This window comes from Marinospirillum alkalitolerans (assembly GCF_045055655.1).
Classification (GTDB): domain Bacteria; phylum Pseudomonadota; class Gammaproteobacteria; order Pseudomonadales; family Halomonadaceae; genus Marinospirillum; species Marinospirillum alkalitolerans.
Genome location: NZ_JBANFI010000004.1, coordinates 283,830 through 341,500, shown reverse-complemented (window position 1 = coordinate 341,500; position 57,671 = coordinate 283,830). Strand labels below are relative to the sequence as shown.

Here is a 57,671-nt window from a genome sequence, read left to right as displayed (position 1 = left end):
GCGCTAACAAAAAAACCGAACCTGGCAGCAGGTTCGGTTTGTAGACACGCAAGGAAGCGGATTACTTCTCTGGTGTCAGTTCTTCTTGCAGCACTTCTGCAATGGTTTTACGAACATAGCTGCCGGGCGCAGCTTCAATCACACTCAGCTTGCCTTTTTCTGGCAGGCGTGCAGGCACCTGTTCCTCAGCCTTCACATGGCCTTGTTCCAGCATCCAGTTCTGCCAGTGAGGCCACCAGGAGCCTTCGTTCTTCTCCGCACCGGCAAACCAGCCGTCTGCCGTATCCGCCAGTTTTTTGTTGGTCCAGTAGCCGTACTTCACTTTATTGGGCGGATTCACTATTCCGGCAATATGCCCCGATCCAGATAACACAAACTCGACTGGGCCAGAGTGCACCTGGGCGCCCTTGTAGGTGGACTTCCATTGAGCGATATGATCCTGAATCGTCGAAACAAAGTAGGCGGGTGTTTTGATCTGACGCAGATCGATCTTCACGCCTTTGAGCTCGATACCCTCGGGTTGGATCAGACGATTATTCTGATACATATTGCGCAGGTAGAACTTGTGCATGGCTGCTGGCATATTGGTGCCATCAGTATTCCAGTACAACAAATCAAAGGCAGCAGGGCGCTCTCCCTTTAGATAGTTGTTGATAAAGAAAGACCAGAAAAGATCATTTTCGCGCAGCAGGTTAAAACTGAAGGCCATCACGCGGCCATCCAGGTAGCCAGTACGATCCAGTTGTTTTTCTATACCTTGCAGGCTGGACTCATTAATAAAGACCTTGATCTCGCCAGGCTCGGAGAAGTCCTGCAGTGTGGCCATATAGGTGACAGACTGAATCTGATCGGCCTGTTTTTGTGCTGCTAAATAAGCCAGGGTGGTGGCTGTTAAAGTGCCGCCAATACAGTAGGAGAGTAGATTAACCTTCTGCTCACCGGTTTGTTTTTTCACGGCTTCAATGGCTGCCAGGGTACCTTCTTCCATGTACTCTGCCCAGCCATAATCACGCATGCTGGGACCTGGGTTGGCCCAAGAGATAATAAAGACGCTGTGGCCTTGATCGGTGAGCCACTTGACCAAAGAGTTGCTTTCGCGCAGGTCAAGAATGTAATACTTGTTGATCCAAGGTGGCACAACCAGAAGGGGAGTTTTGTACTGCTTTTCTGTCGTTGGCTGGTATTGAATCAGCTGAATCAAGCGGTTCTGAAAGACCACCTGCCCAGGTGTCGTCGCCACGTTCTCACCGAGCTTAAAGGCGCTACGGTCGGTCATAGTGACATTCAGGCCTTCTGCGCTTTCTTTTAAATCCCGGGCAAGCTGTTCCATGCCTTTGAGCAGATTCTGGCCGCGTGTCGCCAGAGTGCGGCGCATCACTTCAGGATTGGTGAAAATCGAGTTGGAGGGGGAGAGGGCATTGACATACTGACGCGCATAAAAATCGAGCTGTTGACGAGTATGGTCACTGAGCCCTTCAACGCCATGCACGATATTCAGCAGACAACGTGCATAGAGCAGATAAGACTGTTTGATGAAGTTGAAGATCAGGTTGTCCGTCCATTCCGGATCAGTGAAACGCCGATCATCCTTGGCAGGCTCAATCACTGCTTCGACATTTTTTTCACCCAGTAGCTCGCGGGCTGTGGCCTGCCACAGTTCCATCTGACCTTGCATCAGGCTCATCTGCTCATCAAACAAGACCATCGGGTTACTGGTGAGCTGTTCTCCAAGCGATTGAAAATGTCCTGCCATATCGCTCATGACAGACATCGACGAGTCACTCATGCCACCTTCATTACGGCTGACAAGCTGCTCGATCACTGCTTGGTAGCGTTCGTTCGCCTTGGTCATCCATTCAAACATTTCCGCAGGATTATAAGTATCCTGCCCTTGATCTGAAACTTGATCGCTCATGCGTCTCACCCTCTGACTGTCCAGATAAAAAAGGGGCGCAGAGGCCCCTTATTGCTGTTCACGTCAGTGTTGCTGGCGTGAACTGAACATATGTCGCGCTCAGCTTATTTTGCCGCTGCAGCAGCTGGCTTAGCGGCTGGCTTAGCTTCAGCTTTGGTTTCTTCAGCTGCTTTATTGAAAGCCTGGCTGCGAGACTGTTCAAGAATCTTTTCAACTTCAGCTTTGAATTCCATGCTCATATCAGCCATGGTCTTCGCATCTTCAAGAATTTTCTTGCTCAGGTTGCTCATCATTTCAGCCTGAGAAGCGCTGTAATCGCGTACGGTATCTGCATCCTTGACTTCTGTCGCCTGCTTCATCTGTGACAGACCCATATGGCTATAAGCCTTCAGGGCTTCCAGTTGAAAGTCAGTCATTTTTTCCATGTTCTCAACCAGCAAAGCGTTGATTTTACGCATTGGGGTATAGAGGTTTTTGGTTTGCTCAGTGAAGGCGTTCATCATTTTGTCTTGCATGGCTTTATCTTGAATCATAGTCTACTCCATTACGTCAAGTGGTGGGCAAAAGCCCAGTATATATTGAACAGCCCTTGTACATTGATGTGCAAGTTTTGTTCATTTAAAAGCTTTCACAAACAGTCTGAAGACGGATTGTGGTGATCAAATGACATTCCTATTAAAGCTTAATGAAGAACTTTTTTAAAACTCCCTCTTATTAAACCCGATTTAAATAGATAGCTTATCTAGCTAGCTGGATTTCCCATAGCTCGACATCAGGTCCATCATCATTTTTTGATAGGTGTTGACTGAGTCAAAGCTCTGAGAAACAAAGGGTTTAAGAAGGGAGAGGGCATCGTAGCCTTCAACGCCAGCTTCCATCTGTTCTTGGATTCTGCGCATCAGTTCCTCTTGCAGGGGTTGTACATCAGGTAACCCCATCGCCTTACGGAACTCTTCAGGCGTCATATCAATTTCTACGTTCACTTTCACGGGACAACCTCTGTGTTAGTGCGTCCGACTTTGGTTCTATTTAACCAAGAAGTGTTGCTTAACGCAACTGCGATATAGTCGCTAAAAAGAACAGAAGTTTAAAAGGTAGCATAAAACTGGCCTATTGCGAGCATAAAAGAAGAAAAAACTCTTGTCTGCGTCAATAGGCCATTTATAAACTGCTATAGAAGGTAAAAAAATTAAATCACGCTAGGCGGGATCAAGGGGGTTGTAGAGTGGACGCGCGCATTCTGACCGCGATGGCGCAGTAGATGATCCATCAGTACCAAAGCCAGCATGGCTTCTGCGATCGGGGTCGCGCGAATGCCGACACAGGGATCATGGCGCCCCTTGGTGATAATCTCGCAGGCTTGCCCATGGCGATCGACCCCACGACCCGGTAGGCGCAGGCTGGATGTTGGCTTGAGTGCGATACTGACCAAAATATCTTGCCCAGTCGAAATGCCGCCCAGGATGCCGCCGGCTTGATTGCTCAGAAAGCCTTCAGGTGTCATTTCATCACGATGTTCGCTGCCTTTTTGCTCCACGCAGGCAAAGCCAGCGCCGATCTCGACGCCCTTGACGGCATTGATGGACATCATCGCATGGGCGATATCGGCATCAAGTCGATCAAAAATGGGTTCACCCAGTCCCACAGGGAGGCCTTCTGCAACGACATTAATGCGCGCGCCTATCGACTCGCCCTCTTTACGCAGTGCGTCCATATAGTCTTCGAGTGCTGCAACCTGGCTGGCGTCTGGGCAGAAGAAGGGATTACGTTCGACTTCATCCCAATCGAATTGGCTGATTTTGATCGGGCCAAGTTGGCTGAGGTAGCCACGAATTCGCACGCCATATTCTTCCAGTAGGTATTTTTTGGCGATGGCCCCTGCGGCAACACGCATGGCTGTTTCGCGTGCAGAGCTACGTCCGCCGCCACGATGATCGCGAATGCCGTATTTTTGCTGATAGGTGTAGTCAGCATGGGCTGGACGAAACTGGTGCTGGATCTCGCCATAGTCTTTCGAGCGCTGATCGGTATTTTCAATCAGCAGCCCGATCGGCGTGCCTGTGGTTTTGCCCTCAAAAACACCGGAGAGAATCTTGACTTGATCCGCCTCACGGCGTTGCGTGGTATGCCGGCTGGTGCCGGGTTTACGACGATCCAGATCAATTTGCAGATCGGCCTCGCACAGTGCTAAACCGGGTGGGCAGCCATCAATAATAGCGCCCAGAGCGGGGCCGTGGCTTTCACCAAAAGTCGTGACGGTAAAAAGACGACCGAGAGTATTGCCTGACATAGATGATACCTATCGTGTTCGTAAGTAATATGTTATGCAAGTCATTGAATGCACAGTGCTTGAGCCAGAAAACCCCTGATTCACTCTTGCGCTTGGTGGTGCTGCGCTGATGATGTTGATCAAAGCTTCCCTAGGTGAGCGCATCAAAAGCGGCTTGATGGATTTCAAGCTGCTCGGCGGTGAGCACAAAAACGCCCGCTGCATTGGCAGCAAACTCAACCCATAAAAAGGGAACCTCAGGCAGCAGAGCTTCAAGGTGAACCTGGCTGTTGCCGACCTCAACAATCAGCAGACCACCTGGATTCAGATGCTGTCGAGCGCGCTGAAGAATCACGCGCACCAGATCAAGGCCATCTTCACCTGCGGCGAGTGCCAACTCAGGCTCTTGATGATACTCATCTGGCATCAGCGACAGATCATGTTCATCTACATAAGGTGGGTTGCTGACAATCAGGTCAAAGGTTTCGCCTTGCAAACCACTGAAAAGATCGGAGGCACGTGCACTCACTCTGTCCTGGAGGTGGTGGCGCTCAATGTTCTCTTGCGCGACATCCAAAGCATCGCTGGAAATATCACTGAGGATCACCTCGGCAGTTGGAAAGGCATAGGCACAAGCAATACCAATACAGCCGCTACCTGTGCACAGATCCAGAATGCGTTGCGGTGGGTGCTCTTCACCAAACCAGGGGGAGAAGGCCTCTTCGATCAGCTCGTTGATGGGTGAGCGTGGAATCAGCACACGTGCATCGACTTTAAAAGGCAGTCCTGCAAACCAGCTTTCGCCCAATAAATAGGGGAGGGGGGTTCTTTCTTCGCAGCGACGACGAATCAGCTCGACCAGTTTTTCACGCTCTAGTTGAGTGAGGCGTGCATCGAGCAGGCGCTCATCGGTATCCCAAGGTAAGTGCAGGCTGCCCAAGACCAGATGCAGCGCTTCATCCCAAGCATTATCTGTGCCATGACCATAGTAGAGATTATGACAGTGGAACTGGGTGAGTGCCCAGCGGATAAAATCACGTAGAGTTTGCAGCTCTTGCACAAGTGAGGTGGTGGTTTGGTGGGTCAGAGGCGGTGTCATGGCGGCATCATTTCCTGTGTGATCATGTTAGGATATTCGCAGTCTAACATAAGGAGTCGATCGTGAACGAAGAGAGTGATTTTGCTGACGATCAGCAGCTCTTTCAACAGATGATGCAAGGTGTTAAGCGCCTTCAAGATGACCGGGCTGATGTGCGTCAATCGCCTGCTTTGACTGCGCTGAATGCGCGCTTACGCCAGCAGGCGGCACAGGCCGAGGTAGTTGATCTGGCCGAAATTGGTTTATCTGATGGTCAGGTGCGCCCCATCAATCCCGGCGATGAACTGCACTTTCATGTGCCAGATTTACCCTTAAGGAGCTGGAAGGCTTTAGTGCGCGGTGATCTGCCATGGCAAGAAGGCTTGGATTTGCATGGTATGACCATCGAGGCGGCACGTGCTGCCCTGGTTGACTTTGTGCGTGAGGGGCGACAGCGAGGTTTTAAATGCTTGTTGCTGGTGCATGGCAAGTCTTATAACCGAGAAGGTGAGTTGCCGAGCATTAAATCCCATGTGGCCGTGTGGTTGAAGCAGATGACGGATGTGCTGGCTTTTACCTCAGCTCGTCCTGCCGATGGCGGTACAGGCGCGGTGTATATTCTACTGCGCACTAAAAAATAACACCCTGCGGCTCTAGTCTAGTGATCTGAAAAAGGCCTGATCTGAGATCGGGCCTTTTTAATTGTGATGAAAAGAAGCAGGCAGGGCGATGCGTTGACAGGCTTAATCACGAAAGCAGACTTCGACCACAAAATCGCCGCTATCTACGTGAAAGGGCAGCAGGATTTTTGGCCCATAAACACTGTGTGTAATGGTGTGATTATCGCCCACAAAAGTCACTGGCTGAGAAAGATAAAAATCATAGCCTTTTTCAGCAAGAATCTTTTTAGCACCACCACAGACCATGTTGGTGATCTCACCGACTAGGTCGCGGATGGTGTCATCAACTTCGGTGATTTTTTCACCCAGCATGCGTTCAGCGATATCAAAAGCCACCGCAGCCGGAAAAGAAATCGCCAGGGAGCCAGTTGTGCTCTCACCCATCATGTCAACGAAGCCTGTGACCACGCCTCGCGCAAAGTCATCTTCTTTGAGCAGGGGCTTGCCAACCTGAGGTTGCATTTGGCACATCGTCCGCAAAACATTCAGCATGGCATGTAAAAAGGGATTGATAAAATCTGCACGCATCGATTCAGTCATCCTTCAGCAGTGGTCGGAGGGCTCTTCAGCTCAGCTTGATCAGTATATACTGCCCGCTTAACTTCTTCATGCAAAAAAGCACTCAAATTCAAAGGTCTTTCCTAAGAAGTTGCTGCTTATGATCAGTCTGATGACACCTGTATTAAAGCATAAATGAGCCTGAATGCGAGGCTGAATCTTTGTCTGAGGCTCTTTATTTTGATTTGACGCTATCAAGAAGAGCAAGAGAGTGCCACTGGCCAGCCTTTGGGTGGAGCCTGTCGATCAGTTTTTTGCACCCCTTCACTGTTAAAAGGTCGACGCAGCAAAGCATGCAGGCGTCTGACTTGGCTGAAATCACCCAGCTCTGCTGCCTCAATCGCTGCTTGCAGAAGATGCGTGCGCGGCACAATGCAGGGATTGTATTGGCAGAGCGCGGCCTGTCGTGCTTCTGCATCAGGATACTGAGCTTGCACGGCCTGCTGCCACTCCACCAGCCACATTCGCCATGCAGCTGATTGCGATGTCAGGCTCAGTGCTTGGGCGGTGTCTCCTTCAGCGAGGCGACGTAAAAAATCGGTCCAGTCGATCTCATCGCTGCGACACAGAGCCAAAAAGTCCTCAATCAGTCTTCTGTCTGCTTGGGCATCCACGCCTAGGCGTTGTGCTAAACATTGGTAGTAGGCCTGCTCCAGCTGAGGCATAAACAGCGCGAGCTGCTGATTTAACAGCTCGGTATCGACAAGAGGCGAAAAGGCCTGCGCAAGACGCACAAGATTCCAATGCAAAATGCTGGGTTGGCGATCAAAAGCATAGCGTCCTTGCGGATCACTGTGGTTGAAGGTGATCTGAGGCTGATAGTGATCTAAAAAGGCAAAGGGGCCGTAATCCAGTGTTTCGCCTAGCAAGGACATGTTGTCGGTATTCAGCACACCATGACAAAAACCATAGGCCTGCCACAGTGCCCCTAAGCGTGCAGTGCGCGCAACAACCTCGGCAAACAGCTGTGCATAGGGTGCCTCAGCCTCCAGTTGCTCTGGAAAGTAATGTTGGAGTGCATAGTCAGCCAATTGATGCAGGCCGCTCAGATCTTGCTGTATATAAGCATGCTCAAAATGACCAAAGCGCAGATGACTGGGTGTTAAGCGGAGTAAGGTGGCACCGGGTTCGTAGATTTCACGCCGGACGCTTTCTCCTGTTGTGGCGACAGCCAGTGCACGCGTTGTCGGGATGCCTAAGTGATGCAGTGCTTCGCTGCCTAAAAACTCACGAATCGAAGAGCGCAATACAGCGCGTCCATCGCCAAAACGTGAGTAGGTCGTTTGTCCTGCACCCTTGAGATGGACTTCCCAAGGTTGGCCGAGCTGATTGGTGAGTTCCACCATCAACAGGCCGCGCCCATCGCCTAAAGCGGGGTTAAACTGCCCAAACTGATGTCCAGCATACTTCATCGCGATAGGTTGGCTGCCCTCAAGCCTGAGTCTTCCGCTCATCCAATCCAACAGCGCCTTTTCATCGAGGGTGCAAGGATCAAGGTCAATCAGGCGGGCTGCATCCGTGCTCAAGGCAACCAGTTGGCTAGGGCCTGGAAACACTTCTGGCTGATGAGGCTGATAAAAAAGTGAGCCCAGTTGGGTGTAGCGTGGCGTGACCTTCCAGGCGTTAAAAAAAGACATGGGCTTCTCCGTCGATAATCTTGACTAATATACTCGGGTATAAGGGGTGGCGGGTCAAGTCATCGATGGGGTAGGACACGGGCGAGAGACCTGCTAATCTGCTTTTTTGGTGGATTTCAACAAAAGGAAAAAGTGATGAGTTGGGAAGTCTGGGTAACCTTTTTCATGACCAGCTGGGTGATCAGTTTATCGCCAGGGGCAGGAGCGGTGGCATCGATGTCGGCGGGCCTGAATTATGGATTTCGCGTGGGGTATTGGAATGCGATTGGCTTGCAGTTGGCGCTGATTCTGCAGCTGGTGATTGCAGCGGCTGGCTTGGGTGCTTTATTAATGGCTTCTGAATGGGCTTTTGGTCTGGTGAAGTGGTGTGGTATCGCTTATCTGCTCTATCTGGGTTGGAAGCAGTGGCATGCTCCTGTCCAGCTGCATCGTGATACCGACACTGCTGTGCAAGCTGGAGCACGCTGGGGTTTGGTGTGGCGTGGGTTTGTGGTGAATGCCAGTAATCCCAAGGCCATCGTGTTTATTTTGGCCGTCTTGCCACAATTTTTGGACCCGCATCAGCCTTTGCTTGAGCAATATGTGTTGATGGGACTCACGATGGTGGTGGTCGATTTGATCGTGATGGCAGGGTATACCGGCTTGGCCGCCAAGGTGCTGGGCCTATTGCAGCATCCACGCCATCAGGCGCTATTGAATAAAACCTTTGGTGGGACTTTTATTGCCGCAGGTTTATTGCTGACTAGTGCGAAGAGTAGTTAATCAACCATGAGATCCAGGCATGTCTTCATCCTTTCTCGTCCCCGATAATGAAGCCGAACGTCTGGCGCATTTACATGCTTTAGGCCTGCTCGATACAGCTGCAGAAGCTTCTTTTGATCGTGTGACTGAGCTGGCGCAGCAGCTTTTTCAAGTCAAAACCGTGCTTGTTTCTTTAGTGGATGCACAGCGCCAGTGGTTTAAATCCATCCAAGGCCTAGATTTTTGTGAGACCTCACGCGAGGCTTCTTTTTGTAGTCATGCTATTTATCAAGGCACCCCTCTGATTATTGAGGATACCCATCAAGATAGGCGCTTTCAGCAGCATCCTCTGGTCACTGGTGATCTTCAGGTGCGCTTTTATGCTGGTGTCCCTTTAAGCATCGAGCCTGGTCTGTTGATTGGCAGTTTATGTTTGTTGGGTCCACAGCCGCGCTCTTTTTCTGAACGGGATGTACAGACACTGTGCGCCTTGGCCGGTCAAGTTGAGGAGCTGATTCGTTTACATCAGCAGCGGCGCGAAGCCCAGATGCATCAGGCACGCTATCGTGCCATTTTGGATTCAGCAGCAGCGGGCATGATCCGCATCAATCAGCAGGGTCGCATTTTAGAGGTTAACCCCTTCGCTTCGCAGTTACTGGGCTATCCTGCTGCTGAGCTGATAGGGCAGAAGATCAATCGCTTAATGCCAGCGCGTTGGGCTGATCATCATGACAGCTACTTGACCCATTTTTTGCAAACAGGCGAAGCGCGGATTATTGGTCAAGGGCGTGAGGTGGAAGCCTTGCACCAACAAGGGCATACACTGCCCATTCACCTAGCCGTCAGTGAAATTCCCAGTGTAGAGACAGATCAGGAGCGTCAATTTATTGGCATCTTGTCTGATTTGCGCGCGATTCGTGCGGCTCAGCAGGCCGAACAGCAGGAAAAAAATCTACTCAAAGTGCTTCATCAGGGGATGACGGATTATCAAGCCTTGATTTCTCAAGATCGTTTGTGGGCCTTTCTCAAGGATGCCTTGCGACAGCTCACACACAGTGACTATGCGCTGATAGGCGAAGTCTTGTCTGTTGATGCGCAACCTGCACTCAAAATTCATGCGATCAGTGATCTTTCTTGGAATGCGCAATCACAAGCCCTGATGCAAAAGCTGATGGATGGCGATATGTTGCTGAGTCGCCCAAATACCTTGCTTGGCCAGGTCTTTGTGGGTGGCCAGTTGGTGATTGATAATCAGATGCGAGAGAGTCAGCGTCAGATGTACCTTCCTGCTGGGCATCCAGAATTAACCCGCTATATGGGTGTCCCGATTTATGATCAAGGTGAAGTCATCGGTATGTATGCGGTTGCCAATGGCGACATGGATTACCAGCCTGAGCTGGCTGACTGGTTAAAGCCTTTTACCAGTAGTTGCGCGTTATTGATACGTCTTTATCGCCAGATGCAAGAGCGTGATTCGATGAATGAAGAGTTGCGCGAAGCCAAAGAAGTGGCTGAACAAGCCAATAAAGCCAAGAGTGATTTTTTGTCTTCGATGAGTCATGAGCTGCGTACTCCGATGAATGCTATTTTGGGGTTTGCGCAGCTGTTGCAGGCAGGTAAGCAGCCTTTAACCGAGCGCCAGCGTCGCCAAGTTCAGCAGATTTATAAAAGCGGCCAGCATCTGCTGACGTTAATTAACGATGTACTGGATTTAGCACGCATTGAAGCCGGCAAGATGCGGGTTTCTCTTGAAGTCCTGGATCTGAAAGAAGTCCTGTCTGCGACTCTGGAGGGTTTGCAGCCGATTGCGGATCAGTATCAGGTCAAGTTGTTCAGCCGACAGACAGCTTCTGCGTGGGTGATGGCTGACTTTACGCGTTGCCAGCAGGTGTTGATCAATCTGATTACCAATGGCATTAAATACAACCGACCAGGTGGCCAGGTTGAGGTGCTATTAGAGCCAGAAAAAAACCATTGGCGAATTCTAGTTAAAGATACAGGTCAAGGACTTACGCCTGTCCAGCAAGCAGAGTTGTTTCAGCCTTTCCAGCGCTTAGGGGCGGAGGCTTCTGGGATTGAAGGGACAGGTGTGGGGCTGGCGCTGACACGTCAACTGGTGGAGTTGATGCACGGCAGTATCGGTGTCGTCAGTACGCCCGGGCAAGGGAGCACCTTTTGGTTCGAGCTGCCAGTAGCCACGCCGCCATCATCGCTTAGCCTGCACAGCGAGCCTGAGGTCAATGCGCCATCCATGGTTTGGCAGTTGCTGTATGTTGAAGATAATCCCGTTAATCAGCGCCTGCTACAAGAGTTTATCGAACAGCAGCAACGCTATCAGCTCAGCATTGCCAACTCTGCTGAAACGGCCTTAGAGCTGGCGCTCACTGAACCACCGGATGTGATCTTGATGGATTTAGATCTGCCAAGGCTGAGTGGTGTGCAAGCCAAAAGAATGTTGGCTCGTTACCCTGCAACACAAGAGATTCCAGTGATTGCCGTCTCTGCGTTAGGAAGATCAACCTGTTCCGAATCACTGACGGCGGCTGGTTTTGCTGCCTATCTTGAAAAGCCCTTTGATTTCAATCAACTGCAACAACAGCTTGAGCGGGTGTTGTCTGCTCGTCCCCAAACAAAGCAAGGAGAGGCCGATGCCACTGAATCAGCAGGCTGATATCCTGATTGTCGATGACCATGCCGTGAACTGCGAACTGTTGATGAGCCTGCTGGAAGACGAGGGGTTTACCGAGGTAGAAGCCCTGCTCGATCCACGTTTGGTGATGCCGCGTTTACAGCAGCGCCGTCCTGATTTGATCTTTCTGGATATTAGAATGCCGCATCTTTCTGGATTGGAGTTGTTATCCCAGATGCAAGCTCAGTGGCCGGAGACCTTGCCGCCGGTGATTGTGTTAACCGCCAATACGGATCAGGAAACGCGTCATCAAGCTCTGGCTTTGGGCGCGCGTGACTTCCTCACTAAGCCCTTTGATCACCAAGAAGTGGTGCAGCGTTTGAGCAATATCTTGCAGGAGCACCTGCGCTTGCAGCAGCAGCGAGTTCGAGCCGATCAGCTCGAAGCTCTTGTGGCTGAGCGAACACAAGAGCTGGCGCGTCAGGCGGTCACGGATTCCTTAACTGGCTTGCCCAATCGTGATGGCTTGTTGCAACGCCTGGGTGAGCGTTTGCAGCGCGGGGAGGATCAACTGGTGCTGTTTTTTGTTTTTCACGGCATCAAAGAGATGACCCGACTACATGGTCTTGAAGTGGCCGATCATCTGACTCAAGCCTTGCGTGATCAAGCTTTGGCACATCAACAAGAGGGTGATCAATGGGGTGTGTGGAGCCAAGGTGAATGGGTACTGTTGCGCCCTTGCCCTGCGGTTGAGCAACTAGAGTCAGAGGCTTTAGAACAGCAGATCCAGCCGCTGATTCACCAGTTGCGTCAACCGCTGTATTTTCGTCAGTTCCGTTTGGCGGTGCAGGTGCGTGTTGGTGCCAGTGCTACCTGTGGGCCGCGCAATGCAGAAACGCTGATTCGCCTTGCCGCCTTGGCCGTGCCCAAGGAATTTAATCGCTGGCAGGAGTACAGCCCGGCGCTAGAAGCCAGCTTGCAGCGTCAGCTCAGTCTGCAAGAGGCGCTGGATCAGGCCATCAGCCAGCAGCAGCTGTCGTTGGTCTTCCAACCCAAAATCTGGGTGCCTGAGTTAGCTTGTCGAGGAGCAGAAGCCCTGCTGCGTTGGGAGCATCCAGAGCTAGGGCGAATCTCGCCTGCTGATTTTATCCCTTTGGCAGAGCAAACAGGGCAGATCATGGCACTTGGCCGTTGGGTGCAAGAGGCTGCCTGTCGCCAGCTTCAGGCATGGCGTGATCAACTCCCCGCTGATTTTGTACTGGCGGTGAATGTCGCCAGCCAGCAACTGGCTGATCCTGACTTTGCTCAGCAATGGCTGGCGACGCTTGCGGATTACCAGTTACCGCCAACAGCGCTCGAGATCGAGGTGACAGAATCAGGTTTAATGCAGGATATGGATGAGGCACTCAAGCAGCTGAGTCAGTTAGCCGAAGCCGGGGTTTCTATTGCCATTGATGATTTTGGCACTGGTTATTCTTCACTGGCCTATTTGAAAAACCTGCCTGTCTCCGTATTGAAGATAGATCGTGCTTTTATTCAGGATATGCATGTTGATCCACAAGCCGCGCAGCTGGTCGATACCATCATCCAGCTGGCGGCCAGTATGGGATTTATCACGGTGGCAGAAGGGGTGGAAGAAGAGGCGCAGTTGCACCAGTTAATGGCCCAAGGTTGCCCGATTATTCAGGGGTATTATTTTTCACCCCCTGTGCCGGCCAGAGTTTTTCTTGCGCAACTGAACAACACAGATTGGCCTCCTTGCCCTTGACCTGCTGCCCTCTGGCTGTTTAAGTGCTGACTCACTCACTGTACTTGAACTCAACTATGTCTGAATTTTGTGTCGAATTTCGTCAAGTCAGCCAGTTTTTTGGCCGCCAATGTGTTTTTAAACAACTCGATCTTCAGCTGCCGCAGCAGCAGGTCACCGCGTTGGTTGGCCCAAGCGGTTGCGGTAAATCCACCCTGCTGCAAATGATCAATGGCTTGATCTGGCCGCAAGCAGGAGAGGTGCGTGTGCTGGGGGTTCCCTTAGATTGGCAGCGTCTCTCTGAGCAAAGAAGAACCATGGGCTATGCGGTGCAGCATATCGGCCTGTTTCCGCACTGGACGGTGCGTCACAACATTTGTGTGATGGCAATCTTAGAGGGCTGGTCCTCAGAGCGCCAAGCGGCTCGTCTCGACAAGCTGCTTGATTTTATGCAGCTGGATGCGGCGTTGTTAGAGCGTTATCCGCATCAGATCTCGGGAGGTCAGGCACAGCGTGTTGGCTTATGTCGCGCGATGTTTCTCGATCCGCCCTTGCTCTTGTTGGATGAGGCTTTTTCTGCTGTCGATCCGATTACCAAGGTGGATGTTCATGCGCGCTTTCAAGCCATTCAGGCTGAAGAGCCACGTAGCGTGGTACTGGTCACCCATGATATGCAAGAAGCACTGAAGCTGGCCGATTGGTTGGTGGCTTTGGCTCCAGGAGCGGTGTTACAGCAAGGTACGCCTGCGCAGATTCAAGCTCAGCCTGCTCATCCGCAGGTGGCACGTTTACTGGAGGCACGCTGATGTTACTTCAAGCAGGGCGTCTGTGGTGCAGGCTTGGATTAAAGGGGATGATGCCAAGGCTGATTCTGGGTTTGCTGTTGAGCGGGCTGGTGTCAGCTGCTCAGGCACAGCTTGTCACCATTGGCTCTAAAATGGACAGCGAAGGGCGCTTGCTGGGCGAGATTTTTGCTCAGAAACTGGAGCTGGATGGTTTTGAAGTGCGACGACAACTTGGGTTGGGGAGCACTTCCGTGGCTTGGCAGGCGCTGCTGAATGGGGATGTTGATCTTTATCCCGAGTACACAGGCACTCTGGCTTTAAGCCTGCTGGGTCAGGAGACCACCCCTGAGTTGGCCGAACTCAATAGCTTGTTGGCGCCGCGTGGCTTAATGGCGTTACCTGCTCTGGGTTTTAACAATACCTATGCGCTGGCGATGCAGGCTGAACTGGCGCAAGTGCGCCAGATTATGACCATCAGCGATCTACAAGATCATCCTGATTTGCGTTTAGGCTTGTCGCATGAGTTTATCCAGCGTCAGGATGGCTGGCTAGGTTTGCGCTTGGCTTACCAACTCCCGATGATGCCCCGTGGTATAGAGCATGGGCTGGCCTATGAGGCCGTGCAGGCGGGACGCATCCATCTGACCGATGCTTATTCGACAGATGGCGATCTGCAGCGCCTGAATCTGCGCTTGCTGGAGGATGATCGCGGCTATTTCCCTCAGTACCTTGCCTTACCCTTGGTGCGAGCTGATTTGCCACTGGCCGCGCAAGTCAGTTTGAGTGCCTTGGCAGGACGCTTGAGTGAAGAGCGGATGCAGGCGCTGAATGCCCGTGTTGCCCAGCAAGAAGGCAGCTTTGCTCAGGTGGCGCATGATTTTCTGGTCGAAGAGGGCTGGATTGAGGCCGATCAGCGCCAAATCAGTGGGCGCAAATGGGATAAGCTGGGGCAAAATCTGCTCGAGCATATTCAGCTGACTTTTTTAGCCCTCTTGCTGGCCTGTCTGGTAGGCTTGCCGCTGGCGGTGCTGGTCTACCGCTCACCCCGTTTAGCCCAGGGCGTCCTTTATACGGCTGGCTTGCTACAAACCATTCCCTCTATCGCTTTGCTGGCGCTGATGATCCCTTTGTTGGGTATCGGTTTTTTACCCGCGATTGTGGCCTTGTTTCTCTATTCCTTGCTGCCGATTGTGCGTGCTGCGATCACAGCCTTACTGACAGTCAATCCTTTGCTGGTCCAAGTCAGTCTGGGTATGGGGATGACCCGCTCAGAGCAGTTGCGTCATGTCTTGTTGCCCTTGGCCGCGCCTAATCTTCTGGTGGGGATCAAAACAGCAGCGATCATCAATATCGGCACAGCCACTTTGGCTGCCTTTATCGGTGCGGGTGGATTGGGTGAGCCGATCGTGACTGGGTTAGCGCTCAATGATCATACGCTGATTCTGTATGGTGCGATTCCAGCCGCTTTACTGGCCATCATGACTGAGCTGGCATTCCACCTTGCTGAACGACGCTGGATTCCTGCGCACCTGCGCGGTGTGCCTTCAACGCGCCTTTAAAACCTGGTCTCAGGCTGTGGTCGGTCTCGGTAGTTGACTGGCGAAGCAGAAGAGAATGCTGTAGGGTAAAAAAGACACATCAATAGAAAATGATGTTTTTAAAGCTAAAATGGAGCCTATTTGACGATGATAGACGATCAAAAGCCCTCACAAGAGGCTGAGAAGGATCCGATGATTCCTGATGGGAAGGTGAACCCCATCGATACGGATTATCAAATCGGACAGGATAATATCGCGGTTCAGGTAGGGCCCTTTGGCCTCGATATCCATAACCGTGTGTTTGCTATTTCAGGCTTGGCGGTCATTGCCTTTGTGCTGATCACCTTGATTTTTCAACAGCAGGTCGCCCCTTTATTTGGTGATCTGCGTGGTTGGCTAACGTCCAATTTGGACTGGTTTTTTATTAGCGCCGCCAACGTTTTTGTTTTGCTATGTCTTTATCTGATCTTCTCCCCCTTAGGGCGCGTGCGCTTAGGCGGTACTGAGGCCACGCCTGACTTTAGCTATCTGGGCTGGTTCTCGATGCTTTTTGCGGCAGGCATGGGCATCGGCTTGATGTTCTATGGGGTCTCTGAACCCTTATCGCATTTCTCAACGGCCTTAGGTGGCACTAGCCTTGAAAATGGTGTGCGCACCGATTGGGCTCCTTTGGGTGCGGCAGGTGGTGATGCTGAGTTAGCAACACGCCTTGGGATGGCGGCCACGATTTATCACTGGGCTTTGCATCCTTGGGCTATCTATGCCGTGCTGGCGCTGGGTTTGGCGCTCTTCTCTTTTAACAAGGGGTTGCCGCTGACCATTCGCTCGGTTTTTTATCCTTTGCTGGGTGAGCGTGTTTGGGGTTGGCCTGGGCATGTGATTGATATTCTCGCGGTATTGGCGACGCTCTTTGGTTTGGCGACTTCCTTGGGTCTGGGGGCCTCGCAAGCTGCCGCAGGTCTGCACTACCTGTTTGGCTTGCCCGAAGGCAACACGACCGAAGTTTTGCTGGTGATTGGGATCACTCTGATTGCTCTGGTTTCAGTCGTGGCGGGGCTAGAGGCAGGTGTGAAACGCCTCTCTGAGATCAATATGGTCTTGGCCGCCTTGCTGATGCTGTTTGTGATTATTGTTGGCCCCACCTTGGCTATCGTGACGGGCTTTTTCGATAACCTGCTTGCCTATCTGCAATACCTGCCTGCATTGGCCAATCCAGTCGGGCGTGAAGACGTGAACTTCTCTCAAGGCTGGACGGCCTTCTATTGGGCTTGGTGGATCTCCTGGTCACCTTTTGTAGGGATGTTTATTGCGCGTGTCTCGCGTGGGCGGACAGTGCGTGAGTTTCTGATTGCTGTGCTGCTGATTCCTTCTTTAGCCTGTGTTTTGTGGATGACCGTTTTTGGCACCACCGCGATTACACAATATTTGGCGGGCTTTCAGGATGCGGCTTCAGTCGCCCTGCCTTTGCAGCTCTTTACTATGCTAGATGTGCTGCCTTGGGCGCAGGTGACTTCCTTTATTGCCATTGTTCTGGTCGTGGTCTTCTTTATTACCTCGTCTGATTCAGGCTCTTTGGTGATTGATACCATTGCCGCTGGCGGTAAGGTGAATGCACCAACACCTCAGCGCGTTTTCTGGTGTACCTTTGAAGGCCTGGTCGCGATTGCGCTGATTCTCGGTGGTGGCCTAGTGGCTTTGCAGGCGATGGCCGTATCCACTGGGTTTCCGTTCACGCTGGTGCTGCTGATGTCTTGTGTGGCTCTCGTGAAAGGCTTGGCCAGTGAACCTCGATCCGTGTGAACCGAATCTCTGATCAACACGGTCGATCATCATGTTACGACAGGCGGAGCATCAGGCTCCGCTTTGTTTTTGGATCTTTTCAAGTAGCGGGTGCAGGGCTGGGTCATCATCACTCAATATCGACCCGCCAGTGCATCTCATCCTGAGGTGGGGCATGGAAGTAGAGCATTTAGAAATCGTCGATTTTTTGCGCGCTCATGCGCCGTTTAATGTTTTGCCGGAAGAAGTGCTGGGTGAGATCGCAGCGCAGGTGGAGATTGCCTACTTTAAAGAAGGCGCGCAGATCCTGACCTTTAACCAAGAAATAGACGCCTTGTATGTGGTGCGCTCTGGTGCAGTAGAGGTCTTTCGTCGTAATGGCGATTTGTATAACCGCCTGAGTGAAGGCGGCTTCTTTGGTGAATTTGGTCTGTTGCGCCATCGCAAGGTGCGCTTTCCTGTGCAGGCGTTGGAAGATACGCTGGTGTATTTGATCCCAGAGCCCTTATTTGCGCAGCTTTTTGAGCAGTACGAGCTGTTTGCCGATGGGGTTGAGGTAGAAGATCGCACGCGCCTGCGTCAGGCGGTTTCTCGCCGCGAGGATGCCAACCAGCTGATGACCTCGCGTGTGGTCAGGCTGATCAGTCGTGAGCCAGTGATGCTCGATCAACAGGCCAGTGTGCAGCAAGCGGCGCAGATGATGCGCGATGAGCGGGTTTCTTCGCTGCTGATTACTGCCGAAGGGGTTGAGCAGGTGGTGGGAATTATCACCGATAAGGATTTGCGTAATCGGCTGATTGCCGAAGGCTTGTCTTATGATGTGCCTGTTGCGAAGATTATGTCACAAAATTTGATCACCATTGATGCGCGTCAGTTTGTCTTTGAAGCCATGTTGGAAATGCTGCGCCATAATCGCCACCACCTGCCGGTGATGCGTCATGGCAAGGTTGTGGGCGTGATTGCCTTGGCTGATTTAATCCGCTATGAAACCAAAAACAGCCTTTTTGTGGTGAGCAGCATCTTTCGGCAGCAGAGCGTTGAAGAGCTGGCGAGCTTGAAAGCCGATGTGCAGGCCAGCTTTGTGCGCATGGTCAATGAAGATGCGAATTCGCAGATGATCGGCTCAGCGATGGCGGTGATCGGGCGCAGCTTTAAGCAACGCCTGCTTGAGTTGGCTGAGCAGGAGCTCGGCCCACCGCCAGTGCCCTATTGTTTTCTGGCGCTGGGCTCGATGGCGCGGGATGAGCAATCCATCGTCACTGATCAGGACAATGCCTTGTTGCTCGACCCGCGTTTTGATCCAAAACAGCATGATGCCTATTTTGCCGCTCTGGCCAAGTTTGTGTGTGATGGCTTGGCTGCCTGCGGTTATAGCTACTGCACGGGTGGCATTATGGCGACCAATCCCACTTGGCGGCAGCCGATTCATGTTTGGGAAGACTATTTTACCCGTTGGATTACCCACCCTTCACCGGAAGCGCTCTTACATAGCTCGATCTTCTTTGATCTGGATGGTGTTTGGGGCAAGGTGGAATGGGCCGATCAATTGAAAACCAAAATTCTGCGCCTGACCCAACGTCATCCGCGCTTTCTGGCCTGCATGGCACGCAATGCGTTGAATCGCACCCCACCCTTGGGATTTTTTAAAGATTTTGTCATGGAAAAAGATGGCAAGCAGCGTGATTCGATTAATATCAAACGCCGTGGTACTGCGCCTGTGGCCGATGTGATACGGGTACATGCGCTGACAGTGGGCTCGAATGCGCAAAATTCCTTTGATCGTTTACAGGATGTGATTAAGGCCAATATTCTGCCCCCAGGCCGTGGGCCTGATTTGCGTGATGCCTTGGAATTAATCGCGATGGTCAGGATACGCCATCAGGCTCTGGCGCTCGAAGAAGGGCAGGAGCCAGATAATAATGTCGCACCAGAAAACCTTTCTGATTTTGAGCGTAAGAATCTAAAGGATGCCTTTCAGATCTTAAGCCATGCGCAGAAGTTTCTGAAATACCGCTATCCGCTATAAAAAGAGAGCTGCGCGATGTTCTATCTTGATCCAAAAAAGCTGCGTGATCCCGAGGCTGCAGCCGCAGATGTACCGCAAGATTGGCCTGCTTTTTATCAGCAAGCCGCCCAGAGTGCGCGTGATCCTCGCTTACGCGCCTTTTATCAGGCTGGAGTGGTGGCTCCTGAGACGCCCTTGCATCAGGTGCCTTTGGTGGCGATGGATTTTGAAACCACAGGGCTGAATCCACATAAGCACAGTATTGTCAGCATTGGGCTGATTCCTTTTCATAGCCAGCGTATTTTTTGTGCACAGGCACGTCATTGGATCGTTAAACCGCTGAGTGGATTGAATCAAGAATCCGTGGTGCTGCACGGTATTACGGATGCCGATGTGCAGCAGGCCCCCGATCTGGATCGTATCCTAGAGGATGTGCTGCAAGCCTGTGCCGGACATCTGGTGGTGGTGCATCATCGCGGGATAGAACGCCCTTTTTTAGCTGAAGCCTTGAGAGCCAGAATTCAAGAAACCCTATTGTTTCCGATGATTGATACGATGGCGCTCGAAGCACGTTGGCATCGGCCGCCGCAACGCTGGTGGTCACGCTGGTGGCGATCCCAGCCTGTCTCGATTCGATTGGCAGACAGCCGCGCGCGCTATGGTTTGCCGCGTTATCGCGCCCACCATGCACTCACGGATGCACTGGCCACGGCAGAGCTTTTTCAGGCGCAGATCGCCCATCATTTTGATCCTGATACCCAGATCAGTGAGCTATGGGGTTGAACTCAGTGCTTTTAATTCAGCGATGAGTCTTGTATAAGCAAGGTGAACCTTCTCCTTGTCGGTGTGATTTTTAAGGGCATCCTCACAAGCCTTTGCGGCTTGGTATAAATGGCTCAGCTGATAACTGCCCGCTGCACCGGCAAGCTGATGGATATAAGAGACCAGCTGATCCTGTGTTGTGACTTGATGAGGTTGCTCCTGCCAGTTTTGCCAAGCCTGCTCTATCTGCTGTTGGCGTTCTGGGAGTCGATCGACCATCATTTTTTGAAGCATAAGAAATTCAGGGTCTGTATACATGGGCTTCTCTTGCTCAATCTTGGCTGTGAGTCGAGTTAGATCAGTAGCGGCAATAAAAACCTGATAGAATACAAGGGTTTTTTTTGCCTGATTGCTAAGGATGCATGGATATGCTGTGTGCTGCGATAGTTGAAGATGATCTTGATCAAGCGAGGTTAGTGGCCAGCTGGATCAAGTCTTTAGGTTATCAGGCCAGTTTGTTTGTGTCTGCTGAGTTATTTATAGCGGCTCAAGAAAAGGGACAGACTTTTGATCTGATCCTTGTAGACTGGTTTTTACCTGGTATGAGCGGTCTAGATCTGGTTCAGCTTTTAGCGCAACAAGTACAGCGCCCACCGATTATTTTTATGACCCGCCTTCAGCATGAAAACGAGCTAGCGCAGGCTTTGCACTCAGGTGCGGATGATTTTATTTCCAAGCCTTTGAGCAAAACGGTCCTTCTGGCACGAGTCTATGCGGTGATGCGTCGTCATCAGCCGGTTGATCTACAGGCACCCCATAAAGAGATGAGCCTCGATGCTGCCACGCTGACGCTGAACTTTCGTGGACAAGACGTCAAGCTCACGACCTCTGAATGCCGTTTGATGCAACTTTTTCTCCATTCCTCAGATTGCCTTTTCAGTCGTGAAGAGCTGGCTGATAGTCTATGGGGCGATAGTGAAAAAGCGCATCAAGGCCGTGCGCTGGATTTGGCTATTAGCCGCTTACGCAAAAAGCTCTCTTTGATGACGCCACCCTTAGGAGATGTCGTCAATCACTATGCTCAAGGCTATCGTTTTGTTTTTTATCACAAGGCAGAAGCTGTTTCTTGATACTGTGCTTGTACGGCGAGAATCTTTGGTAAGCAGTGCATAAAGTGCTTGACCACTTCAGGGTCAAAGTGAGCACCGGCCTCGCTTTGAATCAGTGCGATGGCCTCCTCATTTGACCAGGCTTTTTTATAGGGGCGGGTTGAGGTTAAGGCATCAAAGACATCCGCAACAGCCACAATGCGTCCTGATAAAGGAATCTCTTCCCCCTTGAGTCCTTTAGGGTAGCCCTGACCATTGTATTTTTCGTGATGGGTGGCCGCCACTTCTTGCGCGAGCTGAAATAAGGGGGAGGGGTCATCAGCCAGTAGCGTCGCCCCGATTGCAGCATGTTGTTGCATGATCTGCCATTCTTCGGCGGTCAGCTTGCCAGGTTTTTGCAAGATATGATCAGGAATACCAATTTTGCCGATATCATGCATTGGGCTGGCATTCAGCAGCAGGTCACACTCTTCAGCATTCCAGCCAAGGCTCTTGGCCAAAATGGCAGAGTATTTACTCATGCGCACAATATGAAAGCCTGTCTCGTTATCACGAAACTCAGCCGCGCGACCTAAGCGTCGGATCACTTCTTTGCGCGTTTGGTGAAGCTCTGCTGTGCGCCTTTTGACCTCTTGCTCTAGATAGCTCTTCTGGTCATGGAGTAGTAATTGTGCCTGATGGACTTCAAGTTGATTACGCACGCGCATCAAAAGCTCGGTGCGATCAAAGGGTTTGGTCAAAAAATCGCGTGCACCGAGAGAAAGAGCACGCAAAAGATAATCCTGGCTCTGTTGTGCGGTCAGAATCACGATTGGGGGCAGCAAGGGATCATCCAGAGCTTTGAGCTGTTCCATCACCTGAAAACCATCCAAATGCGGCATATTAATGTCCAGTAAAATCAGACTGGGCCGTTCAGCTTGATAAGCCTCTAACACCTGGCGTGGATCGGTGATCGAGATCAGAGATTGATAACCTTGTGCGCTCAACATCTTTTGTAAAAGCTTCAGGTTCACCGGCTCGTCATCGACCATCAAAATACCTGCTTGCTGGAAATGGCTGGTTAGAGGCATGGAGACTCCTGCGGTAGGTAAGCGTTGATAGTGCTATAGAGTTGCTGCGGATGCAGTGGCTTGGTTAAGTAAGCGCTGAACCCAGCATCTAAACCTCGCTGCATATCGCGCGGCTGAGCATTGGCGCTGACGGCAATCACGGGGATGGATTTGAGTTGAGCATGGGTTTGAAAAACGGAAAACAGAGCAAATCCATCCATCTCCGGCATATTGATATCCATTAATACCAGATCCGGTTGGCAGGCCAGTGCCAGCTCCAGTCCCAAACTGGCCCCAGGGGCTGAGGTGACTTGATAGCCACGTTTTTTCAGCAGCTGTTCGACCAGCTTCAGATTTGCAGGGTTGTCATCAATGGAGAGAATGTGTGGCTGAGCAAGAACGCTGCGCTGAACAGGAGTATTCAGTGCATGGGCAGAGCTTGTCGCTGGCTCGTCTTTCAGTGAATCCATTTGTTGTGTTGCGCTTGGCTTCTGGGCCTTGGGTAAACGGAGCCAGAAGGTTGAGCCTGCGCCAAGCTGGCTAGTCACACCCGATGTGCCTTGCATCAACTGCACCAGTTTGCGAGAAATCGTCAACCCGATGCCGGTGCCCTCGACGCTGGTGCTTTCCGCTTCTAAACGCTGAAAAGGCTGACCAAGTTTGGCAAGATCTGCGGTACTGATCCCATAGCCTGTATCGCGGACTTGTATCTGAATCTCGTTATCTTGGCTGAGCGCCTCAAACCAGACTTCACCTTCTGGATGGTTGTATTTAATAGCATTAGAGCCGAGGTTCAGTAGTACCTGCTTGAGACGCACCCGGTCAGCTTGGACTGTCCAAGAAACTGGTTCACTTCCCTCTTGTAAGCCATGCAGCTGGATCTTTTTTTGCTGAGCTAAGGGAGTGAGCAGCGCCAAGACCTCGTCAACAACTTCGCTGATGGCCACCTGCTCCAATGAAATACTGATTTTTCCAGCCTCAACTTTTGCCAGATCGAGCACTTCATTAATTAATGACAGCAGATGGCGGCCAGCTCGGGTGATTTCATGCGCGCTATCACGCTGATCTTCATCAAGTGCGTCATCGGCTTCGAGCATCTGTGCAAAGCCCAAAATAGCATTCATGGGTGTGCGCAGTTCGTGACTCATGCTGGAAAGAAAATTCGATTTCGCCTTATTGGCTTGATCGGCTTCTTTTTTGGCCGCGATCAGCGCGACACGATCTTGGCGACGCCCAAGGGTCTGGATGAGTTGATCAAGAATCTGATCGAGTAGTTTGTACTCCTGCGCTAAAAAAGGTGGCTGTGCAGTGATGGCGGCTGCATCAAGCGCAATCAGAAGCTGTAGGCTTTGTGTGTTTCCATTCAGATCGACCCAGGTTCTACTGCTGCTCATCTGCTGAGCGGTAGCGCAAAAAGCAGGGCTGGTGTCGTCACTCTGCGCAAAAGTCAGATAGGCTGAGGTGTGTTCAGGATATTGCCAGCCTTGTGGAATCAGCTTGACCAACTGCTGAAAAACCTGCTCTTGTGTCAGGGCTTCATTGGCGAGCAGGCGCATAATATTGGCAAGGCATAGGGATTCTTTGACCCGCTCACCCCGCTCCCAAGCTAGTTGACGCTGCTGTTGTTCTGCGTCTTTCAGCTGACACTCTATCTCCTTGAGTCGTGTGATATCGGTGCGGATCGATACATATTCTTTGATACGGCCTTCATCATCAAAAAACGGGATGATTGTGGATTCAACCCAATATTCATTCCCATCACGGCGTTGATTACAGACTTCGCCTTGCCAGACCTGCCCTGAGCGTATCTGGGACCACATCGCATGATAAAAATCAGCCGAGTGACGTGTTGATTTGAGGATGCGGTGATTCTGGCCAAGTAACTCCTGCTCTTGGTATCCCGAGATGTGGCAAAAGCGCTGATTGACATAGGTGATGCGTCCTTGTGGATCGGCAACGCTGACAATGGCATGGCGATTGATGGCCTCATGCTCACGCTCACGGTCTTGAGAAAGGCGCTGATAGGTGAGGCGGCGCTGCTCAAGGTGTTGGTGCATTTGCTTGAGTCGGCGTGCTGTTTGAGCGCGCAGCCTCACCCGAGCCACTAGCTCTTCTGGCTGGGGTGGTTTCACAATATAGTCTTCAGCACCCGCTGCGAGTGCAGCAAGCTGGGTTTCTGGATCTGTTTCTGCTGAAAGAAAAATAATACTACTGCGCGCGATACCGAGTTGACTGTTCAGGATTTTAGCCAGCTCTAATCCTGTGGCTTGTGGCATGTGCATATCCAGCAAGACCACATCAGGTTGGAACTCTTGGTAAGCCGTCAGAAATTCGAGTGGCTGCTGCAAGGTACGCACTTCAAGCCCAGCACGCTTAAGGAGATAAGAAAAAATCTGCAGCTGTAGATCATCATCATCGACGACCAGTACGCGGTAGGCTGTCGCAGTATTGAGCAGTGCTGCAAGAGAGGACAGCAGTGAGTCAGGATCGGGTACTGCTGGCAAAACCAGTGCGACACCGGATCTCAGTGCCTGTAAACGACTGTTCAGATCTTCTTGGTCGCTGAATAAGATAAAGGATGGCGGTGCCTGCCATAAATCTTGCCAGTTCAATGCCAAAGTAGAGGGGAGCCAGGCGCTGAGCAGTGCACAGCAAGGCGAATGGCTGATGTGTTGCGCTGTCAGTTGTTCTGGTGAATCAAAGATGTTGACCTGATAGCCCTGTTGCACAAGGCAGTTCTTGAGTTGCGCACGCGCAGCACTGGGTGGGTAGAGCAGATAAATCAATGAGGATCGCATAAAAAAACCGAATGAACTAAAGGAAAAGCGCTAGTGGCGGAGTCTAGCCTTTTATGAGTGTTCACTAAAGTCCATTGGAGGGTAAAGCCAGACAAAGATGCGGGTTATTGATACCTTTGATACATTTCATCCGGTTCTTTCAGTTGTTAACCTCAAGTGTATCGCGAATGTATCAGAATGTAGTGCTTTTTATGCTGTTTGGCTCTAGAGTCGCTAGAAGCAGAGCCGAAAAACTCTAAAATGTTATGGACAGCAAGTTGAGAAGAAAGGGAGCGAGACTGATGGTACACGTCACACAACAAGAATATCCCGTTCGGCCTGATTGCGCGATCATCTCGCATACAGATCATCAAGGGACGATCGTTTATGTCAATGATGATTTTGTCGAGTATGCTGGCTATACCCGCGCAGAGCTGATTGGTCAGCCGCACAATATGATTCGCCATCCAGATATGCCTAAAGAAGCCTTCCGGGACATGTGGGCCACCCTCAAAGCAGGGCGGGCGTGGCAGGGTATGGTGAAAAATCGCCGTAAAAACGGAGATCACTATTGGGTGAAAGCAACGGCCACGCCACGCCCAGGTGGTGGCTATATGAGTGTGCGCTTGCAACCCACGCGTGAAGAAGTGCAGGCGGCAGAGCAGTTGTACAAAGAGATGCGTGCAGGCAGTCGGGTACGTCTTTCTGGGGGGTATATTCTCCCTCATTGGCGTGCCCGCATTTATGATGCCTATGTGAATTTGAGCCTGACGACCACCGCGCTCTTGCCGATGTTTTTTATGCTTGTTTGCTTAGTCGGCATCGGTGCTTGGCAGTATTTTTCAGTCGAAGATCAAGCTGTCCGTTCCGTGCTGGCCAACTTTAAGTTTTCTCTGCTGAGTATCGGCATCGTCGGCTTAAGTTGGCTCTATTGGGTATTACGCAGCAATGCAAGGCGTTTAGAGCGCCTCAAAAAAATCGCAATCGAAATTGGGAGTGGCAATCTTGTGACGCCGGTTCCGATTGGTAAGCGCGATGAAATTGGCAGTGTGTTTAACGCCGTGATGATTATGCGTAACCGCCTTTTTGAAATCGCTTTTCAAATGACGCAATCAGCCAAATGCCTCACCCAAGCGGCAACAGAAATGCACGAAGCCAGTGATGCGACTGCGCAGGGTGCTCTAGATCAATCCCAGGCTTCTGCTGGTATGGCGGCTGCGCTAGAAGAACTCAGCGCTTCTGTCGATCAGATTGGTGATAATGCCTCGCAAGCTCATGAGACCTCTTTGCATGCAGGTCAGGTTGCACATCAAGGTGCGGAAGCGGTGTATACCAGTAGTCAGGATATACGCCATGTGGCTGAGGCAGTGAAAGGCTCTGCGAAGCGCTTGCATGAACTAGAGCACCTGTCTAAAAAGATCGGCCAGATTGTTTCGACCATTCGTGAGATTGCGGATCAGACCAATCTATTGGCCTTGAATGCCGCGATTGAGGCAGCACGCGCTGGTGAGCACGGGCGAGGCTTTGCTGTGGTGGCAGATGAAGTGCGTAATCTAGCCGAACGCACCGCCGTCTCGACAGTCGAAATTGCAGATATGGTGACCCAGATACAGCAACAAACCGATGCGGCCGCAACAGAAATGCAGCGTAGTGTCGAGCAGGTTGAGGTGGGGGTTGATCAGGCCCGAGCAGCGGGTGATTCGGTGGCGGCAATAGAGCAGAGCACCAAAAATGTTGTCCAGGCCACAGAGGCCATCCAGCAGGTACTACAAGAACAGGCCCTCGCCGCGCGTGAAGTGGCGCAATCGGTAGAAAATATCGCCGGTTTGGCGGAGGCGAATGCAGCACAAGCAGAGCAAGCCTTGGTGGCCAGCCAGCAGGTGCAAGACACCACACGCATTCTTGATGATCTACGTAAGCAGTTCAAGGTGTATGCGCATCAAGATTAGGCTATGCTTCTGACTGGTCAAGGATCTAGGCAGGAGGCTCAGTGTGGTCTATCAAGAGGGCATGATCGATCAATACGGATTTAAAAAAGTTCTGATCGCTGAGGATCAGCCGCCTCAGCGTCATCTGTTGGCCTCATTCTTCCAGCAGGAGGGTTATCAGGTCATCACGGCACACAATGGTGTTGAGGCCGTGGCCGCCTTTGCTGAGCATCGTCCTTCATTGGTGCTGATGGATATCATCATGCCTGAGATGGATGGTCTAGAAGCCACGCGGCGGATTAAAGCCCTGCCAGAAGGTGAGTTTGCCACCATCATCTTTCTTACTGTGCGTGAGGGGCTGGCCGAAATGCGCATTTGTATTGAAGCCGGTGGTGATGATTTTCTGACCAAGCCCATCAATACCGATCTACTTAAGATTCGGATCTTTGCTTTGCAGCGCTTACAAGAGCTACATCAGCAGCTGGCGGTACAGCATCGTTTTTTGGTCAACCATCTTCAAGAAGAGCAGGATAATCAACGCCTTGCGCAAAAGGTATTTCAGCATCTGTTGGCTGTGCAGGGAGGGGAACTGCCTGGTGTTGAAGTGGTACAGCGTGCAGCGGATCGCTTTAGTGGTGATCTGGTGCTCTCTCGTCGCTTGGCCGATGGCCGAGTCCGTATTTTTTTGGGTGACTTTACAGGGCATGGATTAGCCGCTGCGCTGGGTGCCCTACCCGCTGCTGAGGTGTTTTATACCCTCAGTGACCAAGGTGTGGGCCTGGTTCAGCTGCTCAGTGAGATGAATGCCAAGCTCTGTGCCCTTTTACCTGATGATCGCTTTTTAGCGGCTGCTCTTGTCGAAATCAGCGCTGATCTTACGCGGTTTATCTGGTGGAACGGAGGATTACCCTCGCTGGTGTTGAAAAAGGGATGTGAAATGCGCGCTCTGGTTTCGGATTTTCTGGCACTGGGTATTGTTGCTGAACGTGATTTTAGTCAGGAGCTTCATCAGCAGCCTTGTTCGCCGGACTGTGCTTTGTTGATGATGACCGATGGCGTTTTAGAAGCGCATAATCAGCAGCATCTGGCCTTTGCAGCCACCGGCTTTAAAGACTTTCTTGCCGCTTGGCCCTATACACAAGGGATGCAGCAAGCACTGGAAGCCGCCTTGGCTGAGCACCTTGGATCTGAGCTGATATTGGAAGACGATCTGTCACTGGTTTCGATACGCCTGGATGCACTGTGAGCCATGTGCCGCTCAGGCTCAATACTTCTCGAATCTAAACACAACAACAAAACAAACAACAAGTCGTGTCGACCCTTCTGGGTTCAGTGAACGATGGACGGAGTCAGGCGGTCTGAGTCACAAGAATCAACCAAAAAGAATGATGAGGTGAAGATGACTCGTATCAAGCAAGTGTGGACAGCGCGTCCGGCTCAAGATGGCGCAGGCGTTAAAATGTGGCGAATTCATGATTTCTCCGGTGGTTTCGATCCTTTCTTAATGCTGGATGAGCTCAAGGCAGATGCAGAAGAAGACTATATCGGTGGCTTTCCACCCCATCCGCATCGTGGATTTGAGACACTCACTTATATCTTGCATGGTGGCCTGACGCATGAGGATTCACTCGGGCATCGGGGCGAAGTGCAGGCTGGCGATGCGCAATGGATGAGCGCTGCCAGTGGTGTCATCCATTCAGAAATGCCTTTGTTGGATCAACAGGGGCTCCACGCTTTTCAGTTATGGATCAACCTACCCGCGTCGCGCAAAATGGATCGGCCGCAGTACCGTGATCTGCGCGCTGAACAGATGGGGCGCTTGAGTTGGGATCAGGGTGAATTGATTGCGATTGCAGGCCAGTGGCAAACAGATCAGGGGGAGTTGCAGGGAGGTTTGACCCAGTTAGGCGAGGGGGCGGCCTTGGCTGATCTGCGTTTTACAGCAGCCGGTCAATTGGAGCTAGAGCTAGCGGATCAGCATGCGCTTTGGGTTTATGTTTACCAAGGTGCGTTGGCTGAAGGTGTGGCCAGCGGGCAGTTGGCACAGCTGCACAGCGATCACGGCCGTATCAGCCTCAGTACGGATCAGCCTTGTGGATTATTGTTGTTAGCGGGTGCGCCCTTGCAGGAACCGATTGCGCATTACGGCCCTTTTGTGATGAACACTGAGCAGGAAATACGCCAGGCCGTGGCTGATTATCAATCTGGCCGCTTAGTGAGTTCAGCCTCACAGATAGCTGAATAAAAGCTGGTAGGTGTCTGATTCAGGCCCTTTGCGCATGTGCACCACGGTTTTCGCCGGATAGCCTTGATCCTTAAAGATAGACTCAAAAATAACGTTCAAGCGTTGCAGGCGGACACCTTCCTCAAAGCGGCCACGAAACTCAGCATGATTGGTGCTGGGGGCGACCTCCGTAAAAAAATGCCGACCCAAATAGGTCGGCATTTTTTCAGCTAGAGCAGGCAAGGAGGTTTGATATTCTAAAATGCGCCCTTCGGCATCCAGCAGCACTGAAGTCAAATGCAGCGCGCTGAGTTCAAGATGGCAAAACCAAGTCTGTGGTTCTGACGAACCGATGGATAGCATTTCCATAACGTCTCCCCCTTGCCTTGCGCCTGATGTGTCTAGAAAGAACTACTTTAGTCTCAACTTATGCATCGCTGGTCAAGATGTCAAATCTTGGTTGGGCTTTTTGTGCGCTGCATCAAAGTTTGTCTGCGAAGTGACTATATGCAAAGTGGCGATATGCAAAGTGACTATATGTGAAACGACTCTAGCCATAAAAAATGACAGGTTTTTTTCTTGTGCTGTTGATTGCAAAAGGGGCGTGTAAGCCAAGAGGACATGCAAAGTAGCCATCAGGTTGTGGCCCCCAGATCGAGCTTCTTTCTGGGGTAGACGTTATCTATCCGTCGGTCAGAGGTATTCAGTGTGCGTGTTAAGCAGTGTCAGGAGACCTAACAGCAGTAACCCAACCTGTGCCAGCCAACTGATCATAAAAAATAGGCTACGCGGACTGGGGTTTTTCTCTGTGCTATGTAAATAGTAAAGCAGCATATGGCCTGTGCGCCCTAGAACGCACAGCCAAAGCAGTGCGGCACTCCAGTGAGGATTGGCTCCCACCATCCATGCTAAAAGCAGGCCACCTAATAATAGGGGGGCGTTTTCAAGGCTGTTCATCCAAGTACGATGGGCACGAAACACAAAAGAAGCATGACCAAGATCTGGATTGATTTTGCCCGGCAGTGCACCAGGCTGACTATTTTTTACAACAGCTGCAATCACCGCTTGCAGCGTCAACAGAGCCAGCCAAGCAGCGAGGCCATAGGCGAGATAAGCCGAAGTCAACATAAGTTCACCCTCAAATAAAATAGAAGCTTACTCTTTGTATAGTTTTTGTCTAGTCTTGGGTAGCGGTTTTTGCTAGAGTCCTTGCAGTTTTTTTGAGCTGCTGCGATACGCACAAGGAAAGCCTCTATGCACAAAAAACCTTTTTTGCCTGAAAAAATCTGCCCTGTTTGTCAGCGGCCCTTTCAATGGCGGCGTAAATGGCGGCTGAATTGGGAGGCTGTGCGCTATTGCAGTCATGCTTGCCAAAAAAGGCGCGCTATAGCGATGGATGCTCATCAAGCGGTGATGAACAAGGAGAACAGGCATGATTAAGCAGCTCAGATTGGTTTTGGGCGATCAGTTGAATGCTGCCCACTCTTGGTGGCGTGAACCCGATGATCAGGTGGTGTATTTGATCGCTGAATTGCACCAAGAAGCCACCTATGTGGTGCATCATATTCAAAAACTAGTCGGATTTTTTGCCGCGATGGAGGCCTTTGCAAAGGCCTTGCAAGCAGCGGGGCATCGTGTTGATTATCTGACGCTGGATGCCACCCAGGCCTATGCTGATTTGGGTGCTTTGCTTGAGGCCAAGCTGCTTGAACATCAAGCCAGGAGTTGGGCCTATCAGCTACCTGATGAATATCGCTTAGATCAGCAGCTCAAGGCTTTGGAGACGCGTCTTGGCTATCCTGTTGAGCGGGTCGACAGCGAGCACTTTCTGACTTCGCGTTCGGCTTGGCAGCAGTATCCCCATCATCGGATGGAGTTTTTTTATCGTCGCCTGCGACAGCAGTATCAGGTGCTGCTGGATCCACAAGGCCAGCCATTGGGTGGCAAGTGGAATTATGATGCCGAGAACCGCTGCGCCTTGCCTCAAACGGTCTCTCTCCCTGAGCCCTTGTGCTTTACGCTGTCCGTTGAGCCGATTGTGGCGCGAATTCAGCGTCATCAGCTGCCTTATCTAGGGCGGATTGATGCCAAGGCTTTTATTTGGCCCGTGACGCGGCGTCAGGCTCGTCAGCTGTTGGCGGATTTTTTAACCCGTTGCCTGCCTTTTTTTGGGCGTTATCAAGATGCCCTTTCTACGCGCGGCTGGAGCTTATTCCATAGCCGTCTGTCCTTTTGTTTAAACACCAAAATGCTCCATCCATTGGAGGTGATTCGTGCCGCTGAAGCCCACTGGCAGGCACATCAGGATGTCATCAGTTTGGCGCAGGTTGAGGGCTTTATCCGCCAGATTCTGGGGTGGCGTGAATATGTGCGTGCACTCTACTGGGAGCAGATGCCGAGCTATGCACAAACCAATGCCTTACAAGCAGAGCGTGATTTACCTGCTTTTTTCTGGACAGGGCGGACCAAGATGGCCTGTTTGCGTCAGGCTATTGAACAGTCGCTCGACTATGCCTATGCACATCATATTCAGCGCTTGATGGTTACGGGCAATTTTGCCTTGCTGGCTGGGATTGCCCCTGATCAGGTGGATCGCTGGTACTTGGGAGTGTATATCGATGCGCTGGAGTGGGTCGAGCTGCCCAATACACGGGGGATGAGTCAGTATGCGGATGGTGGCCTACTCGCCAGTAAGCCCTATGCGGCATCGGGCCAGTACATCAACAAGATGGGTGATCTATGCGGCCAGTGTTTTTATCAAGTCAAACAAAAAACCGGCCCTCAAAGCTGCCCCTTGAATAGCCTATATTGGCATTTTATTGATCGTCATCAGGCACAGCTTGCCAACAATGCGCGCATGAAGCTGGTGTATGCCAACTGGCAACGCCAACAACCAGAGCAACGTGCCGCTGTTTTAGCAACGGCTGAAGCTTATCTTGCCCAACTCGAGGCCTTATAGGCTATGATGGAAAGATTCGAAGAATAATATTTTTGAGGCACTGTTGGTCAAATAAGATGGGTGGTTGATCGAGAGTGCTGAAGTCAGCAAAAAGCCTTGCGAGTGAGCATGCATAAAACCTATCTAAGTGCGCTGTTCTTCTTTGTTATCTCAAGTTGTGTTGCCTTCCAGGTCGCTGCCCAGCCGATGCGTCTTTGTATCGATCCAGATTGGGAACCTTTTGAACGCCTGAGTCCGACTGGTGAATTTACTGGAGTCGGCGCAGATTTATTGGCGCTGATTTTTGAGCGTGCGCAGATCGAATATGTGATTCATCCGACAGCAACCTGGGAAGAGAGTCTGGCCGCAGCGCGTCGTGGTGAGTGTGATGGCTTAGGGCTGCTGAATCAAACACCCGAGCGCAGCCAATGGTTGATTTTTACTGAGCCCTATCTTAGAGATCCCAATGTCATTATCACCCGTCGTGATCATCCATCTGTAGCGGGTTTTGCTGCCTTGGGCTCTGCGCGTGGCGTGCTGCCTATAGGCACAGCGATGTTGGAACATCTGGATCGCGATTATCCTGAGCTGTTTTTGTTCCCTGTTGAAACCGAACGTGAGGCCTTTGAATGGGTTGATCAAGGCCGTGCTGAATTTACCCTGCGCTCTTTATTAGTGGCGGCCTATACCATCCGCAACGAAGGCTGGTTTAATTTGAAGATTGCAGGCTATGCGCCTGAATATACCAATCACTTTCGTATTGGACTTTTACCAGAGCACACCATCTGGCGCGACCAGCTGAATCAGGCGATTGCGACACTGACACCGGGTGAAATCGATCACATTATTAATCGCTATGTGCGGATTGAGGTGGAGCAAAAACATGATTGGTTGTATTTAACGCAAGTCGTGCTGGGGCTTGGGCTGGTGATTACCTTACTGAGCCTGCTCGCAGTCTTTCAGTATCGTTCGCGGCGTTTTCTGGTACAGCTCAAGCGTCGCTTGGAGGCCACCTTACAACAGAAAGAAGAGATAGCGGCCCGCTTGCGCGAGAGCGAACACTTTTATCGTTCTTTAATTGAAACTGCGCATGAAGGGATTGCTGTTGTGCAGCAAGGGCGGCTGGTGTATGTGAACCCACGCCTTGCCGAACTCTGTGGCTATACAGCTGCCGAGCTCTACACCTTGCCGAGCTTTTTGGTACTAGTGCATGAAGAGGATCGTGCGCTGATTGCAGAACATTATCAGCAGCGCTTACAGGGTGGTCGTGCCCCGCAGCGTTATGAGATCCGCGTATTGCCAAGAGATCAAGAACCCTTGGTGGTGGAGATCAGCGGTGTGCGGGTGGATTGGTTTGGTCAGCCAGCCACCTTGAATTTTGTCACGGATATCACCGAGCGCCGAGCTTCTGAAGAACAAATACGCTATTTGGCCCATTATGACCAGCTGACAGGGCTTGCCAATCGTCATTTGCTGATGGAGCGGCTGCACTTATTGCTGGCGCAGGCGCGGGTAGCACAACAAAGACTTGGGCTGATATTTCTGGACTTAAATGGCTTTAAGCCGGTGAATGATACCTATGGGCATGAGGTTGGAGATCAATTGTTGCAAGCCGTTGCTCAGCGTCTGCAACAAGAGTTACAGCAGAGTCTACCACTGGATTTCACCTTGGCCCGCTTTGGTGGCGATGAGTTTGTGCTGCTGTTACCAGATTGGGCCACGCTGGAAGTAGAGGGAGTCTTGGCAGCTATTCGGTCTTGTTTTACGCAAGCTTTTGATCTTCAAGGGCAGAAATTTAATATACAAACCAGTATAGGTTATGCACTTTATCCTGATCATGGTCAAGATGCCGAGGCACTGCTGCGCTATGCTGACCAGCAGATGTATGCGCATAAGAGCCGCCAAAAAGCAGCTTCTGTGCAGACGCAGCAGCTTACAGCCTCCCAGCAGCAGTCAAGCAACTGCTGATCAGCTCAACAGGTGATGATATGAAGTGGTGTGGGACCAACACGAGATGGAGAGCCATGCTGGCTCTGGTGTTGCTATGGATGATGAGCTGTGTCACTGCACAAGCCAACACCTATCGTTTTGCCCCGCTGCCGATGCAAGAGCCAGAGCAGATCGCGCGCGAAGTGCTGCCGATGCTGGCTTATCTTGAAGCTGAAACAGGCTTGCGCTTTGAACTGGTGTATAGCGAAAGCTATGAAGAATTGATCCAACTCTTTGCTCAGGGTGACATTGATCTGAGCTATCTTGGCCCCTTGCCCTATGTCCGCCTACAAGCACGCTTGGCTGAGATTGAACCTCTGGTGGTGTTTCGAGAAGCCCAGGGGGCTGCATTGTATACCTGTGCGCTGGTGCATTTTGCCGGAGACCCCTTGCCGGTGGATGAGCAGGCCGAATGCTACGCCTTAACTCAGCCGCTCTCGACCTGTGGTTTTTTGGCGACGGCCTCCTTATTAAGAGATCGAGAGGTCGATTTACATCAGGCTTGTTATTGCTATCTAGGTCGCCATGATCAGGTGGCGCTGGCTGTGGTGCGCGGTGAGTTTGCGATGGGGGGGCTTAAAACACAGATCGCCAAGCGGTTTGCTCATCTTGGATTGGCTGTGCTGGCCGAAACTCCGCCTTTGCCCAGTTTTGCCTTGGTGGCCAACCAGCAGACCATGACATCGAGTGATCGCGCTCAGTTGCAGCGTGTTTTGCTCGAATTGGATCCAGAGCGCGATGCCGATTTGATGAGCAGCTGGGGGCCTGCGTTGCGTTATGGCACACAGGCGATAGAAGATGCCGATTATGCGCCGGTCCGTGCCTTGTTGCAGGATATTGCCATTCCAGAGGAGTGCAACCGCTAATGCTTTTGCGTCGCAACCCCTTATTGACTGTGCTGGCCATTTTCCTACTGGGCCAGTTTTTTCTCGTCACTTCCCTTTACTATAACTGGCAGATTAAGCAGACCATGCATCAGGAGCAACAGGTGCATCTGGTCGAGACAGCTTATCAGGCCGCGATCAGCAGTTATCGCCTTGCGTCTGAGGTGTATGTGAACGAAGTGCTGCACCAGCCTGAGGTGCTGAGCTTGCTGGAGGCGGGGTATTTTGCCGCCTCGCCCGAGGAGCAGGCGATCGCGCGTGGACGCTTATATCGCCTGTTATGGCCCAGTTATCAAAGCCTGAGTGAGCAACATCTGCGTCAGTTGCACTTTCATGACCCGCAGGGTAATAGTTATCTGCGTTTTTTACAGCCCCAGAGTTGGGGTGACAATTTAGCTGCACAGCGGCCATCGATTGCCAGAATGCTGGCCGAGCGGGCACCCGTGGCGACCTTTGAAGTTGGCAGCTCCTTGACCGGATTTCGCTATCTTTTTCCTTTAGCTTGGCCAGATCAGGCGGCGGCTTCATCCATCATTACGGATCTGGGTAGTGTGGAGCTGTCGATTCCTTTTCGGGCCTTGCAGGAGTGGATGCACGAACTGGACCCTTCGCAGGAGTATCAGCTCTATCTTGATCGTCAGCATCTCAGCTCGAGAGTGAGTGATGATTTTTTTAGTCTCTATACAGCCCAGCTCCATGCTGATCTGTTGGTTGAAAATCCAAACATCGACTGGCCGGGTGCGCCCTTGCCACCTTCTTTGGCGGTACAAAGATTGCGCCAGCAGTTGGCCCAGCACTCTCGCATCCAAAACATCACGCAGACACCCCAGCCTTTAGTGATCACCCAGCGGCTTGATCGTGAAAGCTGGACCGTGGTTTTACTGCCGATCTGGGATCATCAGCGCCAAGCGGTGGCCTATATCGGGGCCTATCGTCCCGATCCCTTTGCGGATGCGCTGCGTCAGGATTTTTGGGTGTATGGCTGGGCCGCGACAGGGCTTTGGGTGCTGATGCTGATCCTTTTGTATCGGCTACTGGCCTCGCGTGAAGCCATCTTAAATGAAAAGAATGATCAAAAAGCCGTGACTGAAAGTATGGCCGAAGCCCTGTATGCACTGGATGCAGAAGGCCGCTTTACGCTGATCAACCCCAGTGCAGTGGATTTGCTCGATCGGCCAGAGGCCAGTCTGCTCGGTTGCCTAGAGCAGCAGGTTTTGCGTTGGCAGCCAGTGCCAGAGGCCCAGCTCAACCGGCTACCGGTGGATCAGCACTCGGTGGTGCCTCAGTTGAATGCCCATTTTGCCGGTGAGGCCTATTTGTGTCTTGCCGAGGGTGAACCTATGCATGTGGAAGTCACACGGCGCACTCTCTATAAAAAAGGCGTGCGCAGCGGTTCAGTCACCCTGTTGCGTGATTTGCGCGAGCGCCAGCAGACAGAGCAGCGTTTGCGTTTGGCGGCCAGCGTCTTCTCCAGTGCCCATGAAGGCATTGTCATTACTGAGCCGGATGGCAGTATTTTAATGGTGAACCAGGCCTTTGAGCGCATGACTGGATATACGTCTGAGCAACTCGAAGGCCAAAATCCACGGATGCTGAGTTCAGGGCGGCATGATCAGGCCTTCTATGCTGATTTATGGCAGAGCTTGGCGAAACAGGGTTTTTGGAGCGGCGAAATCTGGAACCGTGATGCGAAGGGGCAGATTTATCTGCAATCCACACGGATCAGCGCAGTCAAAAATCAGTTGGACCAGGTGCAGCAGTATGTGGGGTTGACCACCGATATTACCCAGTTGAAGCGCCATCAGCAGGAACTGGAGTTTTTGGCCCACTATGATCGTCTGACACGCTTGCCAAATCGGGTTTTACTGCATGAAAAACTGGTGCAAGCGATGCTAGAAGTACAGGCTTGTCATCAGCAGCTGCTGGTGGGTTATCTGGATCTTGATGATTTTAAAGAGATCAACGATGCCTTTGGGCATGATACCGGCGATCTGATTTTACAAGCGGTGAGCCAGCGTCTGGTCCTGCTGCTCAGTGAGCATTCAGCCGATCAGGCTCAGTTGGCGCGTCTTGGAGGCGATGAGTTTGCCTTTATTCTGCGTGTGCCAAGCAGCTTGGAGATCAGTCTGGAGGGCGTGTATGGGCTACTGAAGCAGCTCAATCAGCCCTTTTTGGTGCGTGGTCAGCGTTTTGTGCTTAGCGCCAGTATTGGCCTCAGTTGTTTTCCTCAGGTTGAAGCGGTGGATGCCGATCAACTGATGCGTCAGGCAGATCAAGCCATGTATCAGGCCAAGCAGTTGGGCAAGAATCGTTGTCAGCTGTTTGATATTGAGCTGGATCATCGCTTGCGAGGCCAGTACGAAACCCTCACCCGTCTTAAGCAAGCGCTGGAGCAGGATGAGTTTCGCCTCTTCTATCAGCCCAAGGTGAATTTGCACACAGGGCAGGTCATGGGTTTTGAAGCCTTGATTCGTTGGCAACATCCTGAGCGGGGGTTGCTCGCTCCAGCGCTATTCTTGCCTGCCTTGGATCAGCATCCATTAGAGGTTGAGGTCAGCCATTGGGTGTTGCGCACCGCACTGGCACAGGCTGCAAGCTGGAAAGCGCAAGGCCATGATTGGACGGTGAGCGTCAATATCTGCGCCCAGCATTTGCAGCAGCCAGGCTTTGCCGATCAGCTGGAGGAGTACCTGCATCAATTCCCTGGATTAACGGGGCAGGATATCGAGCTGGAGATTCTTGAATCCTCGATTCTGGGCGATATTCAGCAGGCTTCGCGGGTGATTCGTCAATGTCAGCGCCTGAATGTGCGCTTTGCTTTGGATGACTTTGGCACTGGCTACTCCTCACTGGCTTATTTGAAGCAGCTGCCCACCCATTGGATCAAAATCGATCAAGGGTTTGTGCGTGATATGCTCAATGATCAGGATGATCTTGCGATACTGCAAGGCATTATGGGGCTGGCGCAGGCCTTTGAGCGAGAAGTGATCGCAGAAGGTGTTGAAACCTTTGCCCATGCCAAAGCCTTGTTTGCACTGGGTTGCCTTTATGCGCAGGGTTATGGCATTGCGCGGCCCATGCCGGTGGATCAGGTCACGGATTGGGTGCTCGGCTGGCAGGCCCAGCCCTGGTCTTTTCACTGAGTGAGATGCCAGATAGCTGCTTGTGGGCCGTGCCGCTCAGGATGGTCGCTGGCTTAACAGGCGTGCTAAGCTTTGATGCGCTTCTTCAAAGGCGAAGTCAGCGATCATCTGTTGAATCTGCTTGAGCGGGGTGGCGAGCGAGGTATCCTGCGCTAACTGCTGGAGCTGATGAAAGGCCGAGACAGCCTCAAAATCACCTTCCAATAGTAAAGGTGCCAAGCGCTGCCATTGCTGGTGCAGTTGAGCCCAGTTGATGCTGACGGGCTGACGCGAGATAGGCTCAGGTTCAGGCTGGCTAGGAAGCCACTGACGCAGGCTGTGGGTGAGCTGGTTCAGCTGGATGGGCTTGCTCAGATGATCGTTCATACCGGCATCCAGGCAGCGCTGGCGATCCTCTGCAAAAGCATCCGCCGTGAGCGCAATAATCGGTAAGGGTGCGCGCTGTTCTTGCTGTTCGCGTTGACGCAGTGCCAGGGTGGTTTGATACCCATCCAGAACTGGCATATGAATGTCCATCAGCACCAGATCAAAGGTGAGATCCTGCTCCAATATATCCAGCGCGGCTTGACCATGCTGTACTGCCTTGTAATGCAATCCCAGCTTGGCCAGAAGGCGGCAAATCACCAGCTGGTTGACAGGATTGTCCTCGACGACCAGCACCCGTCCACTGAGGCGTTGCCCTAGACTTGGCTGAGGTGTCTGTTGAGGTTGTGCTTCAGCCAAGGCTGGCAAGGGCAGGGTCAGCCAAAAGCAGCTGCCTTGGCCTGGTACACTGTCAAAACCGACTTCACCGCCCATCGCATCCACCAGCTGCTTGACAATGGATAAACCCAGCCCGGTGCCACCAAATTCGCGTGTGGTGGAGTTATCGACTTGGCTAAAGGGCTGAAAGAGCAGATGTTGATCCTCGGCGGCAATGCCGATGCCGGTATCACGAATACGCAGCATCAAGCCTGATTCAGGTGCCGTCAGCGGCCAGCCTTCTAGTGTCACGCGACCTTGCGCCGTAAACTTGACCGCGTTACTGGTCAGATTAGTCAGAATCTGGCGCAGACGGTGGGCATCCCCCTGAAAGCCTTGATGCGGATCACCAAGCCAGCGCGATTCAAGTTCGATGCCCTTGAGCTCAGCACTGCTTGAGAAGAGTCCTGCAACAGCTTGCATTAAGCTGGCCGGGAAGACTTCGCCTGTATGCAGTTGCAAAGAGCCGGCCTCGATCTTGGATAAATCAAGAATATCATTCAGTAGATTCAGTAGAGCTTGGGCCGATTGAAAGAGCGTATGAATATAGTCATCAAATTCGGCTGTATTCGGCTGGCTGGTTTTGAGCAGCTCAGCCATACCGAGAATACCGTTCATCGGGGTACGGATTTCATGGCTCATCGTCGCTAAAAAGCGGCTTTTAGCAATGTTGGCGGCCTCAGCGGCTTTTTTGGCTTCTACCAGCTCTAATTCGGTTTGCTTACGCGTGCTGATGTCTTGCACAAAGCAAGCCAGCTGACCACGTGCAGGCCGAAAGGCGGTTACGGCAAGATATTTGTTTAAATCCTCACGCCAAAGCTCAAGAGACAAGGGTTGGCCGCTGTCGAGCACTTGTTGATACAGGCTGGCTTCTGGTTCAGGAAGACGAGGCCATAGCTCGGCCAGTAGCGCTCCTTGCAAGAAGCAGGCGGGCTTCTGGCAGATGGCCTCAAAGGCAGGGTTGGCGGCAATCAGGCGCAGATGCTGCGCAAGATGGCCTTGTTGGTCATCATACAAGGCCTCATAGAGCGCAAAGCCATCCTGCATGGTTTCAAAAAGCAGCTGGTATTGTTTTTGGGTCTGCTGCTGTTCTTCAAGTAGCTGGATTTTATTGAGCGCCACCGCCACCAGCTGCGACACCTCAGTCAAAAAGTCTTGATGCTGCTGCTGAACATCAAAGGGAGTCAGCCAGTTCAGAATAATCAGGTGATAGCCTTGGTCGGTAAAGCGAAACGGGAACCAGTAGAGGGTGTCGATCCCCATATCTTGGTGCACCAGCTGATCCGATCCATCTGCCACCAGTGCTGGATGCAGGGCTTGGCGTTGGCTCAAAAAGGGCGCTTGCTGCTCTTGCATCCACTGCACCCCCGTAGCAAACATGGCGACCGGAAAGGTGCCTATGCTACTGGTAATATCGATGACTTGTGTATTCAACCACTCATCCAGACCAATAATCAGCCCTTGTTCCAGATCGATCTGGTAGACCAGCGAGCGATCAGCCTGCATGGCTTGACCGATACTGCGGCAAGTGGTGTTGAGAATCGCCATCGCCGAGTTTTCAGCGGCGAGAGTCAGTGCAATGGCATCCATCGCGGCACGATACTGCGCGGTGATGGCCGCCTGCTGGGCCTGCTTTTCTTCCTGAATCTTACGTGAAGTCGTATCCTGAAAGGTCACCAGACTGCCGCTGATCTGCTCCTGATCAAACAGCGGGACAACCTGAACATCAACATAGATGAAATCACCGTTTTTACACCAGAAGACCTCTTCGACATGACGGCGCTGGCCATCGCGCAGGGTCGTAAAAATCGGACAAGCGGCATGTGGGTAGGCCGCACCGTTTGGATAATGATGGTGAAAGAGCAAGTGCTGATCCTGGCCAATGACCTCATGCTCTTCAAAGCCGAGCATCTGCAAGGCTGATTGATTGATAAAAGTGCAACGGCCTTGGGCGTCAACACCATACACCCCTTCACTGAGACTTTCTAAAAGCTTTAAGCGAAACAGCCGATGTTGCTGGGTACGATGGCGTAAAAAAAGCCAGACCAGCAAGGGGAGCAGTAGCATGCCCCCAACCAGCAGCACAAGAACAAGGGGGCGGTGCTCAACAAAAAAACGTGGCGCGACCGAAGTAGCCATAACCAGAGGAGACCAGCAGTAAAAGCACACAAGCAGTACAAGGGCTAGGTATCGCAGTGGCATGCCGTCTCTTCTCCTGGCGGGACTGGGTGTGAAGCGCGGATATGATCCAACAGGCGCTGCAAGGCGGTCTGAGCGGCTTCAAAATCAAAGTTGTGAATCCATTGGTAAACAGCGCGATAGTCTGTTTGCCAAGGCGTCGATTGTAGCGCTAATTCAAGCTCTTGGGCCAGTTCCAGTGCATCAAAATGGCCTTCAGCGAGCACCTGCTGCAGCTGGCTGATCTGCGCGATCAGCTGCTCAGCTGGTAAGCGCGCTTGGTGTTCGGTTTTCAAGCTGAGCGCAGAGGCATCAGCTTCTATGGAGGTGGGCGTGCATGAGGCGGCTTCCCTCGTGCCGGGTAAGAGCTTTAGGGGCAAGATCAGCGAAAAGCACGCCCCCTCGCCAAGCTGGCTGTGCACTGTGACCTGCCCTTGCATCAGATCACAGAGGCGCTTGACGATAGAAAGGCCGAGGCCAGTGCCACCAAACTGGCGTGTCATCGAGTCATCCAGCTGGGTAAAGGGCTGAAAAAGACGCTGCTGCTGGTCTGCGCTGATTCCCATTCCTGTATCCTCCACCTGAAAAACGAGGCGGCCTTGTTCATCGAGTCCTCCTTGGCAACGAATCCTGCCGTTTGAGGTGAACTTCAGTGCATTGTTGACCAGGTTGTGTAGCATCTGGCGCACACGATAGCCATCGCCCTGCAGCAGGAGCGCTGGATCACTCCACCAGTGGATGGTGAAATCCAGCCCTTTTTGTGCCGCCAAAGGCCCATAGAGTTGCTGCGTTTCGGTTAACAGCTCTGCGGGGACAAACTCGCTGAGATCAAGCGTCAGGCCGCCGGCTTCGATTTTGGAGAGGTCGAGCAGATCATTCAGCAGGCGTAAGAGCGACTGGCCAGAGCGCAGCAGTGTCTGGACATAATCGGCATACTGGGGGTGATCGGGACGAATATCGCGCAAGAGTTGCGCCATGCCAAGAATCGCATTCATCGGTGTGCGCAGTTCATGGGTGATGGTTGAGAGAAAGCGGCTCTTGGCCTGATTCGCTGCCTCGGCTTGATGCAAGGCCTGTTGAAGATGTAGCTCAGCCTTTTTCTGCTCAGTGATATCCATGACCAGTCCTACTACCTTCACGACACGGCCAGACTCAACTAATGGCGCTGTTTTCGTCCGTATCCAGCAGGTGCGGCCGCTGTAGGTAGTGAAGGGAACCGTCAGATCATAGGCTTCGCCCTGCTCGATACAGCGTTGAAAAGCACGTTGAATCCTTGGCTGATCCTCGGGGCGATAACAGCATAAGCTTTGGCCGATATGATCAAACTCTGGATCAGGCGTAAAATCATGCAGACGATAGAGACCTTCAGTCCAGTACATCTTCTGGGTGGCCACTTGGTATTCCCAACCACCAATCAGCGCTAGGGCCTCACCATCGCTGAGCAGCCGTTGATGGCGCTCCAGCTCTGTATTCAGCCTGCGCGCATCTTCTTCACTGCGCTGAATTTTGCGATAGCTGATCAGGGCCGCCAGCATAATCAGTAATGCCATGAAGAGTGCGGCCAGTGCATTGCCTGCCCAGTTATAGAGAATGCCTTCTGGCTCAAGATGGACCTGGATACGCAGCGGCGCATGAGGCAAAGCGCTTTCGCTGGTCAGCACTGCAACCCAGTGGCTCTGTAACACTGGCCAGCTGATCAGCTGATAACTCCACGCCAGCCATGCCGGTGGTGTCTGAGCCTGCCCTCGACGCCCTAGAGGAAGCGCCGCCAGTTGTTCGGGTTGGTCGTTGATCAGATCGAGCAAGACATAAACCTGTGCGGGCTGTTGCCATTCATGGAGCGCGAGTTGCCCGCGCCAGTAGTCGAGACGGGTCAGTAGGCTCAGCATGCCGATGAATTCGCCATCTGGGGTTTCAAGCCGTCTGAGCTGGCCGACGACTTCTTGATCACCGGTGCGGGCCTGCATTGGGCGCGTAAAGCCATCATGGTGTGTTGCATGATCACGCAGATGGATAAAGTGTGAGCGATCCTGCACTGTGACCGAGTATTGGCCTTGCGTTGAGCACAGCAGCTGGCCCTGTGCATCAAAGTAATTGATGGCATAGACACCACGAAAGTGCTCAATCAGCTGTGCGAGTTCTGCTTCCCAGCGTGCATCACAGCCTTGTGTATGCAGTGGTGAAGTTGGCTCTGTAGTGAGGCGGGCTTCGACCAGATCAAGCAGCTGGGTAAAGCGAGCCGTATCGCCATCAAATTGCAGGGCAATCACATCAGCCAGATGCTGAGACTGGGCGCGAATTTCTTGAGTGGTATGGCGCAGGTCGATGCCGATACCCAGCATCAGCAGTGAGAGCATCAGCAGGACCAGCGCGATCAGTTTATGTAGAGGGTGGAGCCTAGGGCGAGGTGATAGCGGCGTTTTTGAGTGCATGCTCTTCCTGATCATCCATGATGGGTGTGAGATTACAAGGGCTGGGTCAGCCCAACGCTGACTACAAATTGAAACGGAAGAATAAATGATGAAACATTATTGCGCTCATGAAAAGACTTTTGCTTCAATAAAACAGCGCAACCCTGTGACAAAATCAACAATGGGCGGCCCTCAGGCCACCCATTGGAGCAGAACTTCAGCCGAATTATTTCAGATCAAAGCGATCAGCGTTCATCACCTTGTTCCAAGCGGCAACAAAGTCTTTGACGAACTTCCAGCGAGCATCATCCTGCGCATAGGCCTCGGCCAAGGCACGCAGCTGGGAGTTGGAGCCAAAGACCAGATCCACGCGTGAGGCCGTCCACTTGACTGCACCTGTGCTGCGATCACGGCCTTCAAAGGTTCCAGCCTGTTGTGCACTGGGCTGCCAAGCGATGCTCATGTCAGTCAGATTGACAAAGAAATCTTGGCTGAGTTGTCCGGGACGCTCGGTGAGGACGCCCAGAGCACTGCCACCATGATTGACATTCAAGCTGCGCAGACCACCGACCAAAACCGTCATTTCTGGTGCGCTTAAGCCGAGCAACTGGGCTTTATCGACCAGCATTTCTTCAGCCGAAACGGTGAAGTTGGCGCGGCGATAGTTACGAAAGCCATCAGCCTCGGGTTTGAGCACCTCAAAAGATTCGACATCTGTCTGCTCAGCACTGGCATCAGTGCGTCCTGGCACAAAGGGAACTTCTATGGGTGTACCGGCTGCGGCTGCGGCGGCTTCAATAGCGGCAGCACCACCTAGCACAATTAGATCCGCCAGACTCACTTTTTTACCGCCATACTGGGCTGCATTAAAGGCTGTCTGAATGGCTTCAAGCTGATCCAGTACCTTAGCCAATTGTGCGGGTTCGTTGGCTTCCCAGTCTTTTTGTGGTGCCAGACGAATGCGTGCACCATTGGCGCCACCACGCTTGTCAGAGCCACGGAAGGTGGCAGCAGAACACCAGGCTGTGGTAATCAGTTCTTGGTGTGTGAGACCAGACGCCAGCAGTTGCTGTTTCAGTTGATCAATATCGCGCTGATCAATCAGCACATGATCGACCGCCGGTACTGGGTCTTGCCAAATCAGATCTTCTTGTGGGACTTCGGCACCAAGGTAGCAGGCTTTGGGCCCCATATCGCGGTGGGTCAGTTTAAACCAGGCGCGTGCAAAGGCATCGGCAAACTCTGCTGGGTTCTTGTGGAAGTGCTCAGAGATTTTGCGGTACTCTGGATCTTCGCGCATCGCCATGTCGGCAGTGGTCATCATGATGCGGACTTTCTGCTGGGCATCTTCGGCATCAGGCGCATGATCTTCTTCTTTCAGTCCCTTGGCTTCCCACTGCCAAGCGCCAGCGGGGCTTTTGACCAGCTCCCACTCATAGCCAAACAGCACATCAAAGTAGCCCATATCCCATTGCGTGGGGTGGGGTGTCCAGGCGCCTTCGATGCCGCTAGTGATGGTATCGCGACCCTTGCCACTACCATGGCTACTTTTCCAGCCAAAGCCCATTTCTTCGATCGCGGCTGCTTCTGGCTCTGGACCAACATGGGCCGCATCGCCAGCGCCATGCGCCTTACCAAAGGTATGGCCACCGGCGGTCAGAGCAACGGTTTCATAATCATTCATCGCCATGCGGGCAAAGGTTTCGCGGATGTCCTTGGCTGAAGCCAAAGGATCAGGCTGTCCATCTGGACCTTCTGGGTTCACATAAATGAGGCCCATCTGTACGGCAGCCAGAGGGTTTTCTAGATCTCGCTCGCCTGAGTAACGGCTGTTGGGCTTGTCGCTGGTGGCGAGCCATTCGGTTTCTGCACCCCAGTAGATATCTTCCTCTGGAGCCCAGATATCCTGACGACCACCGGCAAAACCAAAGGTCTGAAAGCCCATGCTTTCTAGCGCAACATTGCCTGCCAGAATATATAAATCAGCCCAAGAGAGGCTATTGCCATACTTCTTCTTGATGGGCCACAGCAGGCGTCGTGCTTTATCGAGGTTGCCATTGTCAGGCCAGGAGTTGATGGGTGCAAAACGCTGGTTACCCGTCGAGGCACCGCCACGGCCATCTGCGGTGCGATAGGTTCCGGCAGCGTGCCAAGCCATACGTATCATCAACGGGCCATAGTGACCATAGTCTGCTGGCCACCAGTCTTGCGATTGGGTCATCACCTCAGCGAGATCTTTTTTGACCGCTTGCAGATCCAGATTTTTAAAAGCTTCGGCATAGTTAAAATCTGCGCCGAGCGGATTAGAGGCTGGGGTGTGTTGGTGGAGAATATGGAGGTTGAGTTGTTCTGGCCACCAGTCTTGGGCACCACCGCCACCGCCAGCGCGCTTGGTGCGGCTGCCGTGCATGACTGGGCATTGTCCTTGAGGTGTTGTTTTATCATTCATCGTGCGACTCCTATGACTACTTATGACTGCATGGAAAAAGCGGTTCAAATCAGTAAGAGGATAAACGGGCTGCCTTACTCCTCTTGTCTTGAAGTGATTTGTTTTTAAATGATGCTTTGGGCCATGCCTTGACCCTGACTACAGCATGGACGCTGCTGGCAGGTTTGTCTAAGTTTGAATATTGATCGCAATCATTGAATGATTTAATTAGATATAGACAGTGCTGAGAAATAGTCTATCAGGAAGGCCGCACCGAGAAGATGCGGCCAGAGGAGTAGGCTGAGCGAGATGTGCGCTTAGCTAATCGCAGCCAGCAGGGTTTCGGCGCTGCTGAGATCGATTCCCTTTGGATCAATATTCAGCAGTTCCAGTTGGCCGTCGTTGATCAGCATGGCATAGCGCTGACTGCGCACACCCAGTTGAGGGCCAGCTAAGTCCTGCGTGAGGCCAACGGCTTCAGCCCAATGGCCGAGGCCATCGGCCAGCATGATGATCTCTTCTGCATTTTGCGCCTTGCCCCAGGCATCCATCACAAAGGCATCGTTGACAGAGGTACAGATAATCGCATCAATGCCCTTGGCTTTAATCTTATCTGCCAGCGTGACATAGCCTGGCAGGTGGGTCATGGAGCAGCCAGGAGTGAAGGCACCGGGAACGGCGAACAGAATCACCTTGCGGCCAGCAAATAAATCAGCAGTCTGAACGGCTTCAGGGCCTTCGGCACCCATCACGCGCAGTTCGATATTCGGGAGGGTGTCACCCACTTGTACTGTCATAACTTACTCCTTGATATGATGGAATCACAAACAAATACCCGAGCATCTTAGTCGGAATAAGCGTGGAGGGCTAGTTTTTTTCACCTGTTGGCGACAGGGCAGCGTTATCGTGTTTGATCGGGCGCTGTGCATAGTCTTGTGCCAGATAAGCGCAGACCACCAGCTGAATTTGGTGATAAATCATCAGCGGAAGCAGGACGGGGCCAGCTGCCGCGCCAACGAAAATAAAGGGTGCCATAGGGGCGCCGGTTGCTAGGCTTTTTTTCGAGGCACAAAACACCAGTGTGATTTCATCCTCGCGCGAGAAGCCCTGAGCCCGAGCGATCCAGCGGGTACCAAGGAGCACGAAAGTGAGTAGCAGGCAGCATAGGCCAATCAGGCTCAGCAGCTGCATTAGGCTCACACTCTGCCAGAGCCCCGCAACAACGGCGACACTAAAGGCGCTATATACCACCAAGAGAATGCTGCCCTGATCAACCCATTTGAGCCAGCGCTGCTGACTGGCGACCCAATGACCGATCCACGGGCGCAGCAGATGACCCAGCATAAAAGGCAGCAGGAGCTGAAGGCTGATGCCACCGACCGCAGGCCAGAAGGGAAAGCTGCTTCCTTGGGTATTGAGTAGTAGTTGCACTAAAAGCGGTGTCAGCAGCAGGCCGATAAAGCTTGAAGCCGAGGCACTACAGATGGCGGCGGCCAGATTCCCTCTGGCGATAGCCGTAAAGGCGATGGCGGATTGCACGGTACCGGGCAGAACCGCCAGATAAAGTAGCCCTTGCCACAAGCCATCACCGAGCCAAGGGCGCAGCAGTGGTTGCCCAAGCAAGACCAACAGAGGAAAGCCGATAAAAGTGCAGCCAAGGATCCAGCCATGCAAGCGCCAGTGGGTGAGACCCTGCCATAGGGCCTGGCGTGATAAGCGTGCTCCATGCAGGAAAAACAGCAAGCTGATTGCCGCACTGGTGACACCGCCAACCCAGACTGCGCCTTGGCCGCTTGCAGGCCAGACCGTAGCCAGCAAGACGAGCAGCATCAGCAACAGGGTGAAGGGATCAAAAAGTGGTCGCAAAAAAGAGGTGAGCACAGCGCTGCATCCTTGCCAAAGGTCTTAGAAGGTTCAATTTAAGGTGCGCATTCTTCCCAGTTGACTTGAGGGAGCTGTTCAAACTCAGGGCGTGAAAAAAAGTAACCCTGCATCAGCTGTACGCCTAAATCAGCGAAAAAGCGCATTTCTTCTGCTGTTTCTACCCCCTCCGCCAGTAAAGTGATATTCAACTTTTGGCATAGATCGGCCAGGCTGTGGGCAATAATCTGCTTGGTTGGATGGAGCGTCACATCGCGTACTAACTCCATATCCAGCTTCATCAGTTGTGGAATGAATTTAGACAAGAGTGTGAGGCCAGCATGGCCTGCTCCAAAATCATCCAGTGCGGTCAAAAAACCTTGTTGATGGTAGTGCTCAAAAATATTGGTGAGATGGGCGGGATCATGTACGCGTTCAGATTCAGTGATCTCAAACATAATCCGCTCGATCGGAAAGTGAACGGCTTCAGCAGCACGCAGCGTACTGCGAATACAATGGGCTGGCTCATAAACAGCGTTGGGCAAAAAGTTAATGCTTAAAATCGAATCGAGCCCTAATTGCGCCGCTAAAGATATCGCTTTGACGCGACAAGCCTGATCAAAAGCATAGCGGTTATCGTCATTCACCTGCTCTAGCACCCAGCCTGCGCCTTGTTTTTCTGGGCCGCGCACCAGCGCCTCATAACCCCAGATGCTCTGCTGCTGAATGTCCACTATCGGCTGGTAAGCAAAGCTGAATTCAAAATCCAGTGGCGTCGCACACTGGCCGCAATCGCCAACGCCAGAGAGCGAGGTGGTGTGGATCTGAGAAGACATGTTGGCATCCTGATTGATGAAGGAAAGTTGATTTTAGACTCTATTTTACAGAAAAAGCCTCTTGCAAAGACTTTTTTACTCATCGGATGTGCCTAGCTGTAACCGATATGCCAGTAAAGACTGAGGTTGTTGTTCCAATAACCAACGATAGACCTCCTGAAAAGCCAGCAGGCTTTTTACATAGTCACGAGTTTCACCGTAGGTGATGCGCTCTACCCAAAGTGGGGTGATCTCTGAGCCGAGTTCCGCCACCCAGCGCTGAGTGCGATTGGGTCCGGCATTATAAGCCGCCGCCGCCAGTGCAGGCTGCTGCTGAAAGCGCTCTAGCAGTTGGCTCAAATAAAAGACGCCAATGGGTAGGTTGATCTGAGGATCGAGTAAATCTGGCGCTGAACGGGTGCCCAGTCTCATCTGGCGGGCAACCTGCTGGCCAGTGCGTGGCATCACCTGCATTAAGCCCAAGGCACCAGCGGAAGAGCGTGCATCAGGGCTGAAGATGCTTTCTTTGCGGATCAGCGCCAATACCAAGGCAGGATCGATCTGATGCTGGGCAGCGAGCAGTTGTAAATCCTGTAGATGACCAAGAGGGAAGCGTAGTTGTAAAGCATGGGGATCAACTGCATTTGCCGTCCGTGCACTCAGCTCATACCAGCCCCAGAACTGGGCGAGCCAAGCCGCTTGGAGGCGCTGTTCAGCTGGGAATTGATGGACAGTAAAAAACCACTCGCGGCGGGCTTCATGCAGATAGCCAAGCTGGAAAAGCTCATGACTACGCTGCAAGCCTGGATTATCCATCAAGTGTTGCAGCTGAAGAGGATCCGGCAAGGGCGTACGGTCATTCATTCGTGGAGTCAGCCCCAGATCTCGTGCAGCAAGAAAGCCATAATAGTGGCGCTCACGCGCTAGATTGGCATAAAGCGGCAAGGCCAGAGCCGGTTGATCCAGCTGCTGATAGGCCGTTGCCAGCCAATAACGCCACTCGCTTTGCTGTTGCAAATCTTCCGGCATGCTGGTGACGACCTGAATAAATGCCTCCCAGTGTTCATGGCGCAGCAGGGTGCGAGCATACCATTGCCAGCCAGCGGCCTCTAAATAGCTTGGCGGAATCTGTGCAAAAAGAACCAAAGCCTCGCTGGCGGCACTGGCGGCATAGGTGATGGCCTGCTGCTGCTGGAGTTGGGCGTGACGCGCTGCACTGAGCCGCCCTTGCGCTGCCAAGGCATCGGCCAAGGCCAAGGTGGTATCGGGTGACTGGCGCAGATGGTGGCTCAGGCGCTGTGCCAGAAGTTGATCAGCCCATTCAGCAAAGTGCCATCCTGCATCGAGGCTCTCTGGTGCTGCCTCGAGTAGATGAGTGCGTAAATGAGGCAGGCTGCGTGAAGACCAGCTTTGATGCCAAAACTGAAAGAAAGCCAAGACCTCAGGTGTAGAATGTGCGGCAAGGCGCAGTGCCGCATCGCGTTGGCCTTGGCTGAAAAGCTGCAGGCTTGCCTGAGCATAGTCTTGGGGCCTCAGGAGTTGGTGCGCTTGCAAAAAGTCAGTCAGAAACTGGCAGGCATCAGGTAGGGGATGGCCTTGTTGCCATAAGTGATGGGCGCGTGTGATCTGCCACCAGTTAGGCTCAGCTTGCGCGGCCAAAAAACGACATTCTTGCTGGCGTGATAAAGGCTGCTGGTGAAGACGGCTGAGCTGGATCAGTTCAGGCCAGTGTGCTTCTTGGGCATGATCAAAAGCCATTTGCAGCAGATCCTGCGCCATCAAGGTGTGAGGATGGCGCTCCACAAAGTCGGCCAGCTCAGCAGGAGTGGCTCGTTGATAGGCGAGCAGGTTTCTTAAGCGTTGATGCTCTAGATAAGGTGCGAGAGGGTAGTCACCCAGCTCAGCCAATGGGCGTTCAAGATCAGGCAGCGCCCCGCGACGCAAGGTTTGATAGGAGGCTGAGAACTGGCTTCTGAGTGTTTCCCACTCGGGCGCCAGGGGGCCTGGGTGGCCGGAAAGGGCAAAAAGAGGCAGCGACCAGATCACAAGCAGCAGACACAGCAGGTTTCGCACAGGACTGGTGCTGCAGCGCAAGCCTTGTGGCTGTATCGCAAGCTGCCGGAGAATGTGACGCGGCGATAAGACGCGCGCGCGCGCGGATAAAGATGCCGAATTAGGGCGCACAGTAAAGCTCCTTGTGACGGTCGATTGCGCTTTCAAGCGGCATGCCCTCGTGTGCACGCCTTGACCTCTTGCTTTTCTCAGGTTAGTTTGTCGCTCCATCGAATCAAAACAAGTAAGCGCTCGTTCACTTTTATGAATAAAAACAAAAACTCCAAAAGAAGACAAGAGCTGGTCGCCATCGCTGCGCGGCTGTTTTGCGACCAAGGCTATGAAACCACCACTGTGCGCACTCTAGCAGCAGAGATGGGGATTCAATCCGGTAGCCTGTTCCACCATTTCAAAGATAAGCAAGAAATTCTGTTCGCTGTCATTGAATCTGGCATGTTGCATGCCATGGAAATCGCTCGTCAAGCGCTTTATGAAGCCAAAACGCCAGAGGCACGCCTTTATGCGCTGGCTCAGGCTCACCTTTCAACCTTATTGCAAGATCGGGATGCCCATGTGGTCGCGATCTACGAATGGCGCAGCCTCAGTGATCTATCGCGGGCGCATCTGGTCGAGCTACGTGATGCCTATGAATCGATTTGGCGCGAGGTGATCTATGAATGCCAGCAGGCTGGTTTAGTCCCTGATGATCAAGGATTGCGTCGTCGCTTGGCACTTGGCGCACTCAACTGGACTGTACAATGGTATCGCCCTGATGGCCCCTTGCGTCCTGAAGATCTGGCCCAAACGCTGGTTGATATGCTATTGGGGCGAACAGCCGTTGCAGCTGTGTTGCCCTCAGCATAAGCGGCCATCTCTCAGCTATCCACCTTGACCAAAGCCAGGGCTTCAACCTGCTGTGCGCCTGCTGCTATTAAAGCCTGTGCTGCCCAGTGGAGTGTCGATCCAGTCGTCACCACATCATCAATCAGCAAGCAAGATTGGCCTTGTACGGCAGGATGCGCCAAAAAGGCACCTTGTGGATTGCTCAGCCGCTGACGACGACTGAGTTTTTGCTGGCTCGGTGTCTCCTTAATGCGCATTAACCACTGGGGGTGATAAGGCCGTTGCCACATCCAGCCTAAACGCCGTGCAATCCACCCAGGAGGATCAATACCGCGCTGGCGCTGCCGAGCCCGATGCGGTGGAATGCTGATCAAAACCCAGTCACCCTGTGGATCGAACTTCTCCTCCAGCCAGTCCAAGAACAAGCCGCCAGCGGTGAGATCCTGCTGGTACTTGAATCTGAGTAAGAGCCGATCCAAGGGCGCTAGATAAGGCCAGAGCGTGGTCAGCTGGGCATAGCTGGGTGGCTGGGTGTGACAGGCCATGCAGTAGAGTGAAGAAGGTAGGGAAGATCTCAACTGTAAAAAAGATGCGCGGTGTGCTGGCTGTCGTCTTTCGGCCTGAGTGGCTTGGGCTGAGACTCGCTCAGCACATAAGAGGCAGCGTGGTTCTGGCTCAGGCAAGGCTGGCTGACACAGCTGACACAAATCTTGCTGCCCAGCTACGGGTTGATGACACAGCAAACATTCGCCCGCTACCAGCCAACGGCTTCGGCGCCAGAGCTGAAAGGCCCGGGCTGCAACTCGTCTCTGTAATCGGTTAACTTCATCCTTGAGTTTGGTTGACAAGGTATTCGCCCTCCTCCATGATTGCTCTGTCAACTTATAAAATCAGCTTGGTTAACAGGACGACTTATGGCAAACCTGCGTTATGACTGGACGCGCGAAGAGATTGCGGCGCTCGCTGCCCAGCCTTTTAATGATCTGCTTTTTCAAGCCCACACGGTGCATCGTGCTCACTTTGATCCGAATCAGGTGCAGATTTCCACGCTGATGTCGATTAAAACCGGCAGCTGCCCAGAAGATTGCAAATACTGCCCTCAATCTGCCCATTACAACACTGGGTTGGAAAAAGAAAAGCTAGTTGAAATGGCCAAGGTCGTCCAGCAGGCCCAAGCCGCCCAAGCCGCTGGTGCCACGCGTTTTTGTATGGGCGCGGCTTGGCGTTCGCCACATGAACGCGATATGCCACTGGTCATCGATATGATCCAGCAGGTTAAATCTTTGGGTCTGGAAACCTGTATGACCCTTGGCATGCTCAAGCCTCAGCAAGCCCAGCAGCTTGCTGCCGCGGGATTGGATTACTACAACCATAATCTGGATACCTCGCCTGATTTTTATGGCGATATCATCACCACGCGCACTTATCAGGATCGCCTGGAAACCCTGGCTCATGTGCGTGAAGCAGGAATGAAAATCTGCTGTGGCGGTATTTTGGGGATGGGTGAGGCAGAACAGGATCGCATGGAGCTGTTGCGTCAACTCGCCAGTATGCAGCCCCATCCTGAAAGTGTGCCGCTGAATATGCTGGTTAAGGTGGCGGGCACACCACTGGAAAAAGTCGAGGATCTGGACCCACTGGATTTTGTACGGATGATCGCGATTGCCCGTATCCTGATGCCGCAATCTCATGTGCGTCTCTCTGCTGGGCGCGAACAGATGGATGATGCAACCCAGGCTCTGGCCTTTTTTGCCGGTGCCAACTCCATCTTCTACGGCGATAAACTGCTGACCACCGCTAATCCAGAGGCTCAGCGTGATCAAGTCTTGCTGGCCCGCTTGGGGATGAATCAACAGCAGCAAACGGCTGTGGCTGATGAAAAGGTGCATGAGGCGCTGCTGCGTGAGGCTTTGCAGCAGGAGCAAGCCCTGTATCAAGATGCAACAGCTAAGCCGCGTGAGCGTAAACCCTGCGGCTTAATGGTTTAGTTTTTTGGGGTTGACAGGCGTGTGTAAATCTATAGAATACGCGCCTGTTGCCCAGCAACTTCCCCTCGATTTATGCGGACGTGGTGGAATTGGTAGACACGCCAGATTTAGGTTCTGGTGCCGTAAGGTGTGAGAGTTCGAGTCTCTCCGTCCGCACCATCAGTAAAATCAATAACTTACATCACTTTTCCTGCTTCTTTTTTGTTGGCCTTATCCTGCCAACGTGACCAAATCGTGACCTAAAAATGAGTTCAGATGATGTCGTGCCATGGCCGAGCACTGAAGACTGCTATAAAGCCATGTCTCGTTTTGTTGAGCACTACATGGAAGGCGAGCAGCAGCTCTATTGGCGTTGTTTGATTGCAGATGGCTTGCACAGCGATCGCTTTCCTCCTGGGAAGGGTTTTTTATTCGATCTAGATCAAGTGATCGCCGTTTCAGAAAAGCCTCCTCTGCCTGATCAGGCCGCGCTCTATCAGCTCATTTGCACGGTATGTATTTAGTCAGCCTCTGATTAACTACGGCTCTTTTTCCTACTCTGCTCATTTTTTACAAGACAGGCTGTATCACTGGCCATTAAGCTGGGGCTCTATTTGCTCATGGTATGCTTATGGAAAAAATACACTATTGTCAGCTTGAGCCGCATTTTCATCTGATCGATGCTTACTATCAGCAGTTTTCTTTTCAGCGGCATTATCATTTAGATTTTCATATCGGCTTAGTGACTCAGGGCGCACAGGTTTTTCGCTATCGTGGGCAGGCTTACATGGCTCAGGCAGGTGAAGTCATACTGATGCCGCCAGATGAGCTGCATGATGGTGAATCAGTACAGCAACAAGGTTATCAGGTGAAGGTTTTTGCTCTATCGCCTGGCTATCTGGCTGAGCTGGCTGGTTTGCCCGCACAGCCAGAGTCGGCGTTCTTTGATCAGCTGGTAGTCAAAGACTCTGCTGTTTTTTCTGACCTGGTGCGCCTGCATCTATGCTTGAATCAACATCCATTGAGTTCACTCGTTCAGGATGGTTTGCTGCTGGAGGGCTTTCAGTTGCTGTTTGAGCGCTATGGCATCCAAGTGCATGAGCCAGCGAGAAGGCTGGGTCGTCGATCTCTGCAAGAACTGAAAGACTATTTTATAGCGCATTTGGATCAACCTGTGCGACTGACGCACCTGGCACAGCTCTGTCATCTGAGCCCAGCTCAACTCCAGCGTCACTTTAAAGCCACAACAGGGATGACTCCCTATGCATGGTTTGCTCAGCTGAGGCTGGAGCAAGGCATGAAGCGCTTGCAATATGGAGCTCGTGTGGCGGATGTGGCGCAACAGGTCGGGTTTTATGATCAGGCGCACTTTTGTAAGGCCTTCAAGCGTCAGTATGGCATTGCGCCTTCCTTTGTCTGTCGGACTTCTTAAATGTTGGTTTTTTACAAGCCTAGCTCCGCAGGAGAAGAGAAACTCTGATGCTCGACCTTGATTGGAGCGGATGAGAATGAATGAGTTAACCCTGCTATTGACCTTGGCCCTGATCCATTTGCTGGCTTTGATGAGTCCTGGGCCGGATTTTGCTCTAGTCGTTCAAAAGACGACGCGCTTGGGCCGTGTTGCGGGCTTTTATATCGCGCTAGGTTTGTCCCTTGGTATTTTATTGCACACCTTGCTGAGTTTAGCGGGTTTGAGTCTTCTTGTTCAGCAGCAGCCTAGTGTGATGGCTGTGGTGCAATGGGTCGGTGGGGGTTATTTGCTTTACTTGGGCTTGAGTGCCTTGCGCACCACCTATCTGAGCTGGCATCAGTCATCATTGATCTTGCCTGTGATAGATCAGAGTCAGTCCCTATCGCGCTGGCAAACCTTGTTGCAGGGTTTGCTGACTAATTTGCTCAATCCTAAGGCGCTGGTGTTTTTTGTCAGTCTGATTTCTGGGTTGGTGCCAGCCACGATGAGTTTGACTGGTAAATTGAGCGCGGCGGCCTTGCTGTTTCTGTTGTCCATGGGTTGGTTTTGCCTGCTGGCTTGGTTGCTTTCTTCGGTGTTTATGCAGCAGCGCTTGGCCTACCTTGGCCGCTATATTGATGGTGTGTGTGGGCTGGTGTTCACCTTGTTAGGCAGTGGTTTGTTGCTCAATCAAATAGTGTGGCGTGATCAGCTGTTGTTCTCAGCCTGTCAGATTCTGGTGGAGGGGGTGGTTTGAAAGTGTCGCTGCGAAGGGAGGATAGACTCTGCCTCTATCGCAAGCAGAGTCTTTTTGAGCGCTCGATACTTTCTGGCTGGACTTAAAAACCCAGTGGGATGCCAAAGCTAAAGAAGCCGATCAGCAGCGCCACCCAGACCAGCATAAAGGCGATCGAGTAGGGCAGCATCATGGCGATGACCTCACCAAAACTCAGTTCAGGATTGTACTTGCGCATAAAGGCCAGGATGATCCCAGCATAGGTCATCATTGGCGTGATGATGTTGGTGGCGGAGTCGGCAACACGAAAGGCAGCGGCGACCAGATCGGGGGTCATCGCTGGGTTGACGACATACAGCATCGGGATGAAGATCGGACCGAGGAGCATCCATTTGGACGTGAGGCCGCCCACAAAAAGATTGATGATGCTGGTGATGATGATAAAGCCGATCAGCAGCAAAATAGGATAGCTTTGCAGGCCAAGTTCGATCAGCGCACTGGCACCTAGATAGGTGATATACGCCCCTAGGCCGCTATAGTTTAAAAGACCTAAAAAGTTATAGCAGAAGAAGGTCAGCACCAGGATATAGCCCATGGTGTTCATCTGTTTCACCATGGCATTCAGTAGGTCAACCATGCTGCGAATACTGCCGCTGGCATAACCAAAGGCAATCCCCACGGTGGCAAAAACCAGTGTAATCAGCAGGATGACGTTGTTCAGGTAGGGTGTGACCTGCTGGCCTGCCTCATTGGTGTAAGTCGCCAGTGGACCAAGTGCCAAGCTAGTAACACCCAGCAAAGCCAGAACCAGACCGATGCCAGCCGCTCGTAAGCCACGCTGCTCAGCCGGTGTCACATCAAAATCAGTGATCGAAAGCTCTTCAGGGACGGTGAAGGGTTTGTTCGCCAGGCGCGGCTCGACAAAGCGCAGCGTCACCCAAGCACCAACAGCGGCCAGCACAAAGGTCGAAACCAGAATGAAGTAATAATGCATGGTGGCCGGTGTCAACGGATCGCCAGCAGCATTGGTAAAAGGCACGCCCTGACTTTCTGCAAAAACCTGAGCGTTGGCACCAATAATCACATCGATCGGGGTGGCCGGAATCAGGTTGGCACTAAAGCCAGCAGAAACGCCTGCAAAAGCAGCGGCCATACCAATCAGGGGGTTCTTGCCAAGGCCGGCATAGAGTAAGCCGGCAAGCGGGATCAGAATCAAATAGCCAGCATCAGTGGCAATTGAACTCATAATGCCGATAAAAACTAAAAAGAGGGGCAGCAGATGAGTGGGCAGGCCACGGCTGATCTTCTTCAGTAGGGCAGAGAAAAGCCCTGAGTGCTCTGCAATACCTATCCCGAGCATCACAATTAAAATGACGCCAAGAATGCCACCACCAAAGCTGAGCCAGTTGGTGACCAGTGCATTATCGAATAGCCAGATAACATGCTCGCTGGCTAGCATATTTTTGATTTCATATTCAACCAGTGCGCCACCAGGGCCATAGCTTTCAAAGGTGAGGCCACCAATCAAGGCGGTGAGCAGCAGGGTGCCGATCAAAAAATAGATAAAAATAATGACAGGATCAGGAATACGTCGTCCCACTCTTTCGACAAAAGCGATCATTCCTTTGGGCTGATCTGAAGAAGATAGACTCACAAGAACCTCGTGTTCAATGAATGTGAGCGGCAGACTAAAAGAAAATCTTCTTTATGACAAGAACATGACGGCTTTAAGAGGGGAAACGCGTTGAAAAAACGTGATTTTCGGTGAGGGAGTGTCGTCCTTGACAGGGTTGCACTAGGCAGCAGGCTGAGCTGCTTTTTTCTTGGCTTCTTCTTGCATGCGTTTGGGTTGAGCGGGCTTTTCTTGTGGCTTGGAGCTACCAGCGACAAAAAAGCCGCCTGCTGTGGCAACATAGAATTTTCCAGACATAGGGGTCAACCTCAAGTGAATTTCTAGGAACTAACGAAATCAGGCGCACAAGATCAGCGTCTGAGCTGAAAGCATCCTAGAGTAAAAAAACTCTCG

General features: G+C 52.2%; 44 protein-coding genes, 1 tRNA gene and 1 pseudogene. 24 read left to right on the top strand and 22 right to left on the bottom strand.

Features of this window, described 5'->3' with window-relative positions; all coding sequences use genetic code 11:
- Positions 1–61: 61 nt before the first annotated feature.
- The 5 genes from V6U78_RS08450 to prmB all read right to left on the bottom strand — a co-directional run bounded on the left by V6U78_RS08450 (position 62) and on the right by prmB (position 5,283).
- Positions 62–1,915: a PHA/PHB synthase family protein gene (locus tag V6U78_RS08450; RefSeq protein ID WP_405339375.1), complete on the bottom strand. Its 1,854-nt coding sequence runs from the start codon at positions 1,913–1,915 to the stop codon at positions 62–64.
- A 104-nt stretch (positions 1,916–2,019) separates the two neighbouring features.
- The gene (locus V6U78_RS08445; protein WP_405339373.1) at positions 2,020–2,448 is read right to left on the bottom strand and encodes a phasin family protein; all 429 of its coding nucleotides are present in this window, start codon (positions 2,446–2,448) and stop codon (positions 2,020–2,022) included.
- A 213-nt stretch (positions 2,449–2,661) separates the two neighbouring features.
- A complete protein-coding gene (locus V6U78_RS08440) occupies positions 2,662–2,904 on the bottom strand; it encodes a DUF6489 family protein (RefSeq protein WP_405339371.1) in 243 nt (80 codons plus the stop codon).
- A gap of 200 nt (positions 2,905–3,104) precedes the next feature.
- Complete coding sequence (gene aroC / locus V6U78_RS08435) at positions 3,105–4,205, bottom strand: chorismate synthase (RefSeq protein WP_405339369.1); 1,101 nt, start codon at positions 4,203–4,205, stop codon at positions 3,105–3,107.
- Positions 4,206–4,335: 130 nt separating this feature from the next.
- Positions 4,336–5,283 carry a 50S ribosomal protein L3 N(5)-glutamine methyltransferase gene (gene prmB, locus V6U78_RS08430; protein ID WP_405339367.1) on the bottom strand — a complete coding sequence of 316 codons (948 nt, stop codon included), beginning with the start codon at positions 5,281–5,283 and terminating at the stop codon, positions 4,336–4,338.
- A 62-nt stretch (positions 5,284–5,345) separates the two neighbouring features.
- Here prmB and V6U78_RS08425 point away from each other — a divergent pair, with 62 nt between their 5' ends.
- Positions 5,346–5,903: a Smr/MutS family protein gene (locus V6U78_RS08425; RefSeq protein ID WP_405339365.1), complete on the top strand. Its 558-nt coding sequence runs from the start codon at positions 5,346–5,348 to the stop codon at positions 5,901–5,903.
- Between the two features lie 102 nt (positions 5,904–6,005).
- On the opposite strand, the gene V6U78_RS08420 is transcribed toward V6U78_RS08425, so the two are convergent.
- Both V6U78_RS08420 and V6U78_RS08415 read right to left on the bottom strand, forming a co-directional pair.
- Positions 6,006–6,470, bottom strand: a complete 465-nt coding sequence (locus V6U78_RS08420; protein ID WP_405339363.1) for a chemotaxis protein CheX — start codon at positions 6,468–6,470, stop codon at positions 6,006–6,008.
- A 224-nt stretch (positions 6,471–6,694) separates the two neighbouring features.
- The gene (locus V6U78_RS08415; protein WP_405339361.1) at positions 6,695–8,137 is read right to left on the bottom strand and encodes a protein adenylyltransferase SelO; all 1,443 of its coding nucleotides are present in this window, start codon (positions 8,135–8,137) and stop codon (positions 6,695–6,697) included.
- A 135-nt stretch (positions 8,138–8,272) separates the two neighbouring features.
- Here V6U78_RS08415 and V6U78_RS08410 point away from each other — a divergent pair, with 135 nt between their 5' ends.
- The 8 genes from V6U78_RS08410 (at position 8,273) to V6U78_RS08375 (ending at position 20,144) form a co-directional block, all read left to right on the top strand.
- Positions 8,273–8,899: a LysE family transporter gene (locus tag V6U78_RS08410; RefSeq protein WP_405339359.1), complete on the top strand. Its 627-nt coding sequence runs from the start codon at positions 8,273–8,275 to the stop codon at positions 8,897–8,899.
- Between the two features lie 19 nt (positions 8,900–8,918).
- Positions 8,919–11,549 (top strand): ATP-binding protein, encoded by a 2,631-nt coding sequence (locus V6U78_RS08405; RefSeq protein WP_405339357.1) that lies wholly within the window; start codon positions 8,919–8,921, stop codon positions 11,547–11,549.
- The gene (locus V6U78_RS08400) at positions 11,527–13,275 is read left to right on the top strand and encodes a putative bifunctional diguanylate cyclase/phosphodiesterase (protein ID WP_405339355.1); all 1,749 of its coding nucleotides are present in this window, start codon (positions 11,527–11,529) and stop codon (positions 13,273–13,275) included. The genes V6U78_RS08405 and V6U78_RS08400 overlap by 23 nt, the downstream gene beginning before the upstream one ends.
- A 56-nt stretch (positions 13,276–13,331) precedes the next feature.
- On the top strand, positions 13,332–14,060 hold the full coding sequence (locus tag V6U78_RS08395; RefSeq protein ID WP_405339353.1) for an ATP-binding cassette domain-containing protein: 729 nt from the start codon (positions 13,332–13,334) through the stop codon (positions 14,058–14,060).
- Positions 14,060–15,598 (top strand): glycine betaine ABC transporter substrate-binding protein, encoded by a 1,539-nt coding sequence (locus V6U78_RS08390; protein WP_405339351.1) that lies wholly within the window; start codon positions 14,060–14,062, stop codon positions 15,596–15,598. Before V6U78_RS08395 ends, V6U78_RS08390 begins: the two co-directional genes overlap by 1 nt.
- 126 nt (positions 15,599–15,724) lie before the next feature.
- Positions 15,725–17,377, top strand: a complete 1,653-nt coding sequence (locus tag V6U78_RS08385; protein ID WP_405339349.1) for a BCCT family transporter — start codon at positions 15,725–15,727, stop codon at positions 17,375–17,377.
- Between the two features lie 154 nt (positions 17,378–17,531).
- Positions 17,532–19,382, top strand: a complete 1,851-nt coding sequence (locus tag V6U78_RS08380) for a DUF294 nucleotidyltransferase-like domain-containing protein (RefSeq protein ID WP_405339347.1) — start codon at positions 17,532–17,534, stop codon at positions 19,380–19,382.
- 15 nt (positions 19,383–19,397) lie between these two features.
- Entirely contained in the window at positions 19,398–20,144 is a 747-nt protein-coding gene (locus tag V6U78_RS08375) for a 3'-5' exonuclease (RefSeq protein ID WP_405339346.1), read from the top strand.
- On the opposite strand, the gene V6U78_RS08370 is transcribed toward V6U78_RS08375, so the two are convergent.
- Entirely contained in the window at positions 20,133–20,417 is a 285-nt protein-coding gene (locus tag V6U78_RS08370) for an Hpt domain-containing protein (RefSeq protein WP_405339344.1), read from the bottom strand. The two genes, V6U78_RS08375 and V6U78_RS08370, sit on opposite strands and share 12 nt — an antisense overlap.
- A 134-nt stretch (positions 20,418–20,551) precedes the next feature.
- Between V6U78_RS08370 and V6U78_RS08365 the strand changes: the two genes are divergently transcribed.
- Positions 20,552–21,253 (top strand): response regulator transcription factor, encoded by a 702-nt coding sequence (locus tag V6U78_RS08365; RefSeq protein ID WP_405339342.1) that lies wholly within the window; start codon positions 20,552–20,554, stop codon positions 21,251–21,253.
- On the opposite strand, the gene V6U78_RS08360 is transcribed toward V6U78_RS08365, so the two are convergent.
- Together V6U78_RS08360 and V6U78_RS08355 are read right to left on the bottom strand one after the other, a co-directional pair.
- Positions 21,229–22,302 carry an HD domain-containing phosphohydrolase gene (locus V6U78_RS08360; protein ID WP_405339340.1) on the bottom strand — a complete coding sequence of 358 codons (1,074 nt, stop codon included), beginning with the start codon at positions 22,300–22,302 and terminating at the stop codon, positions 21,229–21,231. The genes V6U78_RS08365 and V6U78_RS08360 overlap by 25 nt on opposite strands.
- Positions 22,293–25,079: a response regulator gene (locus V6U78_RS08355; protein WP_405339338.1), complete on the bottom strand. Its 2,787-nt coding sequence runs from the start codon at positions 25,077–25,079 to the stop codon at positions 22,293–22,295. Before V6U78_RS08355 ends, V6U78_RS08360 begins: the two co-directional genes overlap by 10 nt.
- Positions 25,080–25,360: 281 nt before the next feature.
- Here V6U78_RS08355 and V6U78_RS08350 point away from each other — a divergent pair, with 281 nt between their 5' ends.
- From V6U78_RS08350 to V6U78_RS08340, 3 genes are all read left to right on the top strand, one after another.
- Positions 25,361–27,007 carry a methyl-accepting chemotaxis protein gene (locus tag V6U78_RS08350; protein WP_405339336.1) on the top strand — a complete coding sequence of 549 codons (1,647 nt, stop codon included), beginning with the start codon at positions 25,361–25,363 and terminating at the stop codon, positions 27,005–27,007.
- 43 nt (positions 27,008–27,050) lie between these two features.
- Positions 27,051–28,232: a SpoIIE family protein phosphatase gene (locus V6U78_RS08345; protein ID WP_405339334.1), complete on the top strand. Its 1,182-nt coding sequence runs from the start codon at positions 27,051–27,053 to the stop codon at positions 28,230–28,232.
- 153 nt (positions 28,233–28,385) lie between these two features.
- The gene (locus tag V6U78_RS08340) at positions 28,386–29,231 is read left to right on the top strand and encodes a pirin family protein (protein WP_405339332.1); all 846 of its coding nucleotides are present in this window, start codon (positions 28,386–28,388) and stop codon (positions 29,229–29,231) included.
- On the opposite strand, the gene V6U78_RS08335 is transcribed toward V6U78_RS08340, so the two are convergent.
- Together V6U78_RS08335 and V6U78_RS08330 are read right to left on the bottom strand one after the other, a co-directional pair.
- On the bottom strand, positions 29,214–29,579 hold the full coding sequence (locus V6U78_RS08335; protein ID WP_405339330.1) for a hypothetical protein: 366 nt from the start codon (positions 29,577–29,579) through the stop codon (positions 29,214–29,216). The two genes, V6U78_RS08340 and V6U78_RS08335, sit on opposite strands and share 18 nt — an antisense overlap.
- A gap of 324 nt (positions 29,580–29,903) precedes the next feature.
- On the bottom strand, positions 29,904–30,338 hold the full coding sequence (locus V6U78_RS08330; protein WP_405339328.1) for an MAPEG family protein: 435 nt from the start codon (positions 30,336–30,338) through the stop codon (positions 29,904–29,906).
- A gap of 126 nt (positions 30,339–30,464) precedes the next feature.
- On the opposite strand from V6U78_RS08330, the gene V6U78_RS08325 reads away from it, so the two are divergent.
- The 5 genes and pseudogenes from V6U78_RS08325 (at position 30,465) to V6U78_RS08305 (ending at position 38,164) form a co-directional block, all read left to right on the top strand.
- Complete coding sequence (locus V6U78_RS08325) at positions 30,465–30,650, top strand: DUF2256 domain-containing protein (RefSeq protein ID WP_405339326.1); 186 nt, start codon at positions 30,465–30,467, stop codon at positions 30,648–30,650.
- Positions 30,643–31,293, top strand: a pseudogene (locus V6U78_RS08320) (cryptochrome/photolyase family protein); the annotation flags it as partial. The gene V6U78_RS08325 and the pseudogene V6U78_RS08320, both read left to right, overlap by 8 nt.
- A gap of 984 nt (positions 31,294–32,277) precedes the next feature.
- Positions 32,278–34,116 carry a diguanylate cyclase domain-containing protein gene (locus V6U78_RS08315; protein WP_405339324.1) on the top strand — a complete coding sequence of 613 codons (1,839 nt, stop codon included), beginning with the start codon at positions 32,278–32,280 and terminating at the stop codon, positions 34,114–34,116.
- Between the two features lie 56 nt (positions 34,117–34,172).
- The gene (locus V6U78_RS08310) at positions 34,173–35,003 is read left to right on the top strand and encodes a PhnD/SsuA/transferrin family substrate-binding protein (protein WP_405339322.1); all 831 of its coding nucleotides are present in this window, start codon (positions 34,173–34,175) and stop codon (positions 35,001–35,003) included.
- Complete coding sequence (locus V6U78_RS08305) at positions 35,003–38,164, top strand: bifunctional diguanylate cyclase/phosphodiesterase (protein ID WP_405339320.1); 3,162 nt, start codon at positions 35,003–35,005, stop codon at positions 38,162–38,164. The genes V6U78_RS08310 and V6U78_RS08305 overlap by 1 nt, the downstream gene beginning before the upstream one ends.
- A 36-nt stretch (positions 38,165–38,200) precedes the next feature.
- Here V6U78_RS08305 and V6U78_RS08300 read toward each other — a convergent pair whose 3' ends face one another.
- The 7 genes from V6U78_RS08300 to V6U78_RS08270 form a co-directional block, all read right to left on the bottom strand.
- Positions 38,201–41,044, bottom strand: a complete 2,844-nt coding sequence (locus V6U78_RS08300) for an ATP-binding protein (protein WP_405339318.1) — start codon at positions 41,042–41,044, stop codon at positions 38,201–38,203.
- 44 nt (positions 41,045–41,088) lie between these two features.
- A complete protein-coding gene (locus V6U78_RS08295; protein WP_405339316.1) occupies positions 41,089–43,515 on the bottom strand; it encodes an ATP-binding protein in 2,427 nt (808 codons plus the stop codon).
- Between the two features lie 205 nt (positions 43,516–43,720).
- Complete coding sequence (gene katG / locus V6U78_RS08290; protein WP_405339314.1) at positions 43,721–45,943, bottom strand: catalase/peroxidase HPI; 2,223 nt, start codon at positions 45,941–45,943, stop codon at positions 43,721–43,723.
- A gap of 296 nt (positions 45,944–46,239) precedes the next feature.
- The gene (locus V6U78_RS08285; RefSeq protein WP_405339312.1) at positions 46,240–46,719 is read right to left on the bottom strand and encodes a peroxiredoxin; all 480 of its coding nucleotides are present in this window, start codon (positions 46,717–46,719) and stop codon (positions 46,240–46,242) included.
- A gap of 70 nt (positions 46,720–46,789) precedes the next feature.
- Positions 46,790–47,803, bottom strand: a complete 1,014-nt coding sequence (locus V6U78_RS08280; RefSeq protein WP_405339310.1) for a bile acid:sodium symporter family protein — start codon at positions 47,801–47,803, stop codon at positions 46,790–46,792.
- A 38-nt stretch (positions 47,804–47,841) separates the two neighbouring features.
- Positions 47,842–48,618, bottom strand: coding sequence for an EAL domain-containing protein (locus V6U78_RS08275; RefSeq protein ID WP_405339308.1), 777 nt, complete (start codon positions 48,616–48,618; stop codon positions 47,842–47,844).
- Between the two features lie 75 nt (positions 48,619–48,693).
- A complete protein-coding gene (locus V6U78_RS08270; protein WP_405339306.1) occupies positions 48,694–50,670 on the bottom strand; it encodes a lytic transglycosylase domain-containing protein in 1,977 nt (658 codons plus the stop codon).
- A 243-nt stretch (positions 50,671–50,913) separates the two neighbouring features.
- Between V6U78_RS08270 and V6U78_RS08265 the strand changes: the two genes are divergently transcribed.
- Positions 50,914–51,513, top strand: coding sequence for a TetR/AcrR family transcriptional regulator (locus V6U78_RS08265; RefSeq protein ID WP_405339304.1), 600 nt, complete (start codon positions 50,914–50,916; stop codon positions 51,511–51,513).
- Between the two features lie 11 nt (positions 51,514–51,524).
- Here V6U78_RS08265 and V6U78_RS08260 read toward each other — a convergent pair whose 3' ends face one another.
- Complete coding sequence (locus V6U78_RS08260) at positions 51,525–52,235, bottom strand: ComF family protein (protein ID WP_405339302.1); 711 nt, start codon at positions 52,233–52,235, stop codon at positions 51,525–51,527.
- Between the two features lie 171 nt (positions 52,236–52,406).
- Between V6U78_RS08260 and bioB the strand changes: the two genes are divergently transcribed.
- The 5 genes from bioB to V6U78_RS08235 all read left to right on the top strand — a co-directional run bounded on the left by bioB (position 52,407) and on the right by V6U78_RS08235 (position 55,666).
- Positions 52,407–53,480 (top strand): biotin synthase BioB, encoded by a 1,074-nt coding sequence (gene bioB, locus V6U78_RS08255; RefSeq protein WP_405339300.1) that lies wholly within the window; start codon positions 52,407–52,409, stop codon positions 53,478–53,480.
- A 74-nt stretch (positions 53,481–53,554) separates the two neighbouring features.
- Positions 53,555–53,639 (top strand) — tRNA-Leu (locus tag V6U78_RS08250).
- A 140-nt stretch (positions 53,640–53,779) separates the two neighbouring features.
- On the top strand, positions 53,780–53,983 hold the full coding sequence (locus V6U78_RS08245) for a hypothetical protein (protein ID WP_405339298.1): 204 nt from the start codon (positions 53,780–53,782) through the stop codon (positions 53,981–53,983).
- 107 nt (positions 53,984–54,090) lie between these two features.
- Positions 54,091–54,891, top strand: coding sequence for an AraC family transcriptional regulator (locus V6U78_RS08240; protein ID WP_405339296.1), 801 nt, complete (start codon positions 54,091–54,093; stop codon positions 54,889–54,891).
- A 76-nt stretch (positions 54,892–54,967) separates the two neighbouring features.
- On the top strand, positions 54,968–55,666 hold the full coding sequence (locus V6U78_RS08235) for a LysE family translocator (protein WP_405339294.1): 699 nt from the start codon (positions 54,968–54,970) through the stop codon (positions 55,664–55,666).
- Between the two features lie 82 nt (positions 55,667–55,748).
- On the opposite strand, the gene V6U78_RS08230 is transcribed toward V6U78_RS08235, so the two are convergent.
- Together V6U78_RS08230 and V6U78_RS08225 are read right to left on the bottom strand one after the other, a co-directional pair.
- Entirely contained in the window at positions 55,749–57,299 is a 1,551-nt protein-coding gene (locus V6U78_RS08230) for an AbgT family transporter (protein ID WP_405339292.1), read from the bottom strand.
- Between the two features lie 141 nt (positions 57,300–57,440).
- A complete protein-coding gene (locus V6U78_RS08225; RefSeq protein WP_405339290.1) occupies positions 57,441–57,575 on the bottom strand; it encodes a hypothetical protein in 135 nt (44 codons plus the stop codon).
- Between the last annotated feature and the right edge of the window lie 96 nt (positions 57,576–57,671).

Bases quoted from the DNA above. Each gene is read 5' to 3' on its own strand.
- V6U78_RS08450 (WP_405339375.1), bottom strand. From the start codon at position 1,915: ATGAGCGATCAAGTTTCAGATCAAGGGCAGGATACTTATAATCCTGCG.
- V6U78_RS08445 (WP_405339373.1), bottom strand. From the start codon at position 2,448: ATGATTCAAGATAAAGCCATGCAAGACAAAATGATGAACGCCTTCACT.
- aroC (WP_405339369.1), bottom strand. From the start codon at position 4,205: ATGTCAGGCAATACTCTCGGTCGTCTTTTTACCGTCACGACTTTTGGT.
- prmB (WP_405339367.1), bottom strand. From the start codon at position 5,283: ATGACACCGCCTCTGACCCACCAAACCACCACCTCACTTGTGCAAGAG.
- V6U78_RS08420 (WP_405339363.1), bottom strand. From the start codon at position 6,470: ATGCGTGCAGATTTTATCAATCCCTTTTTACATGCCATGCTGAATGTT.
- V6U78_RS08415 (WP_405339361.1), bottom strand. From the start codon at position 8,137: ATGTCTTTTTTTAACGCCTGGAAGGTCACGCCACGCTACACCCAACTG.
- V6U78_RS08410 (WP_405339359.1), top strand. From the start codon at position 8,273: ATGAGTTGGGAAGTCTGGGTAACCTTTTTCATGACCAGCTGGGTGATC.
- V6U78_RS08405 (WP_405339357.1), top strand. From the start codon at position 8,919: ATGTCTTCATCCTTTCTCGTCCCCGATAATGAAGCCGAACGTCTGGCG.
- V6U78_RS08400 (WP_405339355.1), top strand. From the start codon at position 11,527: ATGCCACTGAATCAGCAGGCTGATATCCTGATTGTCGATGACCATGCC.
- V6U78_RS08395 (WP_405339353.1), top strand. From the start codon at position 13,332: ATGTCTGAATTTTGTGTCGAATTTCGTCAAGTCAGCCAGTTTTTTGGC.
- V6U78_RS08390 (WP_405339351.1), top strand. From the start codon at position 14,060: ATGTTACTTCAAGCAGGGCGTCTGTGGTGCAGGCTTGGATTAAAGGGG.
- V6U78_RS08385 (WP_405339349.1), top strand. From the start codon at position 15,725: ATGATAGACGATCAAAAGCCCTCACAAGAGGCTGAGAAGGATCCGATG.
- V6U78_RS08380 (WP_405339347.1), top strand. From the start codon at position 17,532: ATGGAAGTAGAGCATTTAGAAATCGTCGATTTTTTGCGCGCTCATGCG.
- V6U78_RS08375 (WP_405339346.1), top strand. From the start codon at position 19,398: ATGTTCTATCTTGATCCAAAAAAGCTGCGTGATCCCGAGGCTGCAGCC.
- V6U78_RS08370 (WP_405339344.1), bottom strand. From the start codon at position 20,417: ATGCTTCAAAAAATGATGGTCGATCGACTCCCAGAACGCCAACAGCAG.
- V6U78_RS08365 (WP_405339342.1), top strand. From the start codon at position 20,552: ATGCTGTGTGCTGCGATAGTTGAAGATGATCTTGATCAAGCGAGGTTA.
- V6U78_RS08360 (WP_405339340.1), bottom strand. From the start codon at position 22,302: ATGCCTCTAACCAGCCATTTCCAGCAAGCAGGTATTTTGATGGTCGAT.
- V6U78_RS08355 (WP_405339338.1), bottom strand. From the start codon at position 25,079: ATGCGATCCTCATTGATTTATCTGCTCTACCCACCCAGTGCTGCGCGT.
- V6U78_RS08350 (WP_405339336.1), top strand. From the start codon at position 25,361: ATGGTACACGTCACACAACAAGAATATCCCGTTCGGCCTGATTGCGCG.
- V6U78_RS08340 (WP_405339332.1), top strand. From the start codon at position 28,386: ATGACTCGTATCAAGCAAGTGTGGACAGCGCGTCCGGCTCAAGATGGC.
- V6U78_RS08335 (WP_405339330.1), bottom strand. From the start codon at position 29,579: ATGGAAATGCTATCCATCGGTTCGTCAGAACCACAGACTTGGTTTTGC.
- V6U78_RS08330 (WP_405339328.1), bottom strand. From the start codon at position 30,338: ATGTTGACTTCGGCTTATCTCGCCTATGGCCTCGCTGCTTGGCTGGCT.
- V6U78_RS08325 (WP_405339326.1), top strand. From the start codon at position 30,465: ATGCACAAAAAACCTTTTTTGCCTGAAAAAATCTGCCCTGTTTGTCAG.
- V6U78_RS08315 (WP_405339324.1), top strand. From the start codon at position 32,278: ATGCATAAAACCTATCTAAGTGCGCTGTTCTTCTTTGTTATCTCAAGT.
- V6U78_RS08310 (WP_405339322.1), top strand. From the start codon at position 34,173: ATGCTGGCTCTGGTGTTGCTATGGATGATGAGCTGTGTCACTGCACAA.
- V6U78_RS08305 (WP_405339320.1), top strand. From the start codon at position 35,003: ATGCTTTTGCGTCGCAACCCCTTATTGACTGTGCTGGCCATTTTCCTA.
- V6U78_RS08300 (WP_405339318.1), bottom strand. From the start codon at position 41,044: ATGGCTACTTCGGTCGCGCCACGTTTTTTTGTTGAGCACCGCCCCCTT.
- V6U78_RS08295 (WP_405339316.1), bottom strand. From the start codon at position 43,515: ATGCACTCAAAAACGCCGCTATCACCTCGCCCTAGGCTCCACCCTCTA.
- katG (WP_405339314.1), bottom strand. From the start codon at position 45,943: ATGAATGATAAAACAACACCTCAAGGACAATGCCCAGTCATGCACGGC.
- V6U78_RS08285 (WP_405339312.1), bottom strand. From the start codon at position 46,719: ATGACAGTACAAGTGGGTGACACCCTCCCGAATATCGAACTGCGCGTG.
- V6U78_RS08275 (WP_405339308.1), bottom strand. From the start codon at position 48,618: ATGTCTTCTCAGATCCACACCACCTCGCTCTCTGGCGTTGGCGATTGC.
- V6U78_RS08265 (WP_405339304.1), top strand. From the start codon at position 50,914: ATGAATAAAAACAAAAACTCCAAAAGAAGACAAGAGCTGGTCGCCATC.
- bioB (WP_405339300.1), top strand. From the start codon at position 52,407: ATGGCAAACCTGCGTTATGACTGGACGCGCGAAGAGATTGCGGCGCTC.
- V6U78_RS08245 (WP_405339298.1), top strand. From the start codon at position 53,780: ATGTCTCGTTTTGTTGAGCACTACATGGAAGGCGAGCAGCAGCTCTAT.
- V6U78_RS08240 (WP_405339296.1), top strand. From the start codon at position 54,091: ATGGAAAAAATACACTATTGTCAGCTTGAGCCGCATTTTCATCTGATC.
- V6U78_RS08235 (WP_405339294.1), top strand. From the start codon at position 54,968: ATGAATGAGTTAACCCTGCTATTGACCTTGGCCCTGATCCATTTGCTG.
- V6U78_RS08225 (WP_405339290.1), bottom strand. From the start codon at position 57,575: ATGTCTGGAAAATTCTATGTTGCCACAGCAGGCGGCTTTTTTGTCGCT.